Origin of the sequence: Cohnella sp. CFH 77786 (assembly GCF_019400745.1) — a bacterium.
In the GTDB taxonomy this organism is placed as follows: Bacteria; Bacillota; Bacilli; order Paenibacillales; family Paenibacillaceae; genus Cohnella.
Genome location: NZ_WJIB01000024.1, coordinates 1 through 54,447 on the forward strand (window position 1 = coordinate 1; position 54,447 = coordinate 54,447).

68 protein-coding genes, 1 rRNA gene, 1 pseudogene and 1 other annotated feature (1 of these 71 only partly in view) are annotated in these 54,447 nt (G+C 58.1%); of the genes and pseudogenes, 3 read left to right on the forward strand and 67 right to left on the reverse strand.

Annotated features, from left to right (window positions below; genetic code table 11):
- From GE107_RS24360 to GE107_RS24370, 3 genes are all read right to left on the reverse strand, one after another.
- Nucleotides 1-221, reverse strand: a 16S ribosomal RNA gene (locus GE107_RS24360); the annotation flags it as partial.
- 311 nt (nt 222-532) lie between these two features.
- Nucleotides 533-754 carry a hypothetical protein gene (locus GE107_RS24365; RefSeq protein ID WP_219644098.1) on the reverse strand — a complete coding sequence of 74 codons (222 nt, stop codon included), beginning with the start codon at nt 752-754 and terminating at the stop codon, nt 533-535.
- Nucleotides 755-892: 138 nt separating this feature from the next.
- A complete protein-coding gene (locus tag GE107_RS24370) occupies nt 893-1,504 on the reverse strand; it encodes a stage II sporulation protein M (protein ID WP_219644099.1) in 612 nt (203 codons plus the stop codon).
- A gap of 117 nt (nt 1,505-1,621) precedes the next feature.
- Between GE107_RS24370 and pdaB the strand changes: the two genes are divergently transcribed.
- Nucleotides 1,622-2,407, forward strand: a complete 786-nt coding sequence (gene pdaB, locus GE107_RS24375; protein ID WP_219644101.1) for a polysaccharide deacetylase family sporulation protein PdaB — start codon at nt 1,622-1,624, stop codon at nt 2,405-2,407.
- A gap of 2 nt (nt 2,408-2,409) precedes the next feature.
- Here pdaB and GE107_RS24380 read toward each other — a convergent pair whose 3' ends face one another.
- The gene (locus GE107_RS24380; protein ID WP_219644103.1) at nt 2,410-3,021 is read right to left on the reverse strand and encodes a KinB-signaling pathway activation protein; all 612 of its coding nucleotides are present in this window, start codon (nt 3,019-3,021) and stop codon (nt 2,410-2,412) included.
- A 219-nt stretch (nt 3,022-3,240) separates the two neighbouring features.
- On the opposite strand from GE107_RS24380, the gene gerD reads away from it, so the two are divergent.
- Nucleotides 3,241-3,957, forward strand: a complete 717-nt coding sequence (gerD, locus tag GE107_RS24385; RefSeq protein WP_219644105.1) for a spore germination lipoprotein GerD — start codon at nt 3,241-3,243, stop codon at nt 3,955-3,957.
- Between the two features lie 78 nt (nt 3,958-4,035).
- On the opposite strand, the gene GE107_RS24390 is transcribed toward gerD, so the two are convergent.
- The 63 genes and pseudogenes from GE107_RS24390 to GE107_RS24700 form a co-directional block, all read right to left on the reverse strand.
- Nucleotides 4,036-5,163, reverse strand: a complete 1,128-nt coding sequence (locus GE107_RS24390) for an Mrp/NBP35 family ATP-binding protein (RefSeq protein WP_219644107.1) — start codon at nt 5,161-5,163, stop codon at nt 4,036-4,038.
- A gap of 62 nt (nt 5,164-5,225) precedes the next feature.
- Nucleotides 5,226-6,014, reverse strand: a complete 789-nt coding sequence (gene cwlD, locus GE107_RS24395; protein WP_255570841.1) for an N-acetylmuramoyl-L-alanine amidase CwlD — start codon at nt 6,012-6,014, stop codon at nt 5,226-5,228.
- 74 nt (nt 6,015-6,088) lie between these two features.
- Complete coding sequence (gene sat, locus GE107_RS24400; protein WP_219644109.1) at nt 6,089-7,267, reverse strand: sulfate adenylyltransferase; 1,179 nt, start codon at nt 7,265-7,267, stop codon at nt 6,089-6,091.
- Nucleotides 7,268-7,309: 42 nt separating this feature from the next.
- Nucleotides 7,310-8,002: a phosphoadenylyl-sulfate reductase gene (locus GE107_RS24405; protein ID WP_219644111.1), complete on the reverse strand. Its 693-nt coding sequence runs from the start codon at nt 8,000-8,002 to the stop codon at nt 7,310-7,312.
- Nucleotides 8,003-8,203: 201 nt separating this feature from the next.
- Complete coding sequence (gene rpsI, locus GE107_RS24410) at nt 8,204-8,596, reverse strand: 30S ribosomal protein S9 (protein ID WP_219644114.1); 393 nt, start codon at nt 8,594-8,596, stop codon at nt 8,204-8,206.
- Between the two features lie 15 nt (nt 8,597-8,611).
- The gene (gene rplM / locus GE107_RS24415) at nt 8,612-9,049 is read right to left on the reverse strand and encodes a 50S ribosomal protein L13 (protein ID WP_219644116.1); all 438 of its coding nucleotides are present in this window, start codon (nt 9,047-9,049) and stop codon (nt 8,612-8,614) included.
- A 170-nt stretch (nt 9,050-9,219) separates the two neighbouring features.
- Nucleotides 9,220-10,089: a tRNA pseudouridine(38-40) synthase TruA gene (gene truA, locus GE107_RS24420; RefSeq protein WP_219644118.1), complete on the reverse strand. Its 870-nt coding sequence runs from the start codon at nt 10,087-10,089 to the stop codon at nt 9,220-9,222.
- Nucleotides 10,090-10,365: 276 nt separating this feature from the next.
- Nucleotides 10,366-10,731, reverse strand: coding sequence for a 50S ribosomal protein L17 (gene rplQ, locus GE107_RS24425; RefSeq protein ID WP_219644120.1), 366 nt, complete (start codon nt 10,729-10,731; stop codon nt 10,366-10,368).
- Nucleotides 10,732-10,754: 23 nt separating this feature from the next.
- Nucleotides 10,755-11,699 (reverse strand): DNA-directed RNA polymerase subunit alpha, encoded by a 945-nt coding sequence (locus tag GE107_RS24430; protein WP_219644122.1) that lies wholly within the window; start codon nt 11,697-11,699, stop codon nt 10,755-10,757.
- A 258-nt stretch (nt 11,700-11,957) separates the two neighbouring features.
- Nucleotides 11,958-12,356 carry a 30S ribosomal protein S11 gene (gene rpsK, locus GE107_RS24435; RefSeq protein ID WP_123042108.1) on the reverse strand — a complete coding sequence of 133 codons (399 nt, stop codon included), beginning with the start codon at nt 12,354-12,356 and terminating at the stop codon, nt 11,958-11,960.
- Between the two features lie 18 nt (nt 12,357-12,374).
- The gene (gene rpsM / locus GE107_RS24440; RefSeq protein ID WP_219644124.1) at nt 12,375-12,743 is read right to left on the reverse strand and encodes a 30S ribosomal protein S13; all 369 of its coding nucleotides are present in this window, start codon (nt 12,741-12,743) and stop codon (nt 12,375-12,377) included.
- 19 nt (nt 12,744-12,762) lie between these two features.
- On the reverse strand, nt 12,763-12,876 hold the full coding sequence (gene rpmJ, locus GE107_RS24445; protein ID WP_003333770.1) for a 50S ribosomal protein L36: 114 nt from the start codon (nt 12,874-12,876) through the stop codon (nt 12,763-12,765).
- A gap of 42 nt (nt 12,877-12,918) precedes the next feature.
- Nucleotides 12,919-13,134: a translation initiation factor IF-1 gene (infA, locus tag GE107_RS24450; protein ID WP_035121186.1), complete on the reverse strand. Its 216-nt coding sequence runs from the start codon at nt 13,132-13,134 to the stop codon at nt 12,919-12,921.
- Between the two features lie 2 nt (nt 13,135-13,136).
- Nucleotides 13,137-13,532, reverse strand: coding sequence for a hypothetical protein (locus GE107_RS24455; RefSeq protein WP_370636525.1), 396 nt, complete (start codon nt 13,530-13,532; stop codon nt 13,137-13,139).
- A gap of 19 nt (nt 13,533-13,551) precedes the next feature.
- Nucleotides 13,552-14,298: a type I methionyl aminopeptidase gene (map, locus tag GE107_RS24460; protein ID WP_219644125.1), complete on the reverse strand. Its 747-nt coding sequence runs from the start codon at nt 14,296-14,298 to the stop codon at nt 13,552-13,554.
- Nucleotides 14,295-14,951, reverse strand: a complete 657-nt coding sequence (locus GE107_RS24465) for an adenylate kinase (protein ID WP_219644126.1) — start codon at nt 14,949-14,951, stop codon at nt 14,295-14,297. Before GE107_RS24465 ends, map begins: the two co-directional genes overlap by 4 nt.
- A 23-nt stretch (nt 14,952-14,974) precedes the next feature.
- Nucleotides 14,975-16,273, reverse strand: a complete 1,299-nt coding sequence (gene secY / locus GE107_RS24470; protein WP_219644127.1) for a preprotein translocase subunit SecY — start codon at nt 16,271-16,273, stop codon at nt 14,975-14,977.
- On the reverse strand, nt 16,273-16,716 hold the full coding sequence (gene rplO, locus GE107_RS24475; protein WP_219644128.1) for a 50S ribosomal protein L15: 444 nt from the start codon (nt 16,714-16,716) through the stop codon (nt 16,273-16,275). The genes secY and rplO overlap by 1 nt, the downstream gene beginning before the upstream one ends.
- Before the next feature lie 47 nt (nt 16,717-16,763).
- The gene (gene rpmD, locus GE107_RS24480) at nt 16,764-16,943 is read right to left on the reverse strand and encodes a 50S ribosomal protein L30 (protein ID WP_219644129.1); all 180 of its coding nucleotides are present in this window, start codon (nt 16,941-16,943) and stop codon (nt 16,764-16,766) included.
- A gap of 13 nt (nt 16,944-16,956) precedes the next feature.
- On the reverse strand, nt 16,957-17,454 hold the full coding sequence (rpsE, locus tag GE107_RS24485) for a 30S ribosomal protein S5 (RefSeq protein WP_219644130.1): 498 nt from the start codon (nt 17,452-17,454) through the stop codon (nt 16,957-16,959).
- A 30-nt stretch (nt 17,455-17,484) separates the two neighbouring features.
- Nucleotides 17,485-17,853 (reverse strand): 50S ribosomal protein L18, encoded by a 369-nt coding sequence (gene rplR / locus GE107_RS24490; RefSeq protein ID WP_219644132.1) that lies wholly within the window; start codon nt 17,851-17,853, stop codon nt 17,485-17,487.
- 64 nt (nt 17,854-17,917) lie between these two features.
- Nucleotides 17,918-18,460, reverse strand: coding sequence for a 50S ribosomal protein L6 (rplF, locus tag GE107_RS24495; protein WP_219644134.1), 543 nt, complete (start codon nt 18,458-18,460; stop codon nt 17,918-17,920).
- A 30-nt stretch (nt 18,461-18,490) separates the two neighbouring features.
- Entirely contained in the window at nt 18,491-18,889 is a 399-nt protein-coding gene (gene rpsH, locus GE107_RS24500) for a 30S ribosomal protein S8 (RefSeq protein WP_219644136.1), read from the reverse strand.
- Between the two features lie 30 nt (nt 18,890-18,919).
- Nucleotides 18,920-19,105 carry a type Z 30S ribosomal protein S14 gene (locus GE107_RS24505; RefSeq protein WP_219644137.1) on the reverse strand — a complete coding sequence of 62 codons (186 nt, stop codon included), beginning with the start codon at nt 19,103-19,105 and terminating at the stop codon, nt 18,920-18,922.
- 39 nt (nt 19,106-19,144) lie between these two features.
- On the reverse strand, nt 19,145-19,687 hold the full coding sequence (gene rplE, locus GE107_RS24510; protein WP_219644138.1) for a 50S ribosomal protein L5: 543 nt from the start codon (nt 19,685-19,687) through the stop codon (nt 19,145-19,147).
- Nucleotides 19,688-19,723: 36 nt separating this feature from the next.
- Nucleotides 19,724-20,077 (reverse strand): 50S ribosomal protein L24, encoded by a 354-nt coding sequence (rplX, locus tag GE107_RS24515; protein ID WP_219644139.1) that lies wholly within the window; start codon nt 20,075-20,077, stop codon nt 19,724-19,726.
- A gap of 43 nt (nt 20,078-20,120) precedes the next feature.
- Nucleotides 20,121-20,489: a 50S ribosomal protein L14 gene (gene rplN / locus GE107_RS24520; protein WP_219644140.1), complete on the reverse strand. Its 369-nt coding sequence runs from the start codon at nt 20,487-20,489 to the stop codon at nt 20,121-20,123.
- Nucleotides 20,490-20,567: 78 nt separating this feature from the next.
- On the reverse strand, nt 20,568-20,834 hold the full coding sequence (gene rpsQ / locus GE107_RS24525) for a 30S ribosomal protein S17 (RefSeq protein ID WP_219644142.1): 267 nt from the start codon (nt 20,832-20,834) through the stop codon (nt 20,568-20,570).
- Nucleotides 20,835-20,873: 39 nt separating this feature from the next.
- On the reverse strand, nt 20,874-21,071 hold the full coding sequence (gene rpmC, locus GE107_RS24530) for a 50S ribosomal protein L29 (protein ID WP_123042123.1): 198 nt from the start codon (nt 21,069-21,071) through the stop codon (nt 20,874-20,876).
- The gene (gene rplP, locus GE107_RS24535; protein ID WP_219644144.1) at nt 21,058-21,495 is read right to left on the reverse strand and encodes a 50S ribosomal protein L16; all 438 of its coding nucleotides are present in this window, start codon (nt 21,493-21,495) and stop codon (nt 21,058-21,060) included. Before rplP ends, rpmC begins: the two co-directional genes overlap by 14 nt.
- Nucleotides 21,496-21,497: 2 nt before the next feature.
- Nucleotides 21,498-22,160 carry a 30S ribosomal protein S3 gene (gene rpsC / locus GE107_RS24540; protein ID WP_219644146.1) on the reverse strand — a complete coding sequence of 221 codons (663 nt, stop codon included), beginning with the start codon at nt 22,158-22,160 and terminating at the stop codon, nt 21,498-21,500.
- Nucleotides 22,161-22,173: 13 nt separating this feature from the next.
- Entirely contained in the window at nt 22,174-22,512 is a 339-nt protein-coding gene (rplV, locus tag GE107_RS24545) for a 50S ribosomal protein L22 (RefSeq protein WP_219644149.1), read from the reverse strand.
- 109 nt (nt 22,513-22,621) lie between these two features.
- Nucleotides 22,622-22,903, reverse strand: coding sequence for a 30S ribosomal protein S19 (gene rpsS / locus GE107_RS24550; RefSeq protein WP_219644151.1), 282 nt, complete (start codon nt 22,901-22,903; stop codon nt 22,622-22,624).
- Nucleotides 22,904-22,990: 87 nt separating this feature from the next.
- Nucleotides 22,991-23,821 (reverse strand): 50S ribosomal protein L2, encoded by an 831-nt coding sequence (rplB, locus tag GE107_RS24555; RefSeq protein WP_219644153.1) that lies wholly within the window; start codon nt 23,819-23,821, stop codon nt 22,991-22,993.
- A gap of 65 nt (nt 23,822-23,886) precedes the next feature.
- A complete protein-coding gene (gene rplW, locus GE107_RS24560; protein WP_219644155.1) occupies nt 23,887-24,180 on the reverse strand; it encodes a 50S ribosomal protein L23 in 294 nt (97 codons plus the stop codon).
- Entirely contained in the window at nt 24,180-24,803 is a 624-nt protein-coding gene (rplD, locus tag GE107_RS24565; protein ID WP_219644157.1) for a 50S ribosomal protein L4, read from the reverse strand. Before rplD ends, rplW begins: the two co-directional genes overlap by 1 nt.
- Nucleotides 24,804-24,833: 30 nt before the next feature.
- The gene (rplC, locus tag GE107_RS24570) at nt 24,834-25,460 is read right to left on the reverse strand and encodes a 50S ribosomal protein L3 (protein WP_219644159.1); all 627 of its coding nucleotides are present in this window, start codon (nt 25,458-25,460) and stop codon (nt 24,834-24,836) included.
- 49 nt (nt 25,461-25,509) lie between these two features.
- A complete protein-coding gene (rpsJ, locus tag GE107_RS24575; RefSeq protein WP_219644161.1) occupies nt 25,510-25,818 on the reverse strand; it encodes a 30S ribosomal protein S10 in 309 nt (102 codons plus the stop codon).
- A gap of 502 nt (nt 25,819-26,320) precedes the next feature.
- Complete coding sequence (tuf, locus tag GE107_RS24580; protein ID WP_219644163.1) at nt 26,321-27,511, reverse strand: elongation factor Tu; 1,191 nt, start codon at nt 27,509-27,511, stop codon at nt 26,321-26,323.
- A gap of 102 nt (nt 27,512-27,613) precedes the next feature.
- Nucleotides 27,614-29,689: an elongation factor G gene (gene fusA / locus GE107_RS24585; RefSeq protein WP_219644164.1), complete on the reverse strand. Its 2,076-nt coding sequence runs from the start codon at nt 29,687-29,689 to the stop codon at nt 27,614-27,616.
- Nucleotides 29,690-29,707: 18 nt separating this feature from the next.
- Nucleotides 29,708-30,178: a 30S ribosomal protein S7 gene (gene rpsG, locus GE107_RS24590; protein ID WP_219644166.1), complete on the reverse strand. Its 471-nt coding sequence runs from the start codon at nt 30,176-30,178 to the stop codon at nt 29,708-29,710.
- A 66-nt stretch (nt 30,179-30,244) separates the two neighbouring features.
- Nucleotides 30,245-30,667 carry a 30S ribosomal protein S12 gene (gene rpsL / locus GE107_RS24595; protein WP_123042135.1) on the reverse strand — a complete coding sequence of 141 codons (423 nt, stop codon included), beginning with the start codon at nt 30,665-30,667 and terminating at the stop codon, nt 30,245-30,247.
- 155 nt (nt 30,668-30,822) lie between these two features.
- On the reverse strand, nt 30,823-31,122 hold the full coding sequence (locus tag GE107_RS24600; protein WP_219644168.1) for a ribosomal L7Ae/L30e/S12e/Gadd45 family protein: 300 nt from the start codon (nt 31,120-31,122) through the stop codon (nt 30,823-30,825).
- Between the two features lie 232 nt (nt 31,123-31,354).
- Entirely contained in the window at nt 31,355-34,951 is a 3,597-nt protein-coding gene (rpoC, locus tag GE107_RS24605) for a DNA-directed RNA polymerase subunit beta' (protein ID WP_219644247.1), read from the reverse strand.
- 281 nt (nt 34,952-35,232) lie between these two features.
- The gene (gene rpoB / locus GE107_RS24610) at nt 35,233-38,778 is read right to left on the reverse strand and encodes a DNA-directed RNA polymerase subunit beta (RefSeq protein WP_219644169.1); all 3,546 of its coding nucleotides are present in this window, start codon (nt 38,776-38,778) and stop codon (nt 35,233-35,235) included.
- 239 nt (nt 38,779-39,017) lie between these two features.
- On the reverse strand, nt 39,018-39,623 hold the full coding sequence (locus GE107_RS24615; RefSeq protein WP_219644172.1) for a class I SAM-dependent methyltransferase: 606 nt from the start codon (nt 39,621-39,623) through the stop codon (nt 39,018-39,020).
- Between the two features lie 288 nt (nt 39,624-39,911).
- Nucleotides 39,912-40,277, reverse strand: coding sequence for a 50S ribosomal protein L7/L12 (rplL, locus tag GE107_RS24620; protein ID WP_219644173.1), 366 nt, complete (start codon nt 40,275-40,277; stop codon nt 39,912-39,914).
- A gap of 57 nt (nt 40,278-40,334) precedes the next feature.
- Entirely contained in the window at nt 40,335-40,835 is a 501-nt protein-coding gene (rplJ, locus tag GE107_RS24625; RefSeq protein ID WP_219644175.1) for a 50S ribosomal protein L10, read from the reverse strand.
- A gap of 50 nt (nt 40,836-40,885) precedes the next feature.
- Nucleotides 40,886-41,096 (reverse strand) — a sequence feature (ribosomal protein L10 leader region).
- Nucleotides 41,097-41,150: 54 nt separating this feature from the next.
- Complete coding sequence (rplA, locus tag GE107_RS24630; RefSeq protein ID WP_219644177.1) at nt 41,151-41,843, reverse strand: 50S ribosomal protein L1; 693 nt, start codon at nt 41,841-41,843, stop codon at nt 41,151-41,153.
- A 196-nt stretch (nt 41,844-42,039) separates the two neighbouring features.
- Nucleotides 42,040-42,465: a 50S ribosomal protein L11 gene (gene rplK / locus GE107_RS24635; protein ID WP_219644179.1), complete on the reverse strand. Its 426-nt coding sequence runs from the start codon at nt 42,463-42,465 to the stop codon at nt 42,040-42,042.
- A gap of 80 nt (nt 42,466-42,545) precedes the next feature.
- Complete coding sequence (nusG, locus tag GE107_RS24640; RefSeq protein ID WP_219644181.1) at nt 42,546-43,079, reverse strand: transcription termination/antitermination protein NusG; 534 nt, start codon at nt 43,077-43,079, stop codon at nt 42,546-42,548.
- Nucleotides 43,080-43,105: 26 nt separating this feature from the next.
- Nucleotides 43,106-43,315 (reverse strand): preprotein translocase subunit SecE, encoded by a 210-nt coding sequence (secE, locus tag GE107_RS24645; RefSeq protein ID WP_219644183.1) that lies wholly within the window; start codon nt 43,313-43,315, stop codon nt 43,106-43,108.
- A gap of 50 nt (nt 43,316-43,365) precedes the next feature.
- A complete protein-coding gene (rpmG, locus tag GE107_RS24650; RefSeq protein WP_123042146.1) occupies nt 43,366-43,515 on the reverse strand; it encodes a 50S ribosomal protein L33 in 150 nt (49 codons plus the stop codon).
- A 426-nt stretch (nt 43,516-43,941) separates the two neighbouring features.
- The gene (gene sigH / locus GE107_RS24655; RefSeq protein WP_123042147.1) at nt 43,942-44,592 is read right to left on the reverse strand and encodes an RNA polymerase sporulation sigma factor SigH; all 651 of its coding nucleotides are present in this window, start codon (nt 44,590-44,592) and stop codon (nt 43,942-43,944) included.
- A gap of 158 nt (nt 44,593-44,750) precedes the next feature.
- Nucleotides 44,751-45,287 (reverse strand): NYN domain-containing protein, encoded by a 537-nt coding sequence (locus GE107_RS24660; protein WP_219644185.1) that lies wholly within the window; start codon nt 45,285-45,287, stop codon nt 44,751-44,753.
- Complete coding sequence (gene rlmB, locus GE107_RS24665; RefSeq protein WP_370636526.1) at nt 45,274-46,071, reverse strand: 23S rRNA (guanosine(2251)-2'-O)-methyltransferase RlmB; 798 nt, start codon at nt 46,069-46,071, stop codon at nt 45,274-45,276. Before rlmB ends, GE107_RS24660 begins: the two co-directional genes overlap by 14 nt.
- A 213-nt stretch (nt 46,072-46,284) precedes the next feature.
- Nucleotides 46,285-46,755 (reverse strand): Mini-ribonuclease 3, encoded by a 471-nt coding sequence (locus GE107_RS24670; RefSeq protein ID WP_219644189.1) that lies wholly within the window; start codon nt 46,753-46,755, stop codon nt 46,285-46,287.
- Complete coding sequence (gene cysS / locus GE107_RS24675; protein WP_219644190.1) at nt 46,752-48,170, reverse strand: cysteine--tRNA ligase; 1,419 nt, start codon at nt 48,168-48,170, stop codon at nt 46,752-46,754. Before cysS ends, GE107_RS24670 begins: the two co-directional genes overlap by 4 nt.
- A gap of 196 nt (nt 48,171-48,366) precedes the next feature.
- Nucleotides 48,367-49,005, reverse strand: a pseudogene (gene cysE, locus GE107_RS24680) (serine O-acetyltransferase); the annotation flags it as partial.
- Nucleotides 49,006-49,903: 898 nt separating this feature from the next.
- A complete protein-coding gene (gltX, locus tag GE107_RS24685) occupies nt 49,904-51,376 on the reverse strand; it encodes a glutamate--tRNA ligase (RefSeq protein WP_219644194.1) in 1,473 nt (490 codons plus the stop codon).
- 303 nt (nt 51,377-51,679) lie between these two features.
- A complete protein-coding gene (gene ispF, locus GE107_RS24690; protein ID WP_219644196.1) occupies nt 51,680-52,162 on the reverse strand; it encodes a 2-C-methyl-D-erythritol 2,4-cyclodiphosphate synthase in 483 nt (160 codons plus the stop codon).
- 7 nt (nt 52,163-52,169) lie between these two features.
- Nucleotides 52,170-52,856 (reverse strand): 2-C-methyl-D-erythritol 4-phosphate cytidylyltransferase, encoded by a 687-nt coding sequence (gene ispD, locus GE107_RS24695; RefSeq protein ID WP_219644198.1) that lies wholly within the window; start codon nt 52,854-52,856, stop codon nt 52,170-52,172.
- An 87-nt stretch (nt 52,857-52,943) separates the two neighbouring features.
- Nucleotides 52,944-54,041: a PIN/TRAM domain-containing protein gene (locus GE107_RS24700; RefSeq protein ID WP_219644200.1), complete on the reverse strand. Its 1,098-nt coding sequence runs from the start codon at nt 54,039-54,041 to the stop codon at nt 52,944-52,946.
- 183 nt (nt 54,042-54,224) lie between these two features.
- Here GE107_RS24700 and GE107_RS24705 point away from each other — a divergent pair, with 183 nt between their 5' ends.
- Nucleotides 54,225-54,447, forward strand: the 5' portion of a protein-coding gene (locus GE107_RS24705; RefSeq protein WP_219644202.1) for a nucleoside triphosphate pyrophosphohydrolase family protein. Its footprint extends 173 nt past the window's final position; the window shows 223 of its 396 coding nt (coding positions 1-223); the start codon lies at nt 54,225-54,227; its stop codon lies off the right edge, out of view.

A 54,447-nucleotide genomic window follows, 5' to 3' on the forward strand; every position in this document is an offset into this window, starting at 1 on the left:
GCTCCGCGTTTCCCAGCTCCCTCATGCGAGGGGGCTGCGTATCCGGTCTTAGCATCCGTTTCCGCATGTTATCCCGGTCTTACGGGCAGGTTGCCTACGTGTTACTCACCCGTCCGCCGCTAAGCTGCTTGAGAGCAAGCTCTCTCGCAACTCCGCTCGACTTGCATGTATTAGGCACGCCGCCAGCGTTCGTCCTGAGCCAGGATCAAACTCTCCATAAAGGTAAACCTTATTGAAGAGCCTAATGGCTCAAAAGTTAAAGCTGGTTTTCGAACCGAAGTCCGAATCCGTATTACGCTCGATGTTCAGTTTTCAAGGAGCAATTCGCTCGGCTCATTCGCTTCGCTTCGTGTCAACCGCGCTAACGGCGACTTTTATAATATATCACAGGGGGCTAGGCTTTCGCAACCGGTTTTTTCTTCCAACCATTGGCTTGTGCCGCACTGACTCCCTGCGCACCACCCATCATAAGCGGCGATAGATAATTTATCACAGCCCGGTCCGACCGTCAAGCTTTTTAGCGCTGGGTTTTTTAACGCTGGGTCCGCAATCCAATCGCATAGCGGGACAATTCCCGCGGCGAAGCCAATCGGGCGTACATGCGAAAGATGATTTTGTACCGCTTCGCGATCGCCTCTTTCACCGGTCCGTCCAGACGGCGGTCCCCGATATCCAGCAGCATTTCGTCCAATTCCTTGCGGAGCATGTAACCCAATTCCCTGCACTCTTTGTCCGTGAACATCATCCCGAGCATGATTCGCCGTGCCCCCTGACCAAATTAAGCGGATTGCCGGAGCGCGGAACGGTGAAGAATCCCGTTTCCGACATGTTTTAGTGTTATGCTCCAAACCGCCCCGGTTTATGACCGGAACGCCGACATCCGCTTCTGGCATCAGGGAGAGACAAGCCAATAGGTAACCGTGCTCTCGATTCCGGCAGCGATCAGAAGCATGAGCGCGATGAGGAGAAGTGCCGGCACCGAGCCGGATGCGGTCCTCACGAACGCTCCCCAAGCTTCGGTTTTCCCCAGCATCGAGCCGAAAATCCCCTTGATCAACGTAAAACCGAGCCGGATCCCGAACCCGCATGCCAAAAACAAAGCCGGCAGCTCCAAGATTCCGTGCGGCAATATCCCTTTCGCCGCGAGGAGCCACACGTTCTGCCCCTGGTCCGCCAATCCGCCGAACAGGAATCCGATAATCATGCCGTTAAGCACAAGCATGATGAGGGGCAAAACACCGGCCACGACGCCTAAATACATCGCCATAACGGATTTGGACAAATTGTTGACGAGAATCAGCCAAAAAAACTCGAGCTGCGGATTGTCCGCCTCGCGAGCCCGATCCGCCAAATCCTGAATCGCCTGAAGCTGGCCGCTGAGCCAGTCGACCGAGCTGTTCGGCGCTCCTCCCGCGATGATACCGGCGAAAAACAATAGAGCGGAAAAGATGACGTACGGCCGCGTTTCCTTCCACGACCGCGCGATGGCCTGGCGAGTAAACATGGGAAACCTCCTTCGAGGAATAGAGGATCAAGAATAAGTCAGAGGGTCAAGCCATACATTGATAGTAGCCAAGCCTGGAAGAAAGATTTCCGCTATGGAAGGAGACGAATCATCCAAATGAACTTTTTTATCGTTTTGAATGCAAGGCGCATTCGGCAAATGGCGTTTCTGACGGCGGCCGTTCTGCTGTCCCTCGCCGTCGTCTGGGTCGAGAGAGATAACCTGAGCGTGTTCGCTCCCCATCCGCCCGCCGCTGTGTACAGCGTGCCTACCGATCGCAAAGTCGTCGCGCTTACGTTCGACATCAGCTGGGGGGACAAACGCGCCGCTCCGATTATGGACATCCTGGAGAACAAAGGCGTCAAGAACGTCACGTTCTTCTTGTCGTCTCCCTGGAGCAAAACCCACCCGGAGCTCGTCAAGCGGATGGTAGACGCCGGCTACGAGATCGGCAGCCACGGCCACAAACACGACAATTACAGCTCCTACGGGGAAGAGGAGATCCGGAAGCAAATCTCCACCGCTCACGGCATGCTTACCGAGTTGACCGGCAAAGCACCCAACCTCATCCGGATGCCCAACGGCGATTTCGACAAACGCGTCCTTCGCGTCGCGAACGATTTGGGATACAAGGTCATTCAATGGGATACCGACTCGCTCGATTGGAAAAATCCAGGCGTAGACACCATCGTCCGGCGCGTCGTCGACAAAGCGCATCCGGGAGACATTATCTTGCTCCATGCGAGCGACTCCTGCAAACAAACGCATGAGGCGCTGCCGATTATCATCGATCAGCTTCGGGCCCAAGGCTATGATTTCGTTACGGTAGGACAGCTGCTCGGGCAAACGGAAACCCGGAACAAGACGGTGGAGGACCGCTCCGCTTGGAACCGGCTGACCTGAGGTCAGCCGGCTTTCGCCTCCCCGGGAACCGGCGCCTTCGCGTCCAATATCCGGTGAAGCCTCATGATCTGATACGTATTGCAAACGAATAGCGGAAGCAGCATGTAGACCAGCGCGGAGATGCTGCCCGTCCGAAAGGCCGGATTGCTCTCCAGCACGGTGATCGCGATCATGAAAAACAACGAAGGGATCCACGCCCCTTTGGACGTTTCCTTCGCTTTGCGCCAAGCCACCAGAGCCGAGCAGGCCGTCAGAACCACCGGAAGCAGCCAGAAAGCGTGGCTCGGAAAATTCGTGCCGTACATGTTGACCGCCACCTCCACCAGAACGAAAGCGACGACGAACCCCTGGAAAGCAACCCATAGATAAGGGCGTTTGAAAATGCTCCGGGCGATATAATTCAGCGTAAGATAAGCGAAGAATCCCATGTGGGCGAAAGCTCCGAGCGTCAGTCCGCTCAAGAACATATTGAAAATATTGTAAACCCAGTCGTCGGCTTTCGGGATAACGAAAGTCGGGTCCGCTAACTTCATGACGATTCCCGTCAATACGGATACGGCCCCCCCGATCAGAATCGTGACGCCGAACAATCTCATCCATTTTCGCAAATTCAAGCTCGAATTCCTCCTGCCTCTTATGCAACGAATTAGCGCAGATAACCCCAACCCGCACCTTGCCAACCCCGTTGCCGGCAACGAGGCGCAGTTTGCGGGTCTTCGTTTCGTCTTTCCCATTTTACCACGAACCAGCCAAAAAGCCATGAACGCCCTTGATAATCGCCGCCTGCGCTACGCATACTAGGTCCAGAACCCCCATCGAAGGGAGAGGTCGGTATGCTGCGTCGGCTGCCGTTAGCCGGGGCCGCTGCCGCGCTTATGCTCGTACTCGTGTCCTGCGGGCAGGAGTCGGAGGGCGGCGGCAGTCAAATGAGCTACAAAGAAGTCAAATCGATGGTCATCGACATCCTCGGATCGGAGGAGGCGCAAAAAGCGATCCTCAAAGCCTCCGCCACGACTCCGGAAGGACAAGGCACGCTTCTGACGAAAAGCATGACTCCGCAGGATCATGAGCAGGTCAAGCTCGCGGTCAAGGATGTGTTGACGTCGCCCGACTATAGCCGCGTTCTGGAGAAGATCATGAAGGATCCCAAGTTCGCGGGCGAATTCGCGAAAGCCGTGAGCAAGGACAATAAGCAGATCCACAAAGACCTGATGAAGGACCCGGGTTATCAGAAGGATCTGGTCGAGATGCTGAAGAACCCGGAAGCCCAACGCATCCTCTCCGACGCGATGAAAACGACCGAGTTCCGGAAGCAAATGATGGCGGGCGTGACGGAAGCCATTCAGAATCCGCTGTTCAAACTCGAAATCATGAAATTGCTGCAAACGGTGGTTAAAGAGGAACTGACTCCGAAGGAAGAAAAAGGCGGAGGTGGCCAAGGCGGCGGGCAAGGCGGAGGCCAAGGCGGAGGCGAAGGCGGAGGCGAAGGCGGAGGCGAAGGCGGGCAAGGCGGAGGCGGCCAAGGCGGAGGCGGAAGCTCCGGAGCTTAACCTATGCGAAGGAATATAAGCGATTCCGCCAAAAGACAGAAGCTGTCCCGAATGCGGGACAGCTTCTGTCTATGTCCTTTATTTTCCGCAGCGAGCGATGACGGCTTCGGCCAGTTCGTCGTAGGCTTGGCCCGTCGCCGTTGAAGCTTTATAAATCGAAGGAGAAAAATCCGGCTCGGAAGGATGGTTATCCGGCGCCCCCAGCGGAAATTGCGCAAGCAAATCCGTATGAAGGGTTTCCGCCAGCCGTCCTCCGCCGCCGCGCCCAAATATGTATTCCCGGTTTCCGCAGTTTCCGCATTCGTAATAGGACATATTCTCCACCACGCCGATGATGTCATGGTTCGTCTTGATGGCCATTGCCCCTGCCCTTGCAGCGACGAAAGCGGCGGTTGCGTGCGGTGTCGTGACGATGATCTCCTTGCTCTGCGGAATCATCTGGTGCACATCCAGCGCGACATCTCCCGTTCCCGGAGGCAGGTCGAGCAGCAAATAATCGAGCTCTCCCCATTCGATCTCCGCGAAGAAATTTCGCAGCATCTTGCCGAGCATCGGACCGCGCCAGACGATCGGGCTGTTGTCTTCCACGAAGAAGCCCATCGAAATGACTTTCACTCCGAACCGGCAGACGGGCAAAATTTTGTCCCCGACTTGCTCCGGACGCTCTTCGATACCCATCATGTCGGGAACGCTGAAACCGTAGATGTCCGCGTCGATCAGCCCGACCCGTTTCCCTTTGCGCGCCAGCGCAGCTGCAAGATTGACGGTGACGGTGGATTTGCCGACACCGCCCTTGCCGCTTGCGATCGCGATGAACTCCACGCCGCTCTCGGGACTGAGCAGCGCGTTTTTCTCCAGTCCCGCCCCATGACCCTTCACCGGGGCCGCCGGCTTGCCTTCGTTTGGCACGCTTGCTCTTTCGCCTTCCGGATGCAGCTTAGACAAAGCATCCGCCTTCTCGTGCTCCGTCATGACCCGGTAACGAAAGTGCGGCGCCGCCGCTCCGATTCCCTCCAGCGCGGATACCAGCTCTCGTTGCAAATCCTCAGTACGGTTCATGCTGTCCGGATGCAGCACGACGGTCAAGGATGCCGAGCCCTCCCTGGCGACGACGTCGCGAATGAGGCCCAGCTCGGCCAATCCCCTCCGCAGGGTGGGTTCGCGTACTGCTTTCAAAGCTTCCAATATCGATTCCCTGGTTATCATCCTGGGCAGACCTCCAAGCTCAGCTTCCTAATGTACACCGCTATTGCCCAGTATATCACAGGCTACGGCTGGACGCTCTTGCCAGCCGCGTAACGGAGAACTCCCCGGTAGATCGCCGCAGCGACCTTCTTCTGGTAGTTCTCGTCCGCCAGCAGCCGCGCCTCCTCCGGGTGGGACAGGAAGCCGACTTCCACGAGGGCTGCGGGCATCTCCACGGCTTTCAGCAAATAGACCGTATCGTTGGGCTTGGCCACGCGAGTCGAATTGCCGAGCGCCGTCCGGATTTCCGCCTGGATGTCGGCAGCGAGCCTCGCGCTTTCCTCGTTCCCCGAAAAATAGAACGTTTGCGCCCCCGACCACTTCGGCGAAGGGATGCTATTCATATGGACGCTCAGGATCAAATCGGCCTTGCGTTCCTTCACCCGCTGCGCCCGCTTCAGCAAATCCTCGGTTTTCCTGCGCGAGTATCCCTTCGTCTCCGGTTTGGCGAGATCGTAATCGCCTTCTCGGGTGAGCGTGACGAGAGCCCCCGCCTGCTGAAGGTAATCCCGCAAATGCAGAACGATCGCCAGGTTCAGATCCTTCTCGATCGTCCCTTCCCGACTGACGGCCCCGCCATCAGGTCCGCCATGACCCGCGTCGAGCACGATGATTTTCCCCGAGAGCGGCAAGGACCAGTACGTCCACGTGCTGGAGGACGGCAGCTCCGTCAGAAACACGGTTGCCGTCAGCGCCACCAGACCCGCGGCCAACCCCAACCGGATCCATCCTCTTCGCGTCAGCCAGACGACGAAACGCAGGCGGACGCCGATTTTGTTCCAGTGGTTTCGATTGCCGGAAGAAGAAAACAAAAAATCCACCCCGTCCCACGAATCGGATTCGTTACATTCTATGGGACAAGGTGGATCTTTATGATATTTGAACGTTAAATCGCGTACGTCTTGCTGGCTTCGGCCATGCCTTCGATCAGGATTTTCGCGACTTCCGGACGGGAGAACTCCGGCGGCGGGCAAGTGCCCTCGCGGAGCAGCGCGCGCACCTTCGTGCCCGAGAGGGTCAGGTGATCCTCTTTGTCGTGAGGACACGTCTTGCTCGAAGCCATGTTGCCGCATTTCGTACAGAAGAAGCTGTGCTCGAAGAACAGCGGCGTGATGCCGAGGTCCTCGGCGGGGAAAGAACGGAGAAGCTCCTGGGCCTCATACGTGCCGTAATAGTCGCCTACTCCCGCATGGTCGCGGCCGACGATGAAATGCGTGCAGCCGTAATTTTTGCGGACCATGGCGTGGAAAATCGCTTCGCGCGGACCCGCGTATCGCATCGCAGCGGGGAAGACGCCCAAGAATACCCGGTCTTTCGGGTAGTAATTCTCAAGAAGCGCCAAGTAGCTTTTCATCCGAACGTTCGCCGGCACGTCGTCCGATTTGGTCTCGCCGACGAGCGGATTCAAGAACAACGCGTCCACGATTTCCATGGCGCATTTCTGGATGTATTCGTGAGCCCGGTGCACCGGATTCCGCGTCTGGAAGCCGACGACCGTGCGCCAGCCCTTCTCGGCGAAAATGCGGCGGGTTTCCGACGGATCGAAGTAATATTCGTTGAACTTCTCCGGCTTCGGCCGGTTCAGCACGCGGATCGGACCGCCAACATAGGTGTCGGGACGGTCGAACAGCTTCACGACGCCCGGATGCGCCGTTTCGTCCGTCTTGAACACTTTGACGGCCTCATGCTTCTTGTCGACTTTATAGATGCTCTCGACGTCCAGGATGGCATAAATGATCCCATCCTTCTCCCCGACGAGCGCGGCTTGCTGCCCGACGGCCAGCGTTGCGGCTTGATCGGAAGTTACGGCCAGCGTGATCGGGATGCTCCAGACAAGTCCGTTTTTCAAACGCATCGTGTCGACGACCGACAAATAGTCCTCTTCGTTCATGAAACCCGTCAGCGGACTGAAGGCGCCTACGCCGATCAAATCCAGGTCGGATACGGTCCAATTGCTGACGGGAATTTTGGCGAGGCCTTCCGCCTTCGCGAGCAGTTCTTCCCGCTCCTTGCCTTCAGCCAGCCGATTGATCAACGTTCCGCCATGCGGTAGAATTGCGCTCATGGTTGAGTAGCTCCTTATCAGCTTAGTTCGGACTTATCGCCGTTATTTGTGGAGACCGCACTCGGTCTTCTCGTTGCCCGACCAACGTCCCGCGCGCGGATCTTCGCCCGGCATTACCGGACGCGTGCAATGCTCGCAGCCGATGCTGGGGTAGTTCCGGTCATGAAGCGGGTTATAGATCACGTCATTGGCCCGGATATAGTCCCAGACGTCTTCCGAAGTCCAAGCGGCAAGCGGATTGAACTTCACCAAGCCGAACTTGGTGTCGTATTCCACTTTCTTCGCGTTCGCGCGCGTCGGCGCCTGATCGCGGCGGATTCCCGTGATCCAGGCTTCGTATTTGCCCAGGATGCGAGTCAGTGGCTCGACTTTGCGGATGTTGCAGCAGGCATTCGGATCGCTTTTCCACAGCTCGTCGCCATGCTTGGCGGCTTGCTCTTCCGGCGTGAGTTCAGGCTTGACCTGGACGAATTCCAAGCCGTATTTCTCGACCATCCTGTCGCGCGTTTCGTACGTTTCCTTAAAATGAAAATCCGTGTCCAGATAGAAAATATCCGTTTTCGGACTGATTTTTTGCAGCATATCGACGAGCACGACATCTTCCGCTCCGAAGCTGCAAGCGAACGTGATGTTCGGGAACGTCTCGACCGCCCACCGGATAACCGTTTCGGGCGACGCGTTCTCGAACTCCTCCGCCTTCTGGCGGATGAGCGCCTCTTTCTCGAAGAAATTCATCGTTTTGGGCCTCCGTTTTCAAATCCTAGTATTGTAATGTGAATTACGTTCATTATACGCCTTCCACCCCGATAGTTCAATGGATGGAGCCGAACTTTCCGGGACAAAAGCCTGCCTGAACCGGCATTTCATTCTATTCCGCGGAAACGAAAATGCCTCCCCGGCCGAACGGTCGGCGGAAGAGGCATCGGGTATGGCAGATTAACGTTTGGAGAATTGAGGAGCGCGGCGTGCAGCCTTGAGGCCGTATTTCTTCCGTTCCTTCATCCGCGGATCGCGGGTCAGGAAACCGGCTCTCTTCAGCGCGGGGCGCAGTTCCGGATCGGCTTTGAGCAGCGCGCGGGAAATGCCGTGACGGATCGCGCCGGCTTGACCGGACGTTCCGCCGCCGTGGGCCAATACGAGAACATCGTATTTGCCGGACGTTTCGGTCAGCACCAGGGGCTGCTTCACGATCAGTTTCAGCGTTTCGAGACCGAAATATTCGTTAATGTCGCGGGTGTTGATGATGATGCGGCCTTCACCCGGCACGAGACGAACCCGCGCGACGGATTGTTTCCGACGACCCGTTCCGATATATTGCACTTGAGCCATTCGTTCGTCCTCCTATTATCCGCGAAGTTCGTAAACTTCTGGTTGTTGGGCTTGGTGCGGATGCTCCGCACCTGCGTATACTTTGAGCTTGGATTTCAGCTGATGGCCGAGCTTGTTGTGCGGAAGCATGCCGTATACCGCGAGCTCTACCAAGCGTTCCGGTTTCTTCTGCAGCATTTCGCCGGCCGTCGTCGTCTTCAAGCCGCCCGGATGATGGGAGTGCGTGTAGTATTTCTTTTGCTGCAATTTCTTGCCCGTCAGCTTGACTTTGTCGGCGTTGATGATGATGACGAAGTCACCCGTGTCGATATGCGGAGTGAATTCCGGTTTGTGCTTGCCGCGGATCAGGGCGGCGGCTTCGCTGGCCAGACGGCCGAGGGTTTTGCCTTCGGCGTCGATCAGAAGCCATTTGCGTTCGACTTCGTTCGTCTTCGCCATGTAAGTGGTGCGCATGGATGATCCTCCTTAAAGTTTCTTGCAGTCCGTTGTGTATAGGTTCCGTTTCCGCTTGCCGCTGGATGGATCAGCGCAAGTGGTTTGAATTCTTCGTTAAGTCAATACATGCGAAAATAGTGCGGATTCTTCATTCGGGGCCGTGGGAAGCCATGAAGAAGGCACAAAAATTATTGTACAGGAAGTGGGCTGGTTACGCAAGTATATTTTTCATCGTATTCGACTTCCCATAACGTCAGCCCGTGCGGCATGGCAGTCGGTCCGGCTTGCGCCCGATCCCGGGCCGCCAGGATGGAGGCGACCTCCTCGGGAGCCCGTTTCCTTTCTCCTACCTGCAAGATGGTGCCGACAATAATACGGACCATATTATATAGAAAACCGTTGCCGGTAACATAGAAATGAAACACGCCCCGCATCCTGCCCGGATATCGCTGCCGGTCGAAGTCTTCCAGGAAAGTCGGCAGCGTTTCGCGCCCCTCATCCTTCACCAATCGTGCCTCGTAGATCGTGCGAACATGGCTCGGCTTCGTCGACAGAGGGCTGGTGAAAGAGGTAAAGTCATGCTCTCCCACGAGAAACTGGAGTCCCTGCCTCATGGCCTCGATATCGAGAGGCAGCGGATGGTGGAACTCGAACGGACGGCGAAACGGGTCCGGGAATTTCTCGCAGTTGACCGTATAGCGGTACGTCTTGCGAAGGGCGTGCCGGATCGCATGGAACTCCTCCGGCATGTCCCGCGCGGAATGGACCACGATATCGTCCGGCAGCCTTGCGTTCAGCGCGACGGCCCAGCGCTCGATCGGGATCCTGGACTCCGTGCGGAAATGGATGACCATGCGCCTGGCATGCACGCCGGCGTCCGTACGGCCGGTGCCGGTGACGCGGATCTCTTCGCCGGTCAGAACCCGGATCGCCTGCTCGAGCCGATCCTGGATCGTATTGCCCTCCGGCTGGCTTTGGAAGCCGTTGTAGCCGGTCCCGTCATAGCTGATCACCAGGCCGATGTTCCTTCGCACGTTATCGCCTCCCGCCCATCTCATCTTCTCCGTCCGGGACCCCCAAAAAGTGATCGGAATACGCTTCGAGAGTCTTCTTCGCTTTTTGGGGACAAAAGCAAAAAAAGGATGATCCGAATCGGCGATTCGGTCCATCCTTCTTTGCTCCGCGATAAAAACGACACTCACTTCTGAAGGATGACGAAGTCGTTTTTACTTGATCAATCAGAATTTATAACGATCTCCTATGCATTTCTGATTGATCTTCGATAAAACGTCTATCCGTCCGAAAAGGACGGCGTAGCCGTTTTACTTGGTTCCTTACGCGCGGTCTACGAGTTCGAGATATACCATCGGAGCGGAGTCGCCGCGGCGGGGACCCAGCTTCAGGATGCGGGTATATCCGCCCGCACGTTCCGCGTAGCGCGTCGCCAGATCGGAGAACAATTTCTGGATGGCGTCTTGTTCGCCGTTCAAAGTCTCCCGGCGCACGAATGCCGCCACCTGACGGCGGGCATGCAGATCTCCGCGCTTGGCGAGGGTGATCAGTTTTTCCGCGATCGAACGCACTTCCTTGGCTTTCGCTTCGGTCGTTTGGATGCGCTCATAAAGGAACAGGTCGGTCACCAGGTCGCGGAATAGAGCTTTCCGCGAGCTGGAGTCGCGACTCAGTTTCGAGTATGCCATTTCGTATTTCCCCTCCTTGTTGCTTACTCTTCCATGCGCAGGCCCAGGCCGAGCTCTTCGAGCTTCTCTTGAACTTCCTCCAAAGACTTGCGTCCGAGGTTGCGGACTTTCATCATGTCCTCTTCGGTTTTCGTGATCAGCTCTTGCACGGTGTTGATGCCGGCGCGTTTCAGGCAGTTGTAGGAACGGACCGAAAGATCCAGCTCTTCGATGGTCATCTCGAGCACTTTCTCTTTCTTGTCCTCTTCCTTCTCTTTCATCGTTTCGGTGTCCTTGGCCTCGTCCGTCAGACCGACGAAGAGCGACAGGTGGTCCGTCAAGATCTTCGCGCCCAGGCTGACCGCTTCTTCCGGCCGGATGCTGCCGTCCGTCCAAACTTCCAACGTGAGCTTGTCGTAGTTGGTCACTTGGCCGACGCGAGTGTTCTCGACTTGATAGTTCACGCGGGTAATCGGCGTGTAGATCGAATCGATCGGAATGACGCCGATCGGCTGATCTTCCTTCTTGTTGCGGTCCGCCGGCACATATCCGCGTCCCTGCTTGGCATAGATGCGCATGTGAAGTCGCGCGCCGGAAGCCAGGGTCGCGATGTGCAGATCCGGGTTCAGGATTTCGACGTCGCTGTCGGCGCGGATGTCACCGGCCGTGACGACGCCTTCGCCTTCCGCGTCGATCTCCAGGATTTTCTCCTCGTCGGAGTGGATCTTCAGGGACAGGCGCTTCAGGTTGAGGATGATTTCGGTCACATCCTCCACCACTCCGGGAACCGTGGAGAACTCGTGAAGCACGCCGTCGATCTGCACGGATACGGCTGCTGCGCCCGGCAAGGAAGACAGCAGGATACGGCGGAGGGAGTTGCCCAACGTCATGCCGTAACCGCGTTCCAGCGGTTCCACGACGAATCGGCCATACCTTTTGTCTTCCTGGATCTCTACCGTCTCGATTTTCGGCTTCTCGATCACAATCACAAACAATGCCCTCCTTCAAACGTCGCTGAGACGCGGACGTTGCCGTTTGTTTACCTTTACATCGGGAGTTTGCGGAGCAAACTCTCCCTGCTATCGGGAGTTTGCGGAGCAAACTCTCCCCGCTTAACGGTAAACCATGTAGTATGCCTAACCATTACAACCATTATTCACAAGTTGTTTTTGTTTGATACCACATTCCGTGCGGCCGAAAATGCGTCGCCCGAAGGCCGCGTTTCGACCGCTACGATACGGCGTGTCTTATACGCGGCGGCGTTTCGGAGGACGGCATCCGTTGTGCGGAACCGGCGTTACGTCTTTGATCATGCTGACTTCCAGGCCGGCGGCCTGCAGCGAACGGATGGCCGCTTCACGGCCTGCTCCAGGACCTTTAACCATGACTTCGACGGTGCGCATGCCATGCTCCATCGCTGCGCGCGCTGCGGATTCAGCAGCCATTTGCGCGGCGAACGGAGTGGATTTGCGTGAGCCTTTGAAGCCAAGGTTGCCGGAGCTCGCCCAGGAAACCGCGTTGCCGTGAGGATCCGTGATCGTCACGATCGTATTGTTGAACGTCGAGCGGATGTGCGCGACGCCAGAGTCGATGTTTTTGCGGTCACGACGCTTCGTGCGTACGACTTTTTTTCCTTTCGGTGCCATGCTCGTTATCCCCCCTTATTACTTCTTCTTGTTCGCTACCGTACGGCGCGGGCCTTTGCGCGTGCGGGCATTCGTTTTCGTGCGCTGTCCGCGAACCGGGAGGCCGCGGCGATGGCGGATACCGCGGTAACAGCCGATTTCCGTCAAGCGTTTGATGTTCAGGGCGATTTCGCGGCGAAGATCGCCTTCGACTTTAAGCGATTTGTCGATCGCGTCGCGCAGACGGCCCAGCTCGTCTTCCGTCAGTTCGCGAACGCGCGTGTTCGGATTGATCTCGCTTTGGGCGAGCAGCTTCTGGGAAGTCGTTTTGCCGATCCCGAAGATGTACGTCAGGGCGATTTCCACGCGTTTGTCGCGGGGAAGGTCAACACCAGCAATACGTGCCATGTGTCAGATGCACCTCCTCTTAGCCTTGTTTTTGTTTGTGCTTCGGATTTTCGCAGATAACCATCACGTTGCCTTTGCGGCGAATGACTTTGCATTTTTCGCAAATCGGTTTGACCGAAGGTCTCACCTTCATGATTTATAACCTCCTCGTGGTTCGGTAATCCGGAGAAAGAACTTATTTGCGGTAGGTGATGCGGCCCCGCGTCAGATCGTAAGGCGACAGTTGGATGACGACTTTGTCTCCCGTCAGGATCCGGATGAAGTGCATCCGCAGCTTGCCGGAGACATGCGCCAGGATCTGGTGCCCGTTCTCAAGCTCCACCTTGAACATCGCGTTCGGAAGCGGTTCGATGACCGTTCCCTCTACCTCGATAACGTCCTCTTTGGCCAACGTCATTCTCCTTTCTCTTCAGCACCCCGTGCAACCGAAAAGGCGTCGCTCTGCTGTCGCGTTTCGGTTGCCGCATTCGCGGTCGATATCGCGTCGTCTGGCGGACGCGTACCGGCCTTGACCGTCGCCTCGGCTTTGGCGATCGCGAACCGGAGCTTGGCGTTCGTCACGCGACCGGTCTCGCGAAGGCTGCCTGCGACTTCCTCGCTATGAATCCCGAGCGGCTCGAGATGAAGCACGTTTTTGCGTTTGGGCCGGTCGAATCGGCGTTTGTCGCCGTCGGCCACGAGCGCGGATCGCTCGTCAAGGGCGGCAAGAACCACATAGAGCTGGTCCTCGTCTTTGCCGCGTCGGCTTCTCACGAGATCGCCGGGGTTCAGGTTGTTCCGAGCCGTCATAGCGAATTCACCTGGCTTCTCAAGTACGGGTCAGGATCTCGAACCCGTCTTCGGTTACGGCAATGGTATGCTCGAAATGCGCGCACAGCGATCCGTCCACCGTCACGACCGTCCAATTGTCCGAGAGGGTCTTCACGTAACGCTCTCCCGCCACGACCATCGGCTCGATCGCGAGCGTCATGCCCGGTTTCAGCCTTGGGCCCCGTTCGGGAATGCCGTAGTTCGGAATTTGGGGCTCCTCGTGCAGCTTGGCGCCGATGCCGTGTCCGACATACTCCCGCACGACCGAGAAACCCGCCTCTTCGATGACTTTTTGGATGCCGTGGGATACGGTGAACAGCCTGACGTCCGGACGAACGAGTTCAAGTCCCGCGTAGAGCGAGGCTTCCGTTACGTCCAATAGGCGCTGCGCCTCATCAGAGATGGTGCCGACCGCGTAGGTCCAGGCGGAATCGCCGTGGTATCCCCGGTATTGAGCGCCGATGTCGATGCTGATGATGTCGCCCTCCACGAGCTTCCGAGGTCCGGGGAACCCGTGAACGAGCTCCTCGTTGACGGAAGCGCAGATGCTGGACGGAAATCCGTTGTAGCCTTTGAAAGAGGGAACGGCACCTTGGCTCCGAATGTACGTATCCGCAATCCGGTCCAATTCCGCGGTGGTGATGCCGGGCACGACCGCCTGCTTCATCAGGCGGTGCGTCTCCGCGACAATCCGGCCGGCCTCGCGCATCAAGTTCAGTTCCGTTTCGGACTTGCATACGATCATGGCCGACTAGATCCTCTCAGAAGTGAACCTATCTCGGCAGTGACAGCATCAATGTCCTTCTCCCCGTCCACTTCGCGGAGCAGACCCTTGTCGCCGTAATACGCCAAGAGCGGCGCCGTCTTGCTCGTATACTCGTCTAGCCGGGTGCCGACTTTCTCTTCCGTGTCGTCCGAGCGCTGATACAGCTCCCCGCCGCATTTGTCGCAGACGCCTTCCTGCTTCGGCGGGTTGAAGATCACATGGTAAGTGGAGCCGCAGGATTTGCAAATCCGCCGGCCCGTCAGACGGGCAAGCAGCAATCCGCGGTCTACCTTCAGGTTGATCACGTGGTCGATCTTGCGGCCCATTTCGGCCAACATTCCGTCCAGTGCCTGCGCTTGCGCCAGCGTTCTCGGAAAGCCGTCGAGGAGGAAGCCCTTCTTGCAATCCTCTTCCGCCAAACGGTCGCGCACGATGCCGTTGGTGACTTCGTCCGGCACGAGGAGACCTTGATCCACGTACTCCTTCGCCTTCAGTCCCAGCGGCGTGCCTTGTTTCATCGCCAAACGGAACGCGTCGCCCGTGGAGATGTGCGGAACGCCGAACTCTTCGACGATCCGTTCCGCCTGCGTGCCTTTGCCGGCTCCGGGAGGACCCATAAACAGGATGTTCATACCTTCATTCACTTCCCTCGGCCTCACTTGTTGATGAAACCTTTGTAGTGGCGTTTGATCAGCTGGCTTTCGATCTGCTTCATCGTCTCAAGCGCGACGCCGATGACGATGAGCAGCGAAGTGCCGCCGAGCGATACGGACCGCGGGAGATCGGCAACAGCCGCGAAGAACACCGGAAGCACCGAGATCAATGCAAGGAAAATCGCGCCCGCGAGCGTAATGCGGGTAATGAGCTTCATCAGGTAACCGGACGTCGGCTTGCCCGGCCGAATGCCCGGGATGTAGCCGCCGTTTTTCTTCATGTTGTCCGCCATTTGCTGCGGGTTGAATTGCACGAACGTGTAGAAAAACGTGAAGCCGATGATCAGCAGGACGTAGAAGACCATGCCGAGCGGCTTGTCGTAGTACAGGTTGTCGATGATCCATCTCGCCCAAGCGTGCTGGGACCAGAAGTTGGCGATCGTCACCGGGAACATCAGGAGCGACGAAGCGAAGATGACCGGGATGACGCCCGCGCCGTTCACTTTGAGCGGAATGTGCGTCGATTGTCCGCCGTACATTTTCTGCCCGACGACCCGTTTTGCATATTGCACCGGGATTTTGCGAACGCCTTGCTGGACGTAAATGACAGCCGCAATGATCAAGACGATGGCAATCAGGATCAAGACGATCTTCACGATGTTCAGGAACACTTGGTCCGCGTTGATGAACTCGCTCGCGTAAATCTGTCTGGCGTGATCCGGAATGCGGGACACGATGGCCGCGAACATCAGGATCGAAATCCCGTTGCCGATGCCCTTCTCGTTGATCTGCTCGCCGAGCCACATCAGGAAAGCCGTACCGGCCGTGAGCACGATCGTGATCATGGCGTAGGTCGCAACCGACGGATCAATGACCATGGGCACGTTGAACATCCGGTTGAAGCCGATGGTCGTCGCCAAGGCTTGAACCAGCCCCAGAATAACCGTACCGTAGCGCGTAACCTGCGCCAGCTTGCGTTTGCCGATTTCGCCTTCCTTCTGCCACTCGGTGAACTTCGGAATGACGTCCATCGAGAGCAGCTGCACGATAATCGAAGCCGTGATGTACGGCATGATCCCGAGAGCGAAAATGGAGAACTGGAACAGCGCGCCGCCGGAGAACGTGTTCAGAAGGCCGAACAAGTCGTTGCCTTGCTGGTTAGCCGCATCCAAAGCATCCTTGTTGATGTTCGGAACCGGCACGAACGCGCCGATCCGATAAATCAACAGGATGAAGAGCGTGAACAGGATCCGCTTGCGGAGATCCTCGACTTTCCAAATGTTCTGGACGGTCCTGAGCATTAGATCACCTCGGTTTTACCGCCGGCGGCCTGGATTTTATCAGCAGCGGATTGTGAAAACTTATGGGCTTTCACGGTCAGCTTCACGGTCAGATCGCCGCCTCCGAGAATCTTGATGCCGTCTTTCGGGTTCTTGAGGATCCCTTCGGAGAGCAGCAGCTCGGGAGTCACTTCCGTGCCGTCAGCGAATCCGTTCAGTTGTTCCAGGTTTACGATCGCGTATTCGGTAGCAAAACGATCGTTGTTGAAGCCACGCTTCGGCAAACGGCGATACAGCGGGTTCTGGCCGCCCTCGAATCCGGGACGGACACCGCCGCCGGAACGGGCGTTTTGTCCTTTATGACCGCGACCGGACGTTTTGCCGAGACCGCTGCCGGTACCGCGACCCACGCGCTTGCGGGTAAACTTGGAACCTTCCGCAGGCTGGAGCTCATGCAATTTCATCGTACGTCGCACCTCCTTGAGAGTTATGCAGATCTTGCGAACTCGAATTATACTTCTTTAACTTCGACCAGGTGGCTGACCGTGTTGATCATGCCGCGGATGGCCGCATTGTCTTCTTTCACGACGACGGAGTTCGTCTTGCGCAAGCCAAGCGCTTGAACCGTCTGGCGTTGGTTCTCCGGACGGCCGATCAGGCTGCGCTTGAGGGTGATTTGCAGTTTCGCCATCTAATACCCCTCCTTAACCCAACAGCTCTTCCACGGTTTTGCCGCGGAGCTTCGCCACGTCTTCGGCGCGTTTCAGGCGGGAGAGACCTTCCAGCGTCGCATTAACCATGTTAATCGAGTTGGAGGATCCCAGCGATTTCGTCAAAATGTCGCCGACTCCGGCCAGTTCGAGCACCGCGCGGACAGGACCGCCCGCGATGACGCCCGTACCTTCCGATGCCGGTTTCAGCAGCACTTTGCCGGCGCCGAAGTGTCCCGTAACGGCGTGCGGAATGGTCGTGCCGACCAGCGGAACGTAAATGAGATTTTTCTTCGCGTCTTCGACGCCTTTGCGGATCGCGTCCGGCACTTCGCCGGCTTTGCCGATGCCCGCGCCGACCCAGCCCTTGCCGTCGCCAACGACGACAAGCGCGCTGAAGCTGAAACGGCGGCCGCCTTTGACGACTTTCGCGACGCGATTGATTTGGACCATTTTTTCCGTCAGTTCCAAAGAATTCGGATCTACACGCAAGTCGTTAACCCTCCTTGTTTCGAGAATGTATTAAAACTGAAGACCGGCTTCGCGAGCCGCGTCCGCCAATGCTTGAATCCGTCCGTGGTACAGGTAGCCGCCGCGATCGAACACGACGCTCTCGTACCCTTTGGCTTTCGCCCGCTGGGCGATGAGCTCGCCCACTTTGCGAGCCGCTTCGACGTTGCCGCCGTTGCCGACTTGACCGGCCAGTTCCTTGTCAACCGTCGATGCGCTCGCCAGCGTCGTTCCGCTGACGTCATCGATCAGTTGAGCATAAATATGCTTCGAGGAACGGAACACGGAGAGGCGGGGACGGGCAGTCGTGCCGCTGATTTTCTTGCGCACCCGCAGGTGGCGCTTCAGACGGGCTTTATTCTTGTCGCCTTTGGTAATCATCCGAGGTAAACTCCTTTCTCGGTGTTGCATCTAGGCAGCTCTTAACCACCCGCAACTACCTGAATTACTTCTTCTTGCCGGCTTTGCCCTCTTTGCGGAGGATGCGTTCGCCTTCGTATTTGATGCCTTTGCCTTTGTACGGCTCGGGCGGACGGACGGAGCGCACTTTCGCGGCCGTTTCTCCGACGACTTCCTTGTCGATGCCGCGGATGATGATCCGGTTTTGCGCCGGAACTTCGAACTCGATGCCGCTGGCCGGCGTGAATTCCACCGGATGGGAGTAGCCGACGTTCAGGACCAGCTTCTCGCCGGACTTGCTGGCACGGTAACCGACGCCGACCAGCTCGAGGTTCTTCGCGTAACCCTCGGTTACGCCGCTGACCATGTTGGCGACGACGCTGCGCGTCGTGCCGTGCAGGGAGCGGTGAAGCTTGTTGTCGGAAGGACGTTCGATGTTGATGACGCCTTCTTCGAGCACGACTTTCATATCTTGATGCAGTACACGGGACAAAGTTCCTTTCGGTCCTTTGACGGTAATGACGTTGTTGTCCAGGTTCACGTTCACGCCGTTAGGCACCTGGATCGGTTTGCGTCCGATACGGGACATGGGTACACCTCCAATCGTGTGCGGGTTGTATTACCAAACGTAAGCGAGCACTTCTCCGCCGTTTTTGGCTTGGCGCGCTTCTTTGTCCGTTACGATGCCTTTGGATGTCGAGATGATCGCGATGCCGAGGCCACCCAGCACCCGCGGGATTTCGTTCGATTTCGTGTAGACGCGCAGGCCGGGTTTGCTGATGCGCTTGAGCCCGGTGATGACGCGTTCGTTGTTGGGACCGTACTTCAAGAAAATACGGATCAGCCCTTGCTTGTTGTCGTCGACGTACTCCGCGTCGCGGATAAAACCTTCGCGTTTGAGGATCTCGGCGATTTGCTTCTTCACCGTGGACGCAGGCAGTTCAACCGACTCGTGACGCACGAGGTTCGCGTTGCGAATGCGCGTCAGCATATCTGCAATGGGATCAGACATAACCATGGGGTAAACCTCCTTCCCGAACTCGGCTGATTACCAGCTCGCTTTTTTGACGCCAGGAATCTGGCCTTTGTATGCCAATTCGCGGAAACAAATCCGGCAAATTTTGAACTTGCGGAAAACGGAATGCGGACGGCCGCAGCGCTCGCAGCGCGTGTAAGCGCGGACCGCAAACTTCGGCGTGCGTTGCTGCTTGATTTTCATCGACGTTTTTGCCACTTTGCTTTCACACCTCCTAAAGGGTTAGGCGGGCGATCGTTACTTCGTGAACGGCATGCCCAGTTGGGTGAGCAGCTCGCGGGCTTCTTCGTCCGTTTGAGCCGTCGTTACGATGACGATGTCCATCCCGCGGATTTTATCGATTTTATCGTATTCGATCTCCGGGAAAATCAGCTGTTCTTTCAAGCCCAGCGTGTAGTTGCCGCGTCCGTCGAACGATTTGCTCGATACGCCGCGGAAGTCGCGCACGCGCGGAAGGGAAATGTTGAACAGCTTGTCGAGGAAATAGTACATCCGGTCGCCGCGCAGCGTGACTTTCACGCCGATCGGCAGGTTCTCGCGGAGACGGAAACCGGCGATCGATTTCTTCGCCCGCGTGATCACGGGTTTCTGACCTGCGATTTTCTGCATGTCTTCCACGGCAGCGTCCAGCACTTTGGAGTTTTGGACCGCTTCGCCGACGCCCATGTTGATGACGACTTTCTCGATTTTCGGTACTTGCATCACCGATTTGTAGTTGAACTTCTGCATCAAGGCAGGAGTGATTTCATTGTTGAAACGCTCTTTCATTCTAGCTGCCATTTGTCACAGTGACCTCCTTTCCGTCAAAACTCGCGATTAGTCGATCTCTTGGCCGGATTTTTTCGCGATCCGGACTTTCTTGCCGTTGTCGAGGACTTTGTAGCCGATCCGGGTCGGTTTGCCGCTTTTCGGATCGATGTGCATCACGTTGGATACGTGAATCGGCGCTTCGCGCTCGATGATGCCGCCTTGCGGATTCGCCTGGTTCGGGCGCGTATGGCGCTTCACCATGTTGACGCCTTCGACCAGAACGCGGTTCTCGCGGGGATAAGCTGCGATGACGCGGCCTTTCTTCCCTTTGTCTTTGCCCGTGATGACGATGACGTTGTCGTCCTTCTTCACGTGCAGTTTATTGTTGTGCGATTCCAGCACTTTTTTCAACCGGGGCATGGGTACACCTCCTGCCTTCTGCTCTTAAGTCCGATACCGGGGTTTACAGAACTTCCGGTGCCAGGGAAATGATTTTCATGAAGTCGCGTTCGCGAAGCTCACGGGCGACCGGTCCGAAGATCCGGGTGCCGCGCGGGCTCTTGTCTTCTTTTACGATAACGGCCGCGTTCTCGTCGAAAGCGATATAGGATCCGTCTTTGCGGCGAGTCGAGTTCTTCGTGCGGACGATAACGCATTTGACTACGTCGCCTTTTTTGACAACGCCACCGGGTGTTGCTTGTTTGACGGAAGCAACGATCAGGTCGCCGATGTGGCCGACGCGGCGTCCCGTACCGCCCAGCACGCGGATGCACATCAGTTCCTTCGCGCCGGAGTTGTCGGCAACGGCCAGACGCGTAAACGGTTGAATCATCGCAAGGTCCTCCTTTCTTAAGCTGACGACCGACGCGTGATGAACGCACTTTTTAGCGGTCGCAGCGGGGAATTCACATTACAGAATGACGGCTTTTTCGGTGATTTCGACCAGGCGCCACGTTTTGTCTTTCGACAGCGGACGGGTCTCCATGATTTTCACGGTATCGCCGATTTTGGCCTCGTTGTTCTCGTCGTGCGCTTTGAATTTCTTCGTGTACTTGATGCGTTTATGATACAGGCTGTGCTTCTTGTACGTCTCGACAGCCACCACGATCGTTTTGTCCATCTTGTCGCTGACGACTTTGCCGATCTGAACTTTGCGGTTGTTTTGTCTTTCGCTCAAGGGTAAATCCTCCTTCCTGAAATCATAGGTTCAGGCGTATCAGCCGATGCCGAGTTCACGCTCGCGCAAAATCGTTTTGGCCCGGGCGATTTCTTTCCGCAGCTCGCTGATGCGGTGCGGATTGTCCAGCTGGCCGGTAGCCAGTTGGAAACGGAGGTTGAACAGCTCATCCTTGAAACCGGCGACCTTCTGCTCGAGCTCAGCCGACGTCAGGTTGCGGAATTCACTGGCCTTCATTTGCTTCACCACCCAGTTCTTCGCGCTTCACGAACTTCGTCTTGATCGGCAGCTTGTGAGCCGCAAGACGCATCGCTTCGCGTGCGATCTCCTCGGATACGCCGGCCAGCTCGAACAGGATTTTGCCCGGCTTGACGACGGCGACCCATTTCTCTACGTTACCTTTACCGCTACCCATCCGGACCTCGAGAGGCTTCTGGGTGATCGGCTTGGACGGGAAAATTTTGATCCATACTTTACCGCCCCGTTTGATGTAACGGGTCATGGCGATACGCGCGGCCTCGATTTGGCGGTTGGTTACCCAAGCAGGCTCTTGCGCTTGAAGGCCGTATTCGCCGAAGTGCACTTCCGTGCCGCCTTTGGCCATGCCTTTCATTTTACCGCGATGCTGTTTGCGGTGTTTGACGCGTTTGGGGATCAACATGATCAGTTGCCTCCTTCCTCAGCGGCTCTTTTCTTCGCCGGAAGGACTTCGCCGCGGTAGATCCATACTTTCACGCCGATGCGGCCATAAGTCGTATGGGCTTCTGCCGTGCCGTAGTCGATGTCCGCGCGCAGCGTGTGCAGCGGAACCGTGCCTTCGCTGTAGCCTTCCGTACGGGCGATTTCCGCTCCGCCCAGACGACCGCTGACGGATGTTTTGATACCTTTGGCGCCTGCGCGCTGCGTCCGTTGGATCGCTTGCTTCATGGCGCGGCGGAACGAAGTGCGGCGCTCCAGCTGTTGCGCGATGCTCTCGGCAACGAGGATGGCGTCCAGTTCCGGGTTCTTGATTTCGGAAATGTTGATGTGAACCTTCTTGTTGTTCGTCAGCTTCGCGAGCTCTGTTCGAAGCACTTCCACCTCGGAGCCGCCTTTGCCGATGACGATGCCCGGCTTCGCGGTATGGATGGTGACGTTCACGCGGTTCGCCGCACGTTCGATCTCGATGCGGGAAACAGCGGCGTCTTTCAGTTTATTTTTGAGGAATTCGCGGATTTTGACGTCTTCCATCAGAAGATCGCCGAAGTCCTTGTCGGCATACCATTTGGATTCCCAGTCACGGATGATGCCGATGCGAAGACCGACCGGATTTACTTTTTGACCCACACGTTGTCCCTCCTTATTTTTCGGATACGACCAGCGTAATGTGGCTGGTGCGCTTGAAGATGCTGAACGCGCGGCCTTGGGAACGCGGCTGGAACCGTTTCATGGTCGGGCCTTCGTTGACGAAAGCCTCGGAAACGACCAGCTTGTTCACGTCCATTTGGTAGTTGTGTTCAGCGTTGGCAATCGCGGAGTTCAGCAGCTTCTCCACGACCGGAGATGCCGAACGCGGCGTATGGCGCAGAATCGCAATCGCTTCTCCGACCTTCTTACCGCGGATCAGGTCAACAACCAGGCGGACTTTGCGGGCCGGAATGCGAATGTTGTGCACATGAGCTTTCGCTTGCTGAGACATCGGTGTACCTCCTCCCGTACGTTACGTGCGTCGGCGGGAACCGCCGACTCGCAGGGTGTTGTGATGCTGATCGAGCCGTTACGCCTTAGGCGCTCTCCCTCGATCGCATTTATCTTCTTCCGGTTTTCTTGTCGTCGTCCGTGTGTCCTTTGAACGTGCGCGTCGGCGCGAATTCGCCTAGTTTGTGTCCGACCATGTCTTCCGTCACATAGACCGGGACATGCTTGCGTCCGTCGTAAACGGCGAACGTGTGGCCCACGAACTGCGGGAAAATCGTCGAGCGGCGGGACCACGTTTTGATGACCACTTTCTTCCCGCTGGTGGACAATTCATCCACTTTCTTCAACAGGTAGTCGTCGACGAAAGGTCCTTTTTTCAGGCTGCGACCCATGGAATGCTCCTCCCTTCTTCCTTCACCCCAAAAAGTGAAGCAAACCTCCGATGCCGATTCCGATTACTTTTTGGGGACCCCGATATATTACTTGCTGCGGCGACGAACAATATATTTGTTCGAAGCTTTCTTCTTCTTGCGGGTTTTGTAACCGAGCGTCGGTTTGCCCCACGGAGACATCGGGGATTTCCGTCCGATCGGAGCGCGGCCTTCGCCGCCGCCGTGCGGGTGGTCCACCGGGTTCATGACGACGCCGCGGACGACCGGGCGTTTGCCCAGGTGACGGTTGCGTCCCGCTTTACCGATGTTGATCAACTCGTGGTCTTGGTTGCCGACGACGCCGATCGTGGCGCGGCATTGCTTCAGCACGCGGCGGATCTCGCCGGATGCGAGGCGGATCGTGACGTATTGCTCTTCTTTGCCGAGCAATTGCGCCGACGTACCGGCTGCGCGTACCAATTGTCCGCCTTTGCCGGGCTTCAGCTCGATGTTGTGGATAACGGAACCGACCGGGATGTTCTCCAGCGGAAGGGCGTTCCCCGTCTTGATGTCGGCTTCGGGACCGGACATGATTTCGTCGCCGACTTTCAGGCCTTTCGGAGCGATGATGTAAGCTTTCTCTCCGTCGACGTAGTTGATCAGCGCGATGTAGGACGTGCGGTTCGGATCGTATTCGATCGTGGCCACGCGGCCAGGTATGCCGTCTTTCGTGCGTTTGAAGTCGATGATGCGGTATTTACGCTTATGACCGCCGCCGTGATGGCGCACCGTCAGTTTCCCTTGGTTGTTCCGGCCCGCCGTTTTGGAGAGCGGCGCGAGCAGCGATTTCTCCGGCGTCGAAGTGGTGATCTCTTCGAACGTGGAGACCGTCATCTGACGGCGGCTCGGCGTGGTCGGTTTAAACTTTTTGACTGGCACTCGGATTCCCTCCTCTAATACGGAGTTTGCGGGGCAAACTCTCACCGCAATTCAAGAGTTCGTGATTATACGGAAGCTTCGAAGAACTCGAGCGGCTTGCTGCCTTCTGCGAGCTGAACGATCGCTTTTTTCCATTCCGACGTGTAACCGCTGTGGCGGCCGTAACGTTTCGGCTTCGCCGGCATGCGCAGCGTGTTGACGCTGGCGACCTTCACTTTGAAGATCTGCTCGACGGCTTGCTTGATTTCGGTCTTGTTGGCCTTGATGTCAACTTCGAACACGTATTTCAGCTGGTCGATGAACTCGCTGGTGCGTTCGGTAATGACCGGCCGTTTGATTACATCACGGGGGTTTTTCATTACGCGAACACCTCCTCCACTTTCGCGACCGCGTCCTTCGTGATGATCACTTGATCGTGAACCATCACGTCAAGCACGTTGATTCCGTCTGCGGCGACGAATTTGACGCCCGGAATGTTGCGTGCGGACAAAGCCACATTGTTGTCAAAGTCGGCGGTGACGACAAGCGCTTTGCGCGCGACCTTGAGGTTGCTCAAAATTTTGGCGAAATCTTTCGTCTTCGGCTGGCTCAGTGTCAGCTGATCGAGAACGATAATTCCGTTGCCTGCCACTTTGCTGGACAGAGCGGATTTGATCGCCAGACGGCGAACCTTGCGGGGCAATTTGAAACCGTAGCTGCGCGGAGTCGGCCCGAATACCGTGCCGCCGCCTTTCCATTGAGGCGCGCGGATGGAGCCTTGACGGGCGCGTCCGGTACCTTTCTGTTTCCACGGTTTGCGGCCGCCGCCGGAAACTTCGGAACGGCCTTTCACTTTGTGCGTGCCTTGGCGAACCGAAGCTTGCTGCAGCACGACTGCGCTATGCAGAACGTGGGTATTCGGCTCGATGCCGAAAATACCGTCAGCCAGATCGATTTCCCCAACCTGGTTGCCTTCCACGTTGTAAACAGTCACTTTAGGCATGTGTGGTCCTCCTTTCTTGAACGATGCGTATTATTTCTTTACCGCTGCGCGGATTTTGAGGTACGTGTTTTTCGGACCCGGAACGGAGCCTTTGATCAGCAAAACATTGCGCTCGACGTCGACTTTGACGACTTCGAGGTTCTGGATCGTGATCGTTTCGGCGCCCATGCGGCCGTGCATTTTCTTGCCTTTCGGCACGCGGTTGGCGTCGCGGATCGTCGCGAGCGAACCGTTGCCGCGGTGGTATTTGGAACCGTGAGCCATCGGGCCGCGGGACATGCCCCAACGCTTGATCGCGCCAGCCGTTCCTTTACCTTTGGAGATACCCGTCACGTCAACAAATTGACCTTCTTCGAAAATGTCGACTTTGATTTCTTGGCCAACTTCGACATTGTTCAGGTCAGCACCGCGGATTTCGCGGACGAAGCGCTTGGGTGCCGTGTTGGCTTTTTTCGCATGGCCAGTCTCCGGTTTGTTGGCAAGCTTCTCGCGCTTGTCCGCGAAACCGAGCTGGATCGCTTCGTATCCGTCGTTCGCTCCGTCTTTCTTCTGGAGGACGACGTTCGGTGTAGCTTCGATGACCGTGACCGGCACGACGCTTCCGTCAGCCGCGAACACTTGAGTCATACCGAGCTTACGTCCCAAGATTCCTTTCATGTTGACACCTCTTTTCCCTTCTGTATGAGACCCAGTCTCCGTGTTTTAATTACAGTTTGATTTCGATGTCGACGCCGGACGGCAGGTCGAGGCGCATCAGCGCGTCTACCGTTTGCGGCGTAGGATTGACGATGTCAATCAAACGCTTGTGCGTGCGCATTTCGAATTGCTCGCGCGAATCCTTATACTTGTGCACCGCGCGCAGGATCGTGATGATCTGCTTCTCGGTCGGCAACGGGATCGGACCGGACACGCTTGCACCGGTACGTTTCGCCGTTTCTACGATTTTCTCCGCGGATTGATCCAGCACGCGGTGGTCGTAGGCTTTCAAGCGGATACGGATTTTTTGCTTCGCCATATTGAAGTTCCCTCCTCATTCGTCCAATTTTGGAATCGGACATACTCCGTGAGAAAAACCCGACAGCGCCCGAGCATCCACTCTATGGCAAAGGGGCCGGGTGTGTCGGCAACCTCTCACATCATCGCACAGTCACAGACCAACATTCACTATTATAGCGATCTGCCTAATCGAATGCAACAAAATTTTATTCATTTTCGGTTCCAAAAGTTCGGTGCATCCATGCTGCTTCTATTTAATGAAGAAACACGTTTATGCATTTGACTTTGGGGTCCCCTTAACTGAACCCCCAAATGTGAAGAATGCCTTCGCAGTTGATTCCGAATACTTTTGGGGGAGCCCCTTAACTGAACCCCCAAAAGTGAAGAATGCCTTCGCAGTTGATTCCGAATACTTTTGGGGGAGCCCCCTTAAACGGAATAAACTTCGAAGCTTAACGTCACTTTGTGGGGATAACGACAAAAGGCATCCCCAAAGGGATGCCTTCATGCCGTGAGGCTGATTACTTCTGGATGGAAGCAACTGCGCCAGCGCCTACCGTGCGGCCGCCTTCGCGGATAGCGAAACGCGTGCCTTCTTCGATCGCGATCGGCGAGATCAGTTGAACCGTAACCGTGATGTTGTCGCCCGGCATAACCATTTCCGTGCCTTCCGGCAGGTTGATGATGCCCGTTACGTCCGTCGTCCGGAAGTAGAACTGCGGACGGTAGCCCGTGAAGAAAGGCTTATGACGGCCGCCTTCAGCTTGGGTCAGAACGTAGATTTGAGCGGTGAACTCGGTGTGCGGCTTAACCGAACCCGGTTTAACGATAACTTGACCGCGCTCGATGTCTTTGCGGTCTACGCCGCGAAGCAGGGCGCCGATGTTGTCGCCGGCTTGGGCTTGGTCCAGCAATTTGCGGAACATTTCAACGCCGGTAACGACGGTTTTGCGGGTTTCTTCTTGCAGACCGACGATTTCAACCTCATCGCCTACTTTAACGATACCACGCTCAACGCGGCCCGTAGCAACCGTACCGCGGCCCGTGATCGTGAACACGTCCTCGACAGGCATCAGGAACGGCTTGTCGGTTGCGCGCTCAGGCGTCGGGATGTAGGTGTCGATTTGCTCGAACAGCTCGACGATTTTGTTCGCCCAGTCGCCGTCCGGGTTTTGGAGAGCTTCGCGAGCGGCGCCGCGGATGATCGGGGTGTCGTCGCCCGGGAACTCGTACTCGTTCAGCAGGTCGCGAACTTCCATTTCAACCAGCTCAAGCAGTTCTTCGTCTTCAACCATGTCGCATTTGTTGAGGAATACGACGATGTAAGGAACGCCTACTTGGCGGGAGAGCAGGATGTGCTCGCGCGTTTGCGGCATCGGGCCGTCAGCAGCGGATACGACCAGGATCGCGCCGTCCATTTGGGCAGCGCCGGTGATCATGTTTTTAACGTAGTCGGCGTGTCCCGGGCAGTCAACGTGAGCGTAGTGGCGGTTCGGCGTTTCGTACTCAACGTGTGCCGTGGAGATCGTGATGCCGCGTTCGCGCTCTTCCGGAGCTTTGTCGATTTGGTCGAAAGCAACGGCAGAGCCGCCGTATTTTTTCGCCAGAACCGTCGTGATGGCAGCCGTCAGGGTCGTTTTGCCATGGTCGACGTGACCGATCGTACCGATGTTGACGTGCGGTTTGTTACGTTCAAACTTAGCCTTTGCCATTGGTTTTTTGCCTCCTTATAAGTAAAAAGGATTTATTGATGGAGGGGAGGGAAACGCGTCGCCGCGCCTCCCCGGCCCGTCCGCTATCACTTGTTTATGAGATTAAGCGCCTTTGGACTTCGCGACGATCTCTTCCGAGATCGACTTCGGCACTTCCTCGTAGTGGGACAGCTCCATCGAGAATACCCCGCGTCCTTGGGTACCGGAACGAAGCGTGGTGGAGTATCCGAACATCTCGGACAACGGAACCTTCGCGCGGATGATTTGCGCGCCGTGGCGCGAATCCATCCCCTCGATGCGTCCGCGGCGGGAGTTCAGCATCCCCATTACGTCGCCCATGTACTCTTCCGGAACGGTAACTTCGACTTTCATGATCGGCTCGAGCAGTACCGGATTGCATTTGTCCTTCGCTGCTTTAAGCGCCATGGAGCCGGCGATTTTGAACGCCATCTCGGAGGAGTCGACGTCGTGGTACGAGCCGTCGAAGATCGTGGCTTTGATGTCGACCAGCGGGAAGCCCGCCAGGACGCCGTTCTTCATCGACTCTTCGATACCCGCTTGTACCGGCGCGATGTATTCGCGCGGTACGACGCCGCCCACGATCTTGTTCTCGAACTGGAAGCCGCTTCCGGCTTCAAGCGGTTCGAACTCGATCCAGACGTGGCCGTATTGGCCGCGTCCGCCGGACTGGCGAACGAACTTGCCTTCGACCTTCGCCGAAGCGCGGAACGTTTCGCGGTAAGCAACCTGCGGTTTGCCCACATTCGTCTCGACCTTGAATTCGCGGAGCATCCGGTCAACGAGGATTTCCAGGTGAAGCTCACCCATACCCGCGATGATCGTCTGGCCCGTTTCTTCGTCCGTGTAATAACGGAAGGTCGGGTCTTCTTCGGAGAGCTTCTGCAGCGCGACGCCCATCTTGTCCTGGTCGGCTTTCGTCTTCGGCTCGACCGACAGCTGGATAACCGGCTCCGGGAAGTTCATGGATTCCAGGATAACCGGGTGCTTCTCGTCGCACAGCGTGTCGCCTGTCGTCGTATCTTTCAGGCCTACCGCAGCCGCGATGTCGCCAGCGTAAACTTCGCTGATTTCCTGACGGCTGTTGGCATGCATCTGAAGGATCCGACCGATCCGCTCGCGTTTGCCTTTCGTTGCGTTCACGACGTACGAACCGGAGTTCAAGATACCGGAGTATACGCGGAAGAACGTCAGCTTTCCGACGAACGGGTCCGTCATGATTTTGAACGCCAGCGCCGCGAACGGCTGGTCGTCGGCGGATTTGCGGGTCGTCTCCGTACCGTCTTCAAGGTGACCCTTGATATCCGGTACGTCGATCGGAGCCGGCAGATAGTCGACAACCGCGTCCAACATCGGTTGTACGCCTTTGTTGCGGTAGGAGGAACCGCAGACGACGGGGAAGATTTTCACTTCCACGACGCCTTTGCGAAGAGCGGCTTTCAGTTCCGGGATGGTGATTTCTTCCCCTTCCAGATACTTCATCATCAGCTCTTCGTCAAGTTCAGCTACCTTCTCGACCAACTCGGCGCGAAGCTCTTCGGCTTGCGCTTTAAGATTGTCCGGAATTTCGCCTTTGACCGGCTCTTTGCCGAGATCGTCCTTATAGGTGAAAGCGACCATATCGACCAGGTCGATCATGCCGACGAAGTCGTTCTCCGCGCCGATCGGCAATTGGATGGCAACGGCATTGGCTCCCAGACGTTCCCGCATGTCTTTGACGACGTTAAGGAAGTCCGCGCCGATGATGTCCATCTTGTTGACATACGCGATCCGCGGTACGCCGTAACGGTCGGCCTGACGCCATACCGTCTCGGATTGCGGCTCAACGCCTTCTTTCGCGCTGAACACGCCCACCGCTCCGTCCAATACGCGCAGGGAGCGTTCGACTTCCACCGTGAAGTCCACGTGGCCCGGTGTGTCGATAATATTGATGCGGTGGCCTTTCCATTGAGCGGTCGTCGCGGCGGACGTAATCGTGATGCCGCGCTCTTGCTCCTGTTCCATCCAGTCCATCGTCGCGGCGCCTTCATGCACTTCGCCGATTTTGTGAACGCGGCCGGTGTAGAACAGAATCCGTTCCGTGGTGGTCGTTTTGCCCGCATCGATATGCGCCATGATCCCGATGTTGCGCGTGTTTTGTAAGGAGAACTCTCTTGCCATGCTTTGGTCTCCCTTCGATTACCAGCGGTAGTGGGCGAACGCCTTGTTCGCTTCCGCCATTTTATGCGTATCTTCGCGCTTCTTCACCGATGCTCCAGTGTTGTTGGAAGCGTCGAGGATCTCGGCAGCCAAGCGCTCTTCCATCGTCTTCTCGCCGCGGTTGCGGGAGTAGTTGACGAGCCAGCGGAGTCCGAGCGACGTGCGGCGCTCCGGCTTCACTTCCACCGGAACTTGGTAGTTGGCGCCGCCGACGCGGCGGGCTTTGACTTCCAGAACCGGCATGATGTTCTTGATGGCAGCTTCGAATACTTCCATCGGGTCCTTGCCGGAGCGTTCGCGAATCAGGTTGAACGCATTGTACAAAATTTGTTGCGCAACGCCTCTCTTGCCGTCGATCATGATGCGGTTGACGAGACGGGTTACGAGCTTGCTGTTGTATATCGGATCCGGGAGAACATCCCGTTTCGGAACAGGTCCTTTGCGAGGCATTTAAGCTCCTCCTTTCTCTTTCGTGTCGATTCCGCGAGGGGCGGATGATCCGCTCCGTCCACGGGATTAGGATTTTTTGGCTTTCGGACGTTTCGTGCCGTATTTGGAACGAGCTTGCATCCGGTTGTTGACGCCTGCGGTGTCAAGCGCGCCGCGGACGATGTGGTAACGTACACCCGGAAGGTCCTTTACGCGGCCCCCGCGGATAAGCACGACGCTGTGCTCCTGCAGATTGTGGCCGATCCCCGGAATGTAGGCAGTCACCTCGACGCGGTTCGTCAGACGTACCCGCGCGTATTTACGGAGTGCGGAGTTCGGTTTTTTCGGCGTCATCGTGCCTACGCGGGTGCATACTCCGCGTTTTTGCGGCGCGCTCAGATCGGTCTCTACGCGTTTCAGGGCGTTGAATCCCTTCTGCAGCGCGGGAGATTTCGATTTGACCACTTTCGGTTGACGGCCTTTGCGAACGAGTTGGTTGATTGTTGGCATGTTGCCACCCCCTTCCCATGAATTCGAACAAAAATATGAGTCTGACAGCCGGCTTGCAAAGCCCACAGATCCAGGCGGTTCATTTTGAGAAACGAGAAAGGGCCGCACCGCGGGCTCTCACCGTAATGATCGCTTCGCGACGCTTCCCGTCAAACTTATTCCTCAACGACCGTAGGTCGCATATCCGAGCAGTCAACGGAGTCGACGACCAAGGCAGCCATGGCTGCGCCTACATCGATTCCGCATTTCTTGCCCAGGTTCCGCATCGTGTCCACCTGCGTCAGCTTAACGCCTCTCTGTTCGCACAACTGGACGATCCGCGTCACCATGCGGGGATCTGCATCCTGCGCTACGAAGACTTCGACGGCTATGCCGCCCTCGACCGCCTTCGTCGTTTGCTTCGTGCCGATAACCACGTTTCCTTCTGCGCTGAAACCAACTTCGCTCGCTGTCATGGACACCGACCTCCATCGATCACAGAAAGAATTCGTTACGCACACACTCAAACATAGTAGCACCAGACGTATGCCGGTGTCAAGAAAAGTTATCGCGGTGCCAAACGATTTCTTCACGTCTTCTTCGACCTGGCAAAATCGGCTTCAAAAGCCGTCCGTTCCCGTCGCATTCTGTCGCACCGCGCGCAAAAACGGCGACCCGCAGGTCGCCGCTCGCTAGCGTAAATTCAACTTACTCCGCGGATACGGTCGCCAGTTCGGCGGATTCTTCATCCGGCTCGTCGAGCGGAGACACGACGCGGATGTTGCGGTACCGCGACATCCCCGTGCCGGCCGGGATGAGCTTGCCGATGATGACGTTCTCCTTGAGGCCGAGCAGGCGGTCGACTTTGCCTTTGATGGCGGCGTCGGTCAGCACGCGGGTCGTCTCTTGGAAGGACGCGGCCGAGAGGAACGAATCCGTCTCGAGCGATGCCTTGGTGATCCCGAGCAGCACCGGGCGGGCAACCGCCGGCTCCTTGCCGCTCAGAATGGCGTCGCGGTTCGCGGCCTCGTATTCGTGAATGTCGACGAATGCGCCCGGGAGAAGCACCGTATCGCCGGGGTCGACGATCTTGATCTTCCGGAGCATCTGCTTGATCATGACTTCGACGTGTTTGTCGTTGATCTCGACGCCCTGGTTCCGGTATACGCGCTGAACTTCCTGAAGGATGTAGTTCTGCACGCCGCGGATCCCCTTGATACGCAGCATTTCTTTCGGGTCGATGGAGCCGTCCGTCAGCTCGTCGCCGGCCTCGATGTTCTGGCCTTGCACCACGCGGATGCGGGAGCCGTAGCTGACCGGATACACCTTCGTCTCGGCTTCGCCCTGCACTTCGATTTCGCGGCGGTCCTTCGTCTCGCGGATTTCCTTGATCACGCCGTCGATCTCGGAGATGATCGCCTGGCCTTTCGGGTTCCGTGCTTCGAACAGCTCCTGGATCCGCGGCAAGCCTTGCGTGATGTCGTCGCCGGCAACGCCGCCGGTATGGAACGTACGCATCGTGAGCTGGGTACCCGGCTCGCCGATCGATTGGGCCGCGATGATGCCGACGGCTTCGCCGATTTCGACTTTCTTGCCGGTCGCCAGGTTGCGGCCGTAGCACATCTTGCACACGCCGTGGCGGGCGCGGCAGCTGAGCACGGAACGGATCTGGAGCTTCTTCACGCCGGCCTTGATCAGCGTCTCCGCTTTGACGGAGTCGATCAATTCGTTCACGTTGACGAGAACTTCACCCGTTTCCGGATGACGAACCGTTTCGAACGCGTAGCGGCCTTCGATCCGGTCGAACAAGTCCTCGATAACCTCTTTGCCGTCCTCGATGCGGGCGACGAGGATCCCCTTGTCGGTGCCGCAGTCTTCTTCGCGGACGATCACGTCTTGCGCGACGTCGACGAGACGCCGGGTCAAGTAACCCGAGTCTGCCGTCCGGAGCGCCGTATCCGCCAAACCTTTCCGCGCGCCGTGCGTGGAAATGAAGTATTCCAAAACGGTCAGGCCTTCGCGGAAGTTCGAGCGGATCGGCAATTCGATGATCCGGCCCGACGGGTTCGCCATCAGACCGCGCATGCCGCCCAGCTGGGTGATCTGCGATTTGTTGCCCCGCGCTTTGGAATCGACCATGAGCATAATCGAGTTGTAGCGGTCCATGGACTTCATCAGCACGTCGGTGATTTCGTCCTTCGCCCGGCTCCAAATTTCGATGATGCGGTCGTAACGTTCCTCGTTGGTGATCAGACCGCGGCGGTACTGGGTCGTGATGACCTTGGCCTTTTCTTCCGATTGTTTCAGGATGTCGTATTTCTCTTTCGGCACCGTAACGTCGGAGACCGCGATCGTGATGCCCGCGCGGGTCGAATAGGTGAAGCCGAGCTGCTTGATGCGGTCCAGGATGACCGACGTCTGCGTCGTATGGTAAATACGGAAGCATTCGCCGATGATCGTACCCAGGTATTCCTTGCCGACCGCGCCCGACGTCGGAAGCTCCGCGATCACCTTATCCAGGTCGGCACCCTTGTCGTAAACGAAATATTTGTCCGGGGTTCCCTTGAGCAGGTTGTCTTTCGTCGCTTCGTTGATGTAGGGGAACGTATCCGGGAAAATCTCGTTGAAAATGATTTTGCCGATCGTCGTGACGATCAGGGCGTTCTGCTGTTCCGGCGTGAACGTCTTCTTCTTCAGCTCGCGAACCGGAATGATCACGCGCGCGTGAAGCGAAACGTTGTATGGATCGCGCTGGTAAGCGGAGACCGCTTCGTTCACGTTGGCAAAGCGCAAGCCGGTGCCCGGCGCTTCCTTGTTGTCCATGGTCAGGTAATAGCAGCCCAGAACCATGTCCTGCGAAGGCGTAACGACCGGTTTGCCGTCCTTCGGGTTCAAGATGTTGCCCGACGCCAGCATGAGCAGGCGGGCTTCGGCTTGGGCCTCGGCGGACAGCGGCACGTGGACGGCCATCTGGTCGCCGTCGAAGTCGGCGTTGTATGCCGTACATACGAGCGGGTGCAGCTTAATGGCGCGTCCTTCCACGAGAATCGGCTCGAACGCCTGAATCCCGAGGCGGTGAAGCGTCGGCGCGCGGTTCAGCAGGACGGGATGCTCCTTGATGACTTCCTCGAGTACGTCCCATACTTCCGGGCTGACGCGTTCGACTTTGCGCTTCGCGCTCTTGATGTTGTGCGCTTGGCCTTTGAGCACGAGCTCCTTCATGACGAACGGCTTGAACAGCTCGAGCGCCATCTCCTTCGGCAAGCCGCATTGGTACATCTTGAGGCTCGGTCCGACGACGATAACCGAACGTCCCGAATAATCGACCCGTTTGCCGAGCAGGTTCTGGCGGAATCGGCCTTGTTTCCCCTTGAGCATATGGCTCAGCGATTTCAGCGGGCGGTTGCCCGGGCCCGTTACCGGGCGTCCGCGGCGGCCGTTGTCGATGAGGGCGTCTACCGCTTCCTGGAGCATCCGCTTCTCGTTCTGGACGATGATGTCCGGAGCGCCGAGGTCAAGCAGGCGTTTCAACCGGTTGTTCCGGTTGATGACGCGGCGGTACAAATCGTTCAGGTCGGACGTGGCGAACCGTCCGCCGTCGAGCTGCACCATGGGGCGCAATTCCGGCGGAATGACCGGCAGCACGTCGAGGATCATCCAGTCCGGCAGATTGCCGGAGTTGCGGAACGACTCGATGACCTCGAGGCGCTTGATCGCGCGGTTGCGGCGCTGGCCTTGGGCCGTGCGGAGCTCTTCCTTCAGCATGTCGAGCTCGCGGTCGAGATCGATGTCCTGAAGAAGCTTCTTCACGGCTTCCGCGCCCATGCCGGCTTGGAAAGCATAGCCGTACTTCTCGCGGTAGCTGCGATATTCCTTCTCCGAGAGCAGCTGCTTCTTCTCCAGCGGCGTGTCGCCCGGATCGGTGACGACGTAGGAGGCGAAGTAAATGATCTCTTCCAGGGAACGAGGAGACATGTCGAGCGCGAGCCCCATCCGGCTCGGGATCCCTTTGAAATACCAGATATGCGAAACCGGAGCGGCCAGCTCGATGTGGCCCATCCGCTCGCGGCGGACTTTCGCGCGGGTCACTTCGACGCCGCAGCGATCGCAGACGACGCCTTTGTAGCGGACGCGCTTGTACTTGCCGCAATGGCATTCCCAGTCCTTCGTCGGACCGAAAATCTTCTCGCAGAACAAGCCTTCCTTCTCCGGCTTCAGCGTCCGGTAGTTGATCGTTTCCGGCTTCTTGACTTCGCCGCGCGACCAGGACCGGATCTTGTCCGGGGATGCGAGCCCGATCTTCATGAACTCAAAGTTATTGACGTCTAACAAGGAGCAAGCCCTCCTTCATTCTTGCTGAGAATTTCCGAACGCAAGCGGCGGTCCCGAAGGTTCGGTCGTCCTGCATGACGGATCAAGCGCGGCAAGCGCCGCGTCTTCCGCGCATCGCGCAACGGATCCATGACGGCATAGCCGAATTCCATCCGTTGCGCCGACGTGATCGGAACGCGGCGACAGGGTCGCGCCCTTCCGATCACGCTAGTGCCGGCTGAAACGTGACGACGGAGTCGCACGTGATCAGCGCACTATTCTACGCCGACTTCCGAACCCTCGAGATTGAGATTCAGCTTGTCGCCTGCGGCATCGTCTTCGTCGTCGGTCTCTTTCATCTCGATCTCTTCTTCGTTTTCGGTCAAGATCTTGACGTCCATCCCGAGACTCTGAAGCTCCTTGATCAATACTTTGAACGATTCCGGAACGCCCGGCTCCGGCACATTCTCGCCCTTGACGATCGACTCGTACGTTTTGACGCGTCCTACGACATCGTCCGACTTCACGGTCAAAATTTCCTGCAGCGTATAAGCGGCGCCGTACGCTTCGAGCGCCCATACCTCCATCTCCCCGAAGCGCTGGCCGCCGAATTGGGCTTTACCGCCCAGCGGCTGCTGCGTAACGAGGGAGTACGGACCGGTGGAACGCGCGTGGATTTTGTCGTCGACCATGTGCGCGAGCTTGATCATGTACATGACGCCGACGGTGACTTCGCGCTCGAACGGCTCGCCCGTGCGTCCGTCGTACAGCTTCGTCTTGCCGTTGCGCTGCATGCCGGCTTCTTCCATCGTGTCGAACACGTCGTTCTCGCGGGCGCCGTCGAATACCGGCGTCGCCGCGCGGATGCCGAGGTAGCGGCACGCCATGCCGAGGTGGACTTCCAGAACCTGGCCGATGTTCATCCGCGACGGAACGCCGAGCGGGTTGAGCACGACCTGCACCGGGGTGCCGTCCGGGAGGAACGGCATATCTTCTTCCGGAAGGATCCGGGCGATAACGCCTTTGTTGCCGTGGCGTCCCGCCATTTTGTCGCCTTCCGAGATTTTGCGTTTCTGCGCGATGTAGACGCGAACCAGCTGGTTGACGCCGGGCGGCAATTCGTCGCCGTTCTCGCGGGTGAACACCTTCACGTCGACGACGATGCCGTCGGTGCCGTGAGGCACGCGGAGCGAGGTGTCACGGACTTCGCGCGCCTTCTCGCCGAAGATCGCGTGCAGCAGCCGCTCTTCCGCCGTCAGCTCGGTGACGCCCTTCGGGGTGACCTTGCCGACGAGGATGTCGCCCGCGCCGATCTCCGCGCCGACGCGGATGATGCCGCGCTCGTCGAGGTTGCGCAGCGCGTCTTCCCCGACGTTCGGGATGTCGCGCGTGATTTCCTCCGGTCCGAGCTTCGTGTCGCGCGCTTCGGACTCGTACTCTTCAATGTGAATCGAAGTATAGACGTCTTCGCGGACGAGCTTCTCGGAGAGCAGGATCGCGTCCTCGTAGTTGTAGCCTTCCCACGTCATGAACGCCACGACGACGTTGCGCCCGAGCGCGAGCTCGCCCTGGTCCGTGGAAGGTCCGTCGGCGAGGATGTCGCCCTTCTTGACGATTTCGCCCTTCTTGCAGATCGGGCGCTGGTTGATGCACGTTCCCTGGTTGGAACGCATGAACTTCTGAAGCTTGTATTTGACGAGGTCGCCTTTGACTTCCTTGCCGTCGACCGTTTCGATCCGGCGGAGCCAGATTTCGTTCGCGGCAACGCGTTCAATGACGCCGTCGTATTTGGACACAATACATACGCCGGAGTCTTTGGCCGCTTTGTGCTCCATGCCGGTGCCGACGTACGGGGCGTCCGGCACGAGCAGCGGCACCGCTTGCCGCTGCATGTTCGATCCCATGAGCGCGCGGTTGGAGTCGTCGTTCTCGAGGAACGGGATCATCGCGGTCGCGACGGACACGACCTGCTTCGGCGATACGTCGATGAAGTCGACGCGGTCGCTCGGCATTTGCAGAATGTTGTCCGCCTGCTTGTTGTACCGCACGATAACGTGGTCTTCCGCGAAGGAGCCGTCCTCGTTCAGGTTAACGTTCGCCTGTGCGATGATGTAGTTGTACTCTTCATCCGCGGTCATGTAGACGATCTCGTCCGACACGCGGTTCGTCTTCGGATCCACCTTGCGGTACGGCGCCTCGATAAAGCCGTACTCGTTGATCCGCGCGAACGTGGACAGCGAGTTGATCAGCCCGATGTTCGGACCTTCCGGCGTTTCGATCGGGCACATCCGGCCGTAGTGCGAAGGGTGGACGTCCCGCACCTCCATGCCGGCTCTCTCGCGCGTCAGACCGCCCGGTCCGAGAGCGGACAGACGGCGCTTGTGCGTCAGCTCCGCCAGCGGGTTCGTCTGGTCCATGAACTGCGACAGCTGCGAGGATCCGAAAAACTCCTTGATCGCGGCGATGACCGGACGGATGTTAATGAGCGCCTGCGGCGTGATGGCGTTCTGGTCCTGAATGGACATCCGCTCCCGCACGACGCGCTCCATCCGGGACAGACCGATGCGGAACTGGTTCTGCAGCAGCTCGCCGACCGAACGCAGGCGGCGGTTGCCGAGATGGTCGATGTCGTCCGTCGTGCCGATGCCGTGGAGCAGATTCATGAAGTAGTTGATCGAAGCGATAATGTCGGCCGGCGTGATGTGCTTGACCTGTTTGTCGATGATTCCGTTCGAAATCACCTTCACGACTTTGCCGTCTTCGATCGGAGAGAATACGCTGATCGTCTGCAGCGGGATATCGTCCGCCTCGTTGACGCCGCCGACGACCCGGTAGTTTTTGAAGCCGACGTTCTTTTCCAAGGCGGGAAGAATCTGATCGAGCAGGCGGCGGTCCACCATCTGGCCGGCTTCGGCGATGATTTCGCCCGTAGACGGGTCGACGAGGGTTTCGGCCAAGCGCTGTTCGAACAGACGGTTCTTGATATGCAGCTTTTTATTGATTTTGTAACGGCCCACGTTGGCCAGGTCGTAGCGCTTCGGATCGAAGAACCGGGCGATCAGCAGGCTGCGCGCGTTCTCGAGGGTCGGCGGTTCGCCCGGGCGAAGGCGCTCGTAAATCTCGATGAGCGCTTTCTCCGTGGAATCGGTGTTGTCCTTCTCCAGCGTGTTGCGGATAAACTCGTCCTGCCCGAGCAGGTCCAAAATCTCGGCGTCCGTGCCGAAACCCAGAGCGCGCAAAAGCACCGTCACCGGAATTTTCCGCGTGCGGTCGATTCTGACGTACACGATGTCCTTGGCGTCCGTTTCCAGCTCCAGCCAAGCACCGCGGTTCGGGATCACCGTGGCGGTGAACGTCTTCTTCCCGTTTTTGTCCACTTTCGTGCTGTAGTAGACGCTCGGGGAGCGGACCAATTGGCTGACGATAACGCGTTCCGCGCCGTTGATAATGAACGTGCCGGTCTCGGTCATGAGCGGGAAATCGCCCATGAACACTTCCTGCTCCTTCACTTCGCCGGTTTCCTTGTTGAGCAGACGCACTTTCACGCGCAGCGGCGCCGCATAGGTGACATCGCGTTCCTTCGATTCGTCGACGGAATATTTGGGTTCCCCCAGGCTGTAGTCGATAAACTCCAGCACGAGATTGCCCGTGAAATCCTGGATCGGCGAAATGTCCTGAAATATCTCCCGCAAGCCCTCGTCCAGAAACTTCTGGTAGGATTGCTGCTGGATTTCGATCAGGTTCGGGACGTCCAACACCTCATTGATGCGGGCATAGCTGCGCCTAGTGCGGCGGCCGTACTGAACAAGATGTCCTGCCAACTTAACCTCACCCCTTCAGTCTGCTTCAACACAAAAACAAAGAAAAGCCCTTATGCGCCGATTGGCGGCACAATGGCACCCTTATCCAGTCATTAGCCCAAAACAAACCCATTATACGCTGTTCCAAGCGAATTTATTCCTGGCCAAGGATACGGGCCGAAAAAGCTTTTCTTCGATAAAGACAATAAGCCCATCCTAATACTGACATTTTTAAATGATACCACAGCCAAAATGTCAAGTCAAACTTTTCTTGCGCAGTAAATTCTATACCCTTTGTCTTTGCCGACTTCCTCTACCTGTTCCTCGCCGAACAACTCCTCGAGCTTCGCTCTCGCGGAAGGAGCGCCTTGTTTATTCTGGATGACGATCCAGAGCGAACCCCCCGGATTCAGATGGTCTATCGCTTGCTCGAAAATCTCGTGGACGACGGCTTTGCCCGCGCGGATCGGCGGATTGGCCAGAATGACGTCGAAGGTTTGACCCCGGACCGCGGCGAGCTTGTCGCTCTGGGCAAAGCTTACGTTGCGGATTCCGTTGGCCTCGGCATTCAGGCGGGCCAGCTCCACGGCGCGTTCGTTGATGTCGACCATCACAACATGCCCCGAAGGAGCGAGACGCGCCGCGGTCAAGCCGATCGGACCGTAGCCGCATCCGACGTCGAGCACCCGGGCGCCCGGCGGGATCTCCATTTTGCGGATCAACGCCTTGCTCCCGTAATCCACGCCCTCCCTCGAGAAAACCCCGGCATCCGAAGTGAGCTTCAGAGGATATCCCCGCAGCTCCGTTTCGAACGTGCGCCGGTCGCTGGCGGCGGCAGGCCGCGGCGAATAATAATGATCGTTCAAGGCGGACCCCCCTCCGCGGCGTCCCTCCGGCAACACCACGCAACGCATGCCCATGTCGAGCCGGATCAGGAGCCTGCGTTCCGTCCTGTTGCCGGATTCGGCCGTATGTCCCATTTTTCCCCGTATTTTGCGTAAACAAACCCCTTGAAGATGATCTTCAAGGGGTTTGATCAGTGATTCATATCGTATACGAACGATGTATACTTCCTGAATCACCTTCGATAGAAACGTATTTCGCCGTCCGTATGGACGGCGAAAGCCGTTTATGCTTGCCGCATCGAATCGAAATTACTTAACTTCGACTTTCGCGCCGGCTTCTTCGAGTTTCGCTTTAACGGAGTCAGCGTCAGCTTTGGACACTTTCTCTTTGATCGGTTTCGGAGCATTGTCAACGAGGTCTTTCGCTTCTTTCAGGCCGAGACCCGTGATTTCGCGAACGGCTTTGATGACGTTGATTTTGGAAGCGCCGGCATCCGTCAGGATGACGTCGAATTCCGTTTGCTCTTCCACTTCGGCAGCAGCGCCGCCGCCTGCAACGACAGCAACAGGTGCTGCTGCGGTTACGCCGAATTCTTCTTCGATCGCTTTAACCAGATCGTTCAGTTCGAGAACGGTCATGCCTTTGATGGCTTCCAAGATTTGCTCTTTGCTCATTGGGGTTAACCCTCCATTATATTGTGATTTTGAATGGGGCTTGCAGACGAAAACGGATTACGCCGTAGCTTCGTTCTTCTCTGCGACCGCTTTGACGGCGAGCGCAACGTTGCGCATCGGCGCTTGCAGTACGCTGAGCAGCATGGACAGCAAGCCTTCGCGGGACGGCAGGTTGGCGAGCGCTTGGATTTGCGCCGTGTCGACAACGCGGCCTTCCACGACTCCGCCTTTGATTTTCAGGGCGTCGTTCTTCTTCGCGAAATCGTTGATGATTTTCGCGGGAGCAACGGCATCCTTACCGAAAGCAACGGCAGTCGGGCCGGAGAGAACTTCGTTCAGATCGCTGAGTTCGACGCTGTCGGCCGCACGGCTGACGAGAGAGTTCTTCAGAACTTGGAACTCGACGCCGGCTGCGCGCAGCTGCTTGCGGAGCTCGGTGACTTGAGCCACGTTCAGACCGCGGTAATCCGCGACGACCGTCGTCGTGCTCTCTTTCAGCTTCGCTGCGATTTCCTCAACCACCTGCTGTTTGCCGGCGATGATTTTCGCATTTGCCATGGTGTGCACCTCCTGGTTCTTGGTTCACCGTATCGGTGTTTCCCTTGCCGCGGAGAACATGAAAAATGCCCCCGCAGACGCAGGGGCATGATCATTCGAAACGCGGACAGCTGCGCGCATGGCAAAGCCCATCCCGTTCGATTGTATCCACACACCTCGGTAGGAAATTAAGCTTACCGCGCAAGTTTCTGTCGGCGATTACTGCCTCTCAGCACTTGCCGCTAAAGCACCTACGGTCTACGGCATTGATATTCGTTTGTTAAACTTGCAACCACGCCATCTTACCACGGGCTTGCGCCCGCTGTCAAACGGCAATTAGCGGTAGTTCGCCGCGTTTACGCGCGCGCCCGGTCCCATGGTGGAAGAGATCGAGACGTTCTTCAGGTAAACGCCTTTGGCTGCCGCCGGTTTCGCGCGGTTCAGCGCGTCGATCAGGGCTTTGAGGTTCTCGTTCAGCTTGTCGGCGTCGAACGAGACTTTGCCGATCGGTGCGTGAATTTGTCCGGCTTTGTCCAGACGGTATTCGATTTTACCGGCTTTGATCTCTTGGATCGCTTTGGAAACGTCGAACGTTACCGTGCCGGCTTTCGGGTTCGGCATGAGGCCTTTACCGCCGAGGATACGGCCCAGCTTGCCCACTTCGCTCATCATGTCCGGAGTCGCGACGCAGACGTCGAACTCGAACCAACCCTGCTGGATTTTATTGATGAGATCTTGATCTCCGACGTAGTCCGCGCCGGCGGCTTCGGCTTCTTTCGCCTTGTCGCCTTTCGCGAATACGAGAACGCGTTTCGTTTTGCCCGTGCCGTGCGGCAGGACGACGACGCCGCGCACGTTCTGGTCTTGCTTTCTCGGATCGACGCCGAGACGGACGGCCGCTTCGACGGTTTCGTCGAACTTCGCCGTCGCCGCTTTCTTCACGAGCTCGATCGCTTCGAGCGGCTCGTAGGTCGCGTCGCGGTCGATCAGCTTGGCGGCTTCTGCATATTTCTTGCCGTGTTTGGCCATGATGTTCTCCTCCTTGTGTGGTTTTAACGGAAGTCTCCTCCCACAAGCGCACAAAGTGCGCGGGCGGTGAAAGCCGGTTTCGGCTAATCACCACAAGCGCGACGAATGTCGCGCGGACGGCGAGCGCCGGGCTACGGCACTGCGCCGCAAACGCCCTCGGAGAGAGCGCTGCGCTGCCGGCCGAAGCCGGGCTCGATCAGTCGACGATCGTGACGCCCATGCTGCGGGCGGTACCTTCGATCATCCGCATAGCCGCTTCGACGGAAGCCGCGTTGAGATCCTGCATTTTCTGCTCGGCGATCTCGCGGACTTTGTCCCGTTTCACGGTAGCGACTTTCTTCTTGTTCGGCTCGCCGGATCCTTTCGGGATGCCTGCGGCGACGCGCAGCAATACGGCTGCCGGCGGCGTCTTCGTCTCGAACGTGAAGGAACGGTCCTCGAATACGGAGATCACGACCGGGATGATCAGGCCGGCTTGATCCGCCGTACGGGCGTTGAATTCCTTACAGAACGCCATGATGTTGACGCCTGCTTGACCGAGTGCGGGACCGATCGGCGGCGCCGGGTTGGCTTTGCCTGCGGGAACCTGCAATTTGACCATTTTAATGACTTTCTTTGCCATGATGCACACCTCCTTGCCCAGATTGCGGTTCGACGGGACACTCGTCCCTCCCGCTCCTTGCTACTTGGAAACGCAGAAAATTATATCTTCTCCACTTGAGTGAAATCCAACTCAACTGGCGTTTCCCTGCCAAACATGTTGACGTGCACCTTCAGCTTCATCTTGTCGTGCAGAATCTCTTCCACGGATCCGACAAAATTGGCGAAAGGCCCGACCTTGACGCGGACGTTCTCCTTCAGGTCGAATTCGATGACCGGCTTCGGCTCTTCCATGCCCATGTGGCGCAGAATCTGATCCACTTCCTCGGGCAGCAGCGGAGTCGGCTTCGAGCCGGATCCCGTGGAACCGACAAAACCGGTTACGCCGGGCGTATTGCGGACCACGTACCAGGAGTCGTCGGTCTGGATCATCTCGACGAGGACGTAGCCGGGATACACTTTGCGCATCACGGTTTTCTTCTTGCCGTCCTTGTTGACGATCTCTTCTTCCATCGGGACGAGCACGCGGAAGATCTTGTCCTGCATGCCCATCGATTCCACGCGTTTCTCCAGGTTCGTCTTGACCTTGTTCTCGTAACCGGAGTACGTGTGTACGACATACCATCTTTTTTCCATGGGAAAATCCACCTTTGGTTCCCGCGTCAAATGACAAGATCGACGAGCTGAGAAATTCCGATATCCAGCACCCAGAAGTAGAGCGTGACGAGCAGCACGGTCACGATAACGATGACGGTGTAGCTGATCAGTTCTTTCCGGTTCGGCCAACGGACTTTTTTCAATTCGCTCCAACTGTCACCGAAAAACGAAAAAAAGGACCCAAAGCTCTGTTTCATTTTGGCCAGGAAAGTCACGTCCATACCTCCTGTAATAGGGAGTTTGCGGAGCAAACTCTCACTGCTGCTTAGCGCGTTTCGCGGTGAGGAGTATGTTCATTGCAGTGTCTGCAGAACTTTTTCAACTCCATGCGATCGGAGTGCGTCCGCTTGTTCTTGGTCGACGTGTAGTTCCGCTGCTTGCAGTTCGTGCAAGCGAGAGTGATGATGACCCGCATCCCTTCCACCTCCCGGGAGTAACTCATAAAAAAAGAATCGAACCGGCGGCACAGCGACCCCGTCCGTCAGACGGAAAGTCCGACTGCGCTGACCAGGTCGTCATTACAACGAAACCTGGCGTTTCGCCGATGATTCAGGGCCTGCGCACACGATGCCACCTTAAAGGTTACTAAAATAATTTATCACAGGCCCAAAGTCATGTCAACGAAAAGGTTGGGGGAACAACCCGTGGCAGGTTATGGAACGGCCCCGGCCTCAGAGCCTAGCATCATTCTTTCTGTTTTCCGGTATTTTTAACCCCCCGAAACGGAAACAAGCTTCCGAATTCTTCTAAAGAAGATTCGGGAATCAGGCAGCATGACTGTTCCGACGGATTAAAAAAAGCAGCGCGCGAACCGGCTGCCGGATGTTCTACGGGAATGAGATCAACTTACGAGATTCCGCACCTCGAGATACTTCTCGAGCTTGCGCTTGACGCGCTGCAGCGCGTTGTCGATCGATTTCACGTGGCGATCGAGATCGACAGCGATTTCCTGATAGGACCGACCGTCCAGATAGAGCATCAGCACCTTGCGCTCCAGGTCGCTGAGGATCTCCGACATCTTGTCCTCCAAGCCGAAAAACTCTTCCTGATTGATGATCATCTCTTCCGGATCGCACACGCGGGAGCCGCAAATCACGTCGAGCAGCGTGCGGTCCGAGTCTTCGTCGTAAATGGGCTTGTCCAGCGAAACGTATGAGTTCAGGGGGATATGCTTCTGGCGGGTCGCCGTCTTGATGGCGGTGATGATCTGGCGGGTGATGCACAATTCGGCGAACGCCTTGAACGAGGCCAGCTTATCGCCCTTGAAGTCGCGGATCGACTTGTAGAGGCCGATCATCCCTTCCTGCACGATATCTTCCCGCTCCGCGCCGATCAGAAAATAGGAACGCGCTTTCGCACGTACGAAATTGCGGTATTTGTTGATGAGGTATTCCAGCGCTTCGCCGTCGCCCAGGCGGACGGATTCCACGATGTCCTCGTCGGTCTTGAAGTCATATTCGCGCACTGCCAGCTTCTCCAAGTCGACGCTCACGTGTTCATCCCTCCGGCATGCTTCCCTGCTGGAAACGCGAATTCTACCAAATCGGTTACCAAACTACTACCAATCATACTTGATGAAGCCTGCAGCGTCAATGGATTTGGCGCCGATTGAGAGATTCCCGGATGGCAATGTTGCCATCCTCGCCCATTTCAGGACCCGTCTTCCGTCATCCCTCTTCTCATGAGCTCCAATCGTCTTTGGATATCGTCGCTCACCGCGCCCCCCAATGGATTGCGTTTGACCGTCCCCTCCGGCCGGATGGCCGACTCGATCTCGCGGCGGCTCTGGTCCACCGCAAGCTTGAGCTCCCGGGCCGAGAGGCGCAAAGCGCCCCGCCCGAACGCCACGTGCTGTTCAACCATGTCGGATGTCGCCACGTACACGTTGCGGCGGACCGACGTCCACTCTCCGACCAGCCTTTCGATGCACTCGTCGGCCGTTTCCCTCTCCCGCGTATACACGACGCGAAGGCGCAGCTGGCGGAACGAAGCCCCCAGTCCGGGAACCCGGAACGCGTCGAATACGACGATGGCCGTCAGTCCCGCGTAGCTCTGGTAATCCGCCAGCAAGCCTAGCAATTTATCCCGCGCGTCCTCGAGTTTGTCCGCCTTCAAGGCGGACAGCTCGGGCCACGCGCCGATCATGTTGTAGCCGTCGACGATCAGGACGTCCTCACGCCGGAGCATGCCCGTCTCCGCTCGCCGTCGGGGCGCCGCCGGCGGCGGGGACCGCGCGACGCTGACGGACCGCCTCGTACAGAATGACGCCCGCGGCCACCGACGCGTTAAGCGAATTGATCCGGCCGAACATGGGCAGCGACACGAGGAAGTCGCAGCTTTCCCGCACGAGCCGGGACAGGCCGCGGCCTTCGTTCCCGATCACGACGGCGAGCGGTCCGGTCAGGTTGGCCCTGTAGACGTCGCCCGGCGCCTCGCCCGCCGCGCCGGCGACCCACACGCCGGCCTCTTTGAGCTTCTCGATCGTCTGCACGAGGTTCGCCACCCGGGCGACCGGCACGTATTCGACCGCGCCCGCCGAAGTCTTGGCCACGACGGCGGTCAGGCTCGCGCTTCTGCGCTTGGGAACGATGACGCCGTGCACCCCGGTGCAGTCCGCCGTCCGAAGGACGGAGCCGAGATTGTGGGGGTCTTCCACCTCGTCGAGCAGCACGAGCAGCGGAGGCTCCCCCCGCTCCGCGGCGCGGGCCAGCAAATCGTCCACCTCGTAATAGGCGGCGGCTGCGGCCTGGGCGACGATTCCCTGGTGCGGCAAGTCCGGCACAAGCTGGTCCAGCTTGCGTTTATCCGCCGTCTGGACGACCACGCCCCTCGCCTTCGCCTCTTCTAGAATCGGGGCGACGAGGCTGCGCTGGGCCTGCTCGGACACCCAGATTTTGTTCAGTGCCCGGCCGGCTTTCAGCGCTTCCAGCACCGGATGCTTGCCGGCCAAATATTGCTCTTCGCCCTGCACCGGATCGTCCCCGGCGTCTTCCGGCGCGTACTCGGCGTTTGGCCGGACGCGTGCGGGCGGCTTCGGCTTGCGTCCGGTTTCGGCTCGGAAGCCGCGGGCTCCTCCGCCTTGTCCTCCGTCCCGCGAGGCGCCTTTACCGGATGGAAAACGGCCGCCGTCTGTTCCGCGGCCGCGGTTGCGGTTATTCATGTTCATCGTCCTTTAGCCTGCATATTAGATGTCCGAATGCTCCGGCGATTCCGTATTCGGCTCGAACGCGATCCCGACCAGCCGCTCCAGCCTGGCCCGCTCGCCTCGGTAGAACAAGTAGCCGATCAGGCATTCCAGCGCGGTCGCGTGGCGGTAATCGCCGGGATCGGCATTCTTGGGCGGCTGTCCCGATTTGGCGTTGCGCCCCCGGCGCACGATGTCCGCTTCTTCTTCGGTCAGCAGTGGCATCCACCGTTCGAGCAGCCGGGCCTGGGCGGCGGCGGAGACATACTTCGTCGCCGCGCGGTGCAATTCATGAGGCTTGCGGCTGATTCCCGCGATCAGCCGCTGCCGCACGTAAACGTCGAAGACGGCGTCCCCGATATAAGCCAGCACCACGGGGGACAGTTGGTGGACAGGCACGCCCTCGGGAAGAATCGGCGCGATGACGGCTGGATTAAGGTTCGCCGGCGATGCCGGCCCGGATTCCGTCATTTGCGTTTCCACCGGATCCCTTGCGGCGTGTCCTCCAACAGGATTCCCCGTTCCGCGAGCAAATCCCGGATTTCATCGGCGCGGGCGAAATTGCGGCTTCGGCGGGCTTCGGCCCGTTCGGCGATCAGCGCGTCGATCTCTTCGTCCGGCAGCTCCGCTTCCGCCTCCGGCGGCAAGAGCCCGAGCACCCCGTCCATCTCGGCCATCCGATCCAGCAGCTCTCGCAGCACGTTTTCCCGCGCAACCGGCCGCTGCAAATAAGCGTTCGCCTCCGAAACGAGCTTGAACCATACGGTGATGGCGTCCGGCGTGCCGAAATCGTCGTTCATCCGCGCTTCAAACTCTTGCTTAAGCGCCTCAAGCCGGGCGGTGATTTCCGCGTCGTCCTCCGCCGGAACGGCCGGCATGTCCTTGGCCACCGCGGCCAGGCGATGCTTGAGGTTGTCGCGGCAGTTGGCCAGCCGCTCCACGCTGTTCTCGGCTTGCCGGACGATTTCGTCGCTGTAATTGAGCGGGTTGCGGTAATGGGCCGAGAGCATCAAATACCGGATCGCTTGCGCGCTCGTCCGCTTTAGGATTTCCCGGACCTTCACGCCGTTGCCGAGCGACTTGGACATCTTCTCGTTATCGATGTTCAAGAAGCCGTTATGCATCCAATACCGAGCCAGCGGCTTGCCCGTCAGTGATTCGGATTGCGCGATTTCGCATTCGTGGTGGGGGAATTGCAGGTCCTGTCCGCCCCCGTGGATGTCGAGCGTCTCACCGGCGTAACGGAGCGCCATGGCGGAGCACTCGATGTGCCAGCCGGGACGGCCGTCGCCCCACGGGCTCGGCCAGTAGATCTCGCCCGGTTTGGCGCCCTTCCATAGCACGAAATCCTGCGGGTTTTCCTTGCGTTTGTCGACTTCCACCCGGATTCCGTACTGCAGTTCGTCGAGGTTCTTGTGCGACAGCTTCCCGTAATCAGGAAACCGGCCCGTTCGGAAATACACGTCCCCTCCGCTCTCGTATGCCAGGCCTTTGTCCACGAGATCCGCGACAAACGCGATGATTTCGGGCATGGTGTCTGTCACCCTAGGCGTCACCGTCGGCGCTTTCGCACCTAACGAGTCGCGGTCTTCCACATAGGCGCCGATGTAGGTCTCCGCGATTTCCGGCACCGTGCTTCCGAGCTGCTCCGCCTTGCGGATCATCTTGTCGTCGACGTCGGTGAAGTTGACGATGAAATTGACCGAGTAGCCCAGGTATTCCAAATACCGCCGGACCACGTCGAAGAAAATCAGCGGCCTCGCGTTGCCGATGTGGATATAGTCGTACACGGTCGGCCCGCAGACGTACATGTTCACTTTGCCCGGCGTAAGCGGAACGAACGGCTCCGATTTCCGGGACATGGTGTTGTAAATGTGAAGGGTCACGTTTCGGTTAGCTCCTTTATTTGTCGTAGGGCGCGGTCGCCACGGGCTCCGCCGGTTTGGCCGGCTGCCCAGGATCGTCCTGACCGGGTTTGTCGTGCTGCGCGGTATTGTTCGGACCTGCCGGTTGGCCGTCCTGCGCGGACTCGTTCGGACCCGCCGGATCCCCCGCCTGCCTCGCCCCCCGCACGACTCCGGCTTCTTTCAGCCGTTCGATCTCCGCCCTCAATTCGTTGATCTCCTTCTGCATGTAACGGAACGTGTCGATCAGCGGATCCGGAATGTTGGTGTGGTCCAGCCTGTCCCCGACCCGCCTGCCGTCCCGCTTCACGATTCGGCCCGGGATGCCGACGACGGTGCTGTTGGGAGGCACCTCCCGCAGCACGACGGAATTCGCCCCGATGTTCGAATTGTCCCCCACTTTGAACGATCCGAGAACTTTGGCTCCGGACGCGATCACGACGCGGTTGCCGATGGTCGGGTGGCGTTTGCCTTTCTCTTTGCCCGTTCCGCCGAGCGTTACGCCCTGGTAGATGACGACCTCGTCGCCGATTTCGCACGTCTCCCCGATGACGACGCCCATGCCGTGATCGATGAACAACTTTCGTCCGATCTTGGCGCCCGGATGGATTTCGATGCCGGTGAAGAACCGGCTGATCTGCGAAATCAACCGCGCCACGGTAAACCATCCGCGCTTGAAGAAGAAATGCGCGATCCGATGCCCCCAAATGGCATGAAGGCCGGAGTACGTGAAGACGGCCTCGAATCGGCTTCTGGCCGCGGGGTCGTTCTCCATGACCGCGTCGATATCGGATTTGATGTTGCTCCATACCCCCATGATGAACGCCTTCTTTCGCCGATATAATCCATTCAGTACGAACGAATCGGATAAGTGCTGCAGTTTCGCCGTCCGTCCCTCTGTCACGTCTGCTTGCTAAGCCCAAAAATACATCTATTTCTTCAAATTGCCGCCTTTTAACAGCAGTAAGGACCAAAATACCATTCATTTGGCTAAAAGCCTTATAATTTCGCCCGATTGAAGGAAGTTAGTTGTATTTTGGCATTTAGGCACCGCAATTCATGGGCGTAACGCGAAAATAAATGCATTTTGATTCTTAGCTGGCCCATTCATTGGGCTTTATTCTGCTGGGCAGCGGTGAGCCCCCTGACGAGGACTTGAGTCGGGAAAGTTACTCGAAAAGATCGTGCAACTCCGCTCTACCGGCACTCGAACCCTGGGATTTTCTCGAAAAGTTCTTGCAACTGCGCCCAACTGCACGAAACCAGGTTTGACGGCTCTGGGGCAGCCCGAGCACCCGAAGACGCTGGAAACCGTCTTGCGGAGTCGGAGCGACAGCCCCAGAACGCCATAAAAAAAGTCCCCGCAGCATTATGCTGCAGAGACGTGTCGTACGATACGCGGTTCCACTCTGCTTGAGCCAGGCCGCGCCAATTCATGGCGCATGCGAGGCTCCACCTCGGGGCTGGTAACGGGGTCCGCCCGGCGCCGCCTACCCGGATCCGATCTTCTCGGGTCCGCTCGGCGGCGCGGCTCCCAGGCGCATTTCCGTTCGGAAGGAATGAGGCGGATTCCACCCAAGGCCGCCCTCTCTGGTCACTCCAGTCGCGAACGTACTCTCCTGTTCGTCGCTCTTCGGTTATTTACCACCAGTATAGCCGATCCCCCTTGCAGTGACAAGGGAAATGCACCGATGGCGGCTCTAGTGTCCCTGCCTTTACTGCCGGCCCCCCGCGGCTTCGGCCAGCCGCCGCAGCACCCGATCCCGTCCGAGCAGCCAGACGGTGCCGTTCAAATCCGGACCGTGCATCTGTCCCGTCAGCGCAACGCGGATCGGCATGAACAGGCCTTTGCCCTTCACACCGGTTTCGGCTTGGACCGCTTTGATCGCGGCCTTGATGCCGTCGACCGTGAAGCCTTCCGATCCCGCCGCCTCGATTTGCCGCGCGAAAGCGGACAGCACCGCCGGAACCGTCTCTTCGGCGAGCACCGCCCGGGCTTCGTCGTTCTCCACCACGACCGCGTCCGCGAAGAACAGGTCGGACAAAGGCACGATGTCGGCGGCGCAGTTCATCTTCTCCTGGTGCAGGGAGACCAGAACGTTCATCCATGCCGTCTGCGCTTCGTCGAGCGATTCCGGCAGGCGTCCGGCCTTCTGCAGCTGGGGCGCGCACAGCCGGACGATCCGCTCGGGTTCGGCTTTTTTGAAATAATGGTTGTTCATCCACGCCAGCTTCCGCTGATCGAAGATCGAGCCGGACTTGTTGACGCGGTCGAACGAGAAAAGCTCGATCAGCTCCGGCTTCGAGAAAATCTCCTCCTCCGTTCCCGGGGACCAGCCGAGCAGCGCCAGGAAGTTCAGGATCGCTTCTTCCAAATAGCCGAGGTCCCGATATTGGGAGATGAACTGGAGGATCGATTCGTCCCGTTTGGACAGTTTTTTGCCTTCATCGTTCAAAATCAAATTGAAGTGCGCGAACTCCGGAACGTCCCAGCCGAACGCACGGTAAATCTGCATTTGCCGCGGCGTGTTGGAGATATGCTCTTCTCCCCGCGTCACGTGGGTGATTTTCATCAAATGGTCGTCGATAACGACGGCCAGGTTGTAGGTGGGCATGCCGTTCGATTTGACGATGACGAAATCGTTGCCGTCGGCCTCGAAAGAGATATCGCCGCGGACCAGGTCGCGGAACGCAAGCGTTTCGCCCGCGGACGTGCGGAGACGAACCGTCCGGCTGCGTCCCTCGTCCTCGAAGGCCGCCCGCTGCTCCGGGGTCAAATGGCGGCAGCGGCCGGAATACTTGGCCGTTTCGCCGGCCGCGATTTGAGCGTCCCGCTCCCGCGACAGCTCCTCTTCCGTGCAGTAGCAAAAATAGGCCTTGTCTTCCCGAAGCAGCCGATCGATGAGCTCGCGGTAAATGTCCATCCGATCGGTACAGCGGTAGGGACCGTAGGGACCGCCTACGTCCTCTCCTTCGTCCCATTCGATGCCGAGCCAGCGGAGCCCGTTGTAGAACTCCTCCGCGGCGCCCGACACGTTGCGGTCCAAATCGGTGTCCTCGATGCGCAGAATAAATTGTCCCCCGTGCTTCCGGGCGAACAAATACGTGAATAATGCCGTGCGCGCGCCTCCGATATGTAGATGTCCGGTAGGACTCGGCGCATACCGGACGCGGACAGACGTATTCATGAGTGTACCCTCCAGCGATAAAATGGTTCAACGAGATCTTTGCGGAATAGCGGAACGGGGTTCCGTTATTCGCTCTACGAACGTCGCTTGCGGCGATATAGCGGAACGGGGTTCCGTTATTCGCACTGCGAACGCCACTTGCTGCGAAATAACGGAACGGGGTTCCGTTATTCACTCTGCGAACGCCACTTGCTGCGAAACTGCGGAACGGGGTTCCGTTATTCACTCTGCGAACGTCATATTCTTCAAAATAGCGGAACAGGGTTCCGTTATTCGCCCCACGGCCGTCGCTTGCTGACCCCGCTACCCCTGCCGCTCGAGGAGGCAGACGACCGCCTGGGCGGCGATGCCTTCTCCCCGGCCCGTGAAGCCGAGCTTCTCGGACGTCGTCGCTTTCACGTTCACCTGTCCTTCTTCCGCTTCGAGCGCCTCCGCGATGATCCGCACCATCTGCGGAATGTGCGGGGCCATCTTCGGCGCTTGGGCGATGATCGTCGCGTCCGCGTTGCCGAGCCGATACCCGCGCTCCGACGCCAATCCCCATACGTGCTTCAGCAGCTTCACGCTGTCCGCCCCTTCGTAGGCCGGGTCCGTATCGGGAAAATGCTTGCCGATATCGCCGAGCGCCAAGGCGCCGAGCACCGCGTCGCTGATCGCGTGCAGGAGCACGTCGGCGTCCGAATGGCCGAGCAGCCCCTTCTCATGAGGAATCTCAACGCCGCCGATAATGCAGGGGCGGCCCTCCGCCAGTTGATGGACATCGAAACCTTGTCCGATCCGAATCATCGCTATCTTACGTCTCCCTCCGCCGCCGCTCCAGAAACAGCTCGGCCACGAGCAAATCTTCCGGCGTCGTGATTTTCAAATTCGTATAATGACCGGGCACCGCGGCTACCTTGCGTCCGAGCCGCTCGAACAGCATCGCGTCGTCCGTCGCGGAGGCTCCGGCTTCCCGGGCCAGCCGGTGCGCCTCGAGCAGCGCCAGCCGGCCGAACGCCTGCGGCGTCTGGACGGCGCAGAGCGAAGACCGGTCCGGCGTGGACACGATCAGGCCTCCCTCCGCCACCTTGATCGTATCCTTCACCGGAACGGCCAGCGTCGCCGCGCCGCATGTTTCCGCCCCGTCCGCACAGGCTGCGATCAACTCCGGCGTCACGAGCGGCCGGGCGGCGTCATGCACGAGCACGCCCTCCGTCCGCAGCGCGGCGACCCCCGCTTCGACGCTGTCCTGCCGCTCGGCCCCGCCGGCCACGACCGCGGCCACCTTCCCGAACCGTTCGGCACGGACCAGCGCCTCCGCGCGTCCGATCTCGCCAACACCGGCGACGATGACGATCTCCTCCACCCGCCCGCATCTTTCGAACGCCTCGATCGCGTAAGCCAGAATCGGTCGTCCCGCCGCGGGCAGATACGCTTTGTTGTCGGCAACGCCCATCCGGGTCCCGCGTCCGGCCGCCACGATGACGGCTCCCCATTTCATGATCGCGAATCCCCTCTGTCCGTTATAAAATGCAGAAGAGCGGGAACGCACGCGCGCGTCCCGCCCGTATTTTTTTATCATACCTGTTCAGAGCGCTTTTTCCAATAGCTTCGGCTTCGCGAAGATCATCCGTCCCGCGGAAGTCTGCAGCACGCTCGTGACGAGCACTTCCATCGTCGTGCCGATGAAATCTCGGCCGCCTTCGACGACGATCATCGTGCCGTCATCCAAATAGGCGACGCCTTGGCCATGCTCCTTGCCGTCCTTGATGACCTGGACGACGATTTCCTCTCCGGGAAGCACGACCGGCTTGACCGCGTTGGCCAAATCGTTGATGTTCAGTACGGACACGCCCTGCAGCTCGCACACCTTGTTCAGATTGAAGTCGTTCGTTACGACTTTCCCGCGCATCGCCTTGGCCAGCTTGACGAGCTTGCTGTCCACTTCGCCCGGCTCCTCGACGGCCTCCTCGTAGATCAGCACCTTCACGTCGAGCTCCTTTTGGATTTTGTTCAGAATATCCAGCCCCCTGCGGCCGCGGTTCCGCTTGAGCAGATCCGACGAATCCGCGATATGCTGCAGCTCTTCCAGGACGAATTCGGGGATGACGAGCGTGCCCTCGATGAAGCCCGTCTTGCAAATGTCCGCGATGCGGCCGTCGATGATGACGCTCGTGTCCAAAATTTTGTGCTCCTCGTACCGCGACTGCTCCTCTTTCGGCGGCTCGGCCGTCCGGCGCAGGCGCAGCCATTCGCCGATCTCCTCTTTCTTGCGCACCGCGATGGCGACTCCCGCATAGGCCAGAACCGACGCCGTCACGGCCGCCAGCAGCGGACCGACGCGGGGGATGTCCGAGACGAACGGATACAGCAGCACGGCGAAACCTACGCCGAGCACGAGCCCGGCCGCTCCCGGCAGCATGTCCGATGCGGGCACGCCCGCCGCGCGGTCGATGCCTTGTTGAAGCGCCCGTGTCAAGGGTCCCGCCAGCGCCGTCGCCGCAAGCAGCCCGACGAACGCGCCGATTACGGCGCCATAGGAGCCGCCTCCGGCCGACATGGCGGCTGGCGCTCCGAGCACGGGATCCATCCATGCCGCCGCTCCGGTCGATCTCCAAGCAGACAACTCTTGACCGGTCAAAGCTCCCATAATGAGGCCCACCGCTTGAATCATTCTTTTCATCATTCCGACGATCACTCCTTACGATTCCTCATCCAATTCGTTACTAGTATGTTCCAATTTCGGCAGGGTTAATCTCGCTTCCGGGCGTCGATGAAAACTTCCTCATCTCGGCTTCTCCTTTTGAAATCGCTATTTCCATGCACTATAATGGGGTTGAAGCGAAAATGAGTAACCGAGGTGGACCGGATGAGCGCACCCACGTTGCACGAATTTCAGCGGCAAGTATCGGAACTGTTGCTTCGCCATCGAAGCCTGCTCGACGTCGTCACGAAGTTCAGCCAAGCGGGCGCGTCCGTCAACCGGGCCGTCGCCAAATCGATCACCGAATGCGGCTGCATCGAGCTGAATGCGCGGAACCAGGGCTTCTCCGAGGATATGGCGTTCGATCAAGCGCTGCGTCAATCCAAGT

What these genes read in the sequence shown, in the direction of transcription:
- rpsJ (WP_219644161.1), bottom strand. Translation starts at nt 25,818, where the DNA reads ATGGCGAAGCAAAAAATCCGTATCCGCTTGAAAGCCTACGACCACCGC.
- GE107_RS24465 (WP_219644126.1), bottom strand. Translation starts at nt 14,951, where the DNA reads ATGAACATCCTGTTTATGGGTCCTCCCGGAGCCGGCAAAGGCACGCAG.
- rplA (WP_219644177.1), bottom strand. Translation starts at nt 41,843, where the DNA reads ATGGCCAAACACGGCAAGAAATATGCAGAAGCCGCCAAGCTGATCGAC.
- secY (WP_219644127.1), bottom strand. Translation starts at nt 16,273, where the DNA reads ATGCTCAGGACCGTCCAGAACATTTGGAAAGTCGAGGATCTCCGCAAG.
- rplM (WP_219644116.1), bottom strand. Translation starts at nt 9,049, where the DNA reads ATGCGCACCACTTACATGGCGAAGACGAACGAAGTCGAACGCAAATGG.
- GE107_RS24700 (WP_219644200.1), bottom strand. Translation starts at nt 54,041, where the DNA reads ATGATGAAAAGAATGATTCAAGCGGTGGGCCTCATTATGGGAGCTTTG.
- nusG (WP_219644181.1), bottom strand. Translation starts at nt 43,079, where the DNA reads ATGGAAAAAAGATGGTATGTCGTACACACGTACTCCGGTTACGAGAAC.
- fusA (WP_219644164.1), bottom strand. Translation starts at nt 29,689, where the DNA reads ATGGCAAGAGAGTTCTCCTTACAAAACACGCGCAACATCGGGATCATG.
- rplJ (WP_219644175.1), bottom strand. Translation starts at nt 40,835, where the DNA reads ATGGCAAATGCGAAAATCATCGCCGGCAAACAGCAGGTGGTTGAGGAA.
- gerD (WP_219644105.1), top strand. Translation starts at nt 3,241, where the DNA reads ATGCTGCGTCGGCTGCCGTTAGCCGGGGCCGCTGCCGCGCTTATGCTC.
- rplX (WP_219644139.1), bottom strand. Translation starts at nt 20,077, where the DNA reads ATGCCCCGGTTGAAAAAAGTGCTGGAATCGCACAACAATAAACTGCAC.
- rplV (WP_219644149.1), bottom strand. Translation starts at nt 22,512, where the DNA reads ATGTCTCAGCAAGCGAAAGCTCATGTGCACAACATTCGCATTCCGGCC.
- rplK (WP_219644179.1), bottom strand. Translation starts at nt 42,465, where the DNA reads ATGGCAAAGAAAGTCATTAAAATGGTCAAATTGCAGGTTCCCGCAGGC.
- GE107_RS24660 (WP_219644185.1), bottom strand. Translation starts at nt 45,287, where the DNA reads ATGCTCCGGCGTGAGGACGTCCTGATCGTCGACGGCTACAACATGATC.
- rpsL (WP_123042135.1), bottom strand. Translation starts at nt 30,667, where the DNA reads ATGCCAACAATCAACCAACTCGTTCGCAAAGGCCGTCAACCGAAAGTG.
- truA (WP_219644118.1), bottom strand. Translation starts at nt 10,089, where the DNA reads ATGAGATGGGCGGGAGGCGATAACGTGCGAAGGAACATCGGCCTGGTG.
- ispD (WP_219644198.1), bottom strand. Translation starts at nt 52,856, where the DNA reads ATGAAATGGGGAGCCGTCATCGTGGCGGCCGGACGCGGGACCCGGATG.
- GE107_RS24600 (WP_219644168.1), bottom strand. Translation starts at nt 31,122, where the DNA reads ATGACAGCGAGCGAAGTTGGTTTCAGCGCAGAAGGAAACGTGGTTATC.
- rpmG (WP_123042146.1), bottom strand. Translation starts at nt 43,515, where the DNA reads ATGCGGGTCATCATCACTCTCGCTTGCACGAACTGCAAGCAGCGGAAC.
- sat (WP_219644109.1), bottom strand. Translation starts at nt 7,267, where the DNA reads ATGAGCGCAATTCTACCGCATGGCGGAACGTTGATCAATCGGCTGGCT.
- GE107_RS24455 (WP_370636525.1), bottom strand. Translation starts at nt 13,532, where the DNA reads ATGACGGCTCGGAACAACCTGAACCCCGGCGATCTCGTGAGAAGCCGA.
- GE107_RS24405 (WP_219644111.1), bottom strand. Translation starts at nt 8,002, where the DNA reads ATGAATTTCTTCGAGAAAGAGGCGCTCATCCGCCAGAAGGCGGAGGAG.
- rplO (WP_219644128.1), bottom strand. Translation starts at nt 16,716, where the DNA reads ATGAAATTGCATGAGCTCCAGCCTGCGGAAGGTTCCAAGTTTACCCGC.
- rplW (WP_219644155.1), bottom strand. Translation starts at nt 24,180, where the DNA reads ATGAAAAACCCCCGTGATGTAATCAAACGGCCGGTCATTACCGAACGC.
- rpsG (WP_219644166.1), bottom strand. Translation starts at nt 30,178, where the DNA reads ATGCCTCGCAAAGGACCTGTTCCGAAACGGGATGTTCTCCCGGATCCG.
- rplC (WP_219644159.1), bottom strand. Translation starts at nt 25,460, where the DNA reads ATGAAAGGAATCTTGGGACGTAAGCTCGGTATGACTCAAGTGTTCGCG.
- GE107_RS24670 (WP_219644189.1), bottom strand. Translation starts at nt 46,755, where the DNA reads ATGACGGAATCCGGGCCGGCATCGCCGGCGAACCTTAATCCAGCCGTC.
- rplL (WP_219644173.1), bottom strand. Translation starts at nt 40,277, where the DNA reads ATGAGCAAAGAGCAAATCTTGGAAGCCATCAAAGGCATGACCGTTCTC.
- rplR (WP_219644132.1), bottom strand. Translation starts at nt 17,853, where the DNA reads ATGATTACCAAAGGCGACAAGAATAAAGCCCGTCTGAAGCGCCACCTG.
- rplE (WP_219644138.1), bottom strand. Translation starts at nt 19,687, where the DNA reads ATGGCAGCTAGAATGAAAGAGCGTTTCAACAATGAAATCACTCCTGCC.
- rpmD (WP_219644129.1), bottom strand. Translation starts at nt 16,943, where the DNA reads ATGGCGAAACTGCAAATCACCCTCAAGCGCAGCCTGATCGGCCGTCCG.
- rplQ (WP_219644120.1), bottom strand. Translation starts at nt 10,731, where the DNA reads ATGGCATACTCGAAACTGAGTCGCGACTCCAGCTCGCGGAAAGCTCTA.
- rpsI (WP_219644114.1), bottom strand. Translation starts at nt 8,596, where the DNA reads ATGGCTCAAGTGCAATATATCGGAACGGGTCGTCGGAAACAATCCGTC.
- gltX (WP_219644194.1), bottom strand. Translation starts at nt 51,376, where the DNA reads ATGAATACGTCTGTCCGCGTCCGGTATGCGCCGAGTCCTACCGGACAT.
- rplP (WP_219644144.1), bottom strand. Translation starts at nt 21,495, where the DNA reads ATGTTGATCCCCAAACGCGTCAAACACCGCAAACAGCATCGCGGTAAA.
- GE107_RS24365 (WP_219644098.1), bottom strand. Translation starts at nt 754, where the DNA reads ATGCTCGGGATGATGTTCACGGACAAAGAGTGCAGGGAATTGGGTTAC.
- rplD (WP_219644157.1), bottom strand. Translation starts at nt 24,803, where the DNA reads ATGCCTAAAGTGACTGTTTACAACGTGGAAGGCAACCAGGTTGGGGAA.
- map (WP_219644125.1), bottom strand. Translation starts at nt 14,298, where the DNA reads ATGATCGTATGCAAGTCCGAAACGGAACTGAACTTGATGCGCGAGGCC.
- GE107_RS24390 (WP_219644107.1), bottom strand. Translation starts at nt 5,163, where the DNA reads ATGATAACCAGGGAATCGATATTGGAAGCTTTGAAAGCAGTACGCGAA.
- rpsM (WP_219644124.1), bottom strand. Translation starts at nt 12,743, where the DNA reads ATGGCACGTATTGCTGGTGTTGACCTTCCCCGCGACAAACGCGTGGAA.
- rpmC (WP_123042123.1), bottom strand. Translation starts at nt 21,071, where the DNA reads ATGAAGGCCAGTGAATTCCGCAACCTGACGTCGGCTGAGCTCGAGCAG.
- rplF (WP_219644134.1), bottom strand. Translation starts at nt 18,460, where the DNA reads ATGTCCCGTATCGGACGCAAACCGATCCAGGTGCCTAACGGCGTGAAC.
- rpoC (WP_219644247.1), bottom strand. Translation starts at nt 34,951, where the DNA reads ATGAAGATCGGGCTCGCATCCCCGGACAAGATCCGGTCCTGGTCGCGC.
- GE107_RS24370 (WP_219644099.1), bottom strand. Translation starts at nt 1,504, where the DNA reads ATGTTTACTCGCCAGGCCATCGCGCGGTCGTGGAAGGAAACGCGGCCG.
- rpsK (WP_123042108.1), bottom strand. Translation starts at nt 12,356, where the DNA reads ATGGCACCGAAAGGAAAAAAAGTCGTACGCACGAAGCGTCGTGACCGC.
- rpmJ (WP_003333770.1), bottom strand. Translation starts at nt 12,876, where the DNA reads ATGAAGGTGAGACCTTCGGTCAAACCGATTTGCGAAAAATGCAAAGTC.
- rplN (WP_219644140.1), bottom strand. Translation starts at nt 20,489, where the DNA reads ATGATTCAACCGTTTACGCGTCTGGCCGTTGCCGACAACTCCGGCGCG.
- tuf (WP_219644163.1), bottom strand. Translation starts at nt 27,511, where the DNA reads ATGGCAAAGGCTAAGTTTGAACGTAACAAACCGCACGTCAACATCGGT.
- pdaB (WP_219644101.1), top strand. Translation starts at nt 1,622, where the DNA reads ATGAACTTTTTTATCGTTTTGAATGCAAGGCGCATTCGGCAAATGGCG.
- ispF (WP_219644196.1), bottom strand. Translation starts at nt 52,162, where the DNA reads ATGATTCGGATCGGACAAGGTTTCGATGTCCATCAACTGGCGGAGGGC.
- rpsH (WP_219644136.1), bottom strand. Translation starts at nt 18,889, where the DNA reads ATGGTTATGTCTGATCCCATTGCAGATATGCTGACGCGCATTCGCAAC.
- rpsS (WP_219644151.1), bottom strand. Translation starts at nt 22,903, where the DNA reads ATGGGTCGCAGCCTGAAAAAAGGACCTTTCGTCGACGACTACCTGTTG.